Source organism: Snodgrassella communis (genome assembly GCF_914768045.1).
Taxonomy (GTDB): Bacteria; Pseudomonadota; Gammaproteobacteria; order Burkholderiales; family Neisseriaceae; genus Snodgrassella; species Snodgrassella communis.
This window is the reverse complement of sequence record NZ_CAJZCD010000001.1, coordinates 403,700-461,370: the sequence shown is the minus strand read 5'-3', so window position 1 is coordinate 461,370 and position 57,671 is coordinate 403,700. Positions and strand designations below refer to the sequence as shown.

Here is a 57,671-nt window from a genome sequence, read left to right as displayed (position 1 = left end):
TTATCCTGAATCTGTACAAACCTATCAAGGAAAGTGTGCTTTTGTTTGTATGCTGGTTGTAGGTAGCGGGGCATTTTTTGATAATAAAGGTAATAATTGAATAATTATTGTTTATGGTTTATGCTTTTTGGGAAATTTTTAGTGTGGCTATGTGAAGTTGGCTTTCTTGAATCAGGTAGAGTAAAGGATTGAAATGCAAAAAATTTTTATGATTCTGATATTGTTGTTTGGTATGGCTTCGGCTTGGGCTGCTGTGAATATCAATACGGCATCAATACAACAACTGCAATCGTTACCTTATATTGGTGCAATAAAGGCTCAGGCAATTGTTGATTATCGCAATACACATGGTTCTTTCCATTCTACAAAGGACATTATGCGCGTAAAGGGTATTGGTAAGGCTACTTATGAGAAGTTGCAAAATGATATTAGTGTGAGTGGTGAATCGGTTAATCCTGCTGTTTCTGCTTCTAAATACCGGCGTGCATTACCGGCTACTGCTGCCAGATAATAGCTTGTGATATGCCGGCTGTTAATTGCTAAAAATATTGGCTTTGATGTGGTGATAGAAGTTCTCTGCCTGTGCTGATAATTTGCGCTCTTTATGTTTAATTAGGTAGATAGAGCGCTCCAGATTCATGTCTGTGACATCTTTAACCACAAGATTTCTGTGCTCAAATTGAAATAGTGTCAGTCTGGGCACAAGACCGATGCCGTAGTTGGCAGCTACTAATCCCATCATGGTAGTGAGCTGACTAACTTCTACTACATAGTTAATTCCAAATAAATCAACAATTTTATCTACATAATGACGGATGCTGGTGCCTTTGGTAAAGCCTATCATGTCATATTCAAGCAAATCTTTTAATTCAATGTTTTCTTTGTTGACTAAGGGATGATTAATATGACAAATGAGATAAAATTTATCTGAAAAAAGAAATTCGGAAGAAATTTCAGTCAGGGACGGGGATTTCGCGGTTAAAGCCAATTCTGCGTGTCCCTGTAATAAGGCTTGCAGACACGAATCCCATTGTGTGTCGAGCAATTCAACTTTGATATTGGTATGCTGGTGATGAAAAGTGGCTAAAAGCTGTGAAACCCATTGTACGACGATGGATGGCATAACAGCCACGACCAGTTTTTCCTGATGATTATTGGCATGCGAACGTATTTCTTTGGTGGTACGCTCGTAGGCAAACATGAGTTCGCGTGCTAGTTTGATGAAGTGGATACCGTTTTCATTCAGTTGAACTTTACGCGTATCACGGTCAAACAGGCGATAGCCGATTTCCTGTTCTAGATTGGCGATAAGGCTGCTGAATGCAGGCTGAGATAGATGGATCTTTTGGGCTGCACGGGTGAAGTTGTCTTCTTCTACCAGTGCCAGAAAGGCTTTTATCTGTTTGATTGATATATTCATATAACATTATTAGCCAATATTTTAATCCAAGAACCATTCACAATAGCATATTAATTGTAAAGAAAATTTGAAGTTTATCAAATTTTCCATAAGTTGCCGGATTAATTGGTTTTGCTTATTAATTCATCTTTATTATCGATTAGACAGGCAGGGACGTTATGGTGAGAATGCTGGGGCTTTCTTAGATATTTTTTTCTTTATTTATAACGACCCAAAAAGGGGGGCATTTATGCTTGCATTAATAGGCATATTGACTATTGCTACTCTGCTTTTTTGTATTATGAGTAAGCGGCTTTCTCCGATAGTCTCTTTGATTATTATTCCTATTCTGGGTGCTATAGTTGCACTTTATATCGTACCTGTTTTTCAAGGTAGTGTTGAGGCTTTACCGGCTTATTCAACTATTCCTAAGATGGCAGTTAAGGGGATCTCTAAGCTTGCGCCAATGGCAGCGATGTTTGTGTTTGCTATCATTTTCTTTGGCGTAGTCAGCGATGCAGGTATGTTTGATCCGATTATTGCCAAGATACTGAAAGTGGTAGGAACTAGCCCGAAGAAGATTATTATTGGTACTGGTGTTTTGGCTTTGATTGCGCACTTGGATGGTAATGGTGCGGTCACCTTTCTGATTACTGTACCGGCAATGATTCCATTGTATGACAAACTGGGCATTGATAAGAGAATTCTGGCTGGTATTACTGCACTTAGTGCTGGGGTGAATTTTTTACCGTGGACTGGTCCGATGATCCGTGCCGCTTCAGCGTTAGACGTATCTACACATGATTTATTTACTCCACTGATTCCAGCACAGATTACTGGTCTGGCGTTTATGGTTTTCATGGGATGGTATTGGGGACGTAAGGAAGAAAAACGTCTAGGGCTAGTTAGTGGTGCTGGTGGTGTCGTTGGTACTAGTGAGGAGTCTGAAGGTGTGACTCACTTCAAACCGAAAGAGCTGTCCGAAGAGGAGTTGAAATTACGTCGTCCGCATTTATTCTGGCCGAATCTTATTCTGGTGATTATAGTTATTTCTCTGATGGTATCAACCAAAATAGCACCAACTATTATTTTTATGGTTGCCTGCTGTATCGCTCTCACTCTGAATTATCGTAAACCGGCTGATCAATCTGCACGTATTAATGCCCATGCTAAAGGTGCGTTGATGATGGCTACAATTCTGTTTGCTGCAGGGGTATTTACCGGCATTATGAGCGAATCTGGCATGCTAAAGGCGATGGCCGTTTCAACTGGTGAATTTATTCCGGATGGTTTGGCCTCACATATCCCTTTCATTGTTAGTCTGATTGCGATGCCATTGAGTCTGATCTTTGATCCTGATTCTTATTATTTTGGCATTATGCCGGTGGTGGCAAATATTGGTGGATTTCCACCAATTCAGGTTGCACAGGCTTCTCTATTAGGTCAAATGACAACAGGTTTCCCAGTGAGTCCGCTTACACCTGCAACTTTTCTGTTGTGCAGTTTGAGTGGAGTGGATTTGGCCGATCATCAGAAATTCAGTATTCCAGTTTTGTGGGCAGCATCTATTGTTATGGCGATTGGAGCCATGCTGACAGGGGTGTTCCCGTTGTAAGAATGCAGTCGGTTTTTCTTTAATTGCAATAATAAGGTGTATGTTATGAAAAAAATCAGAATTGGTTGTGGTGCCGGTTATGGTGGTGATCGTATTGAACCAGCAGTTGAGCTGGCTGAAAAAGGGGATATTCAGTATTTGGTGTTTGAATGTCTAGCAGAGCGGACGATTGCGATTGGCCAACGGCAGAAAAAACACAATCCGGAAGCAGGCTTTAATGAATTGTTGGCTGCACGTATGCGGGCAGTATTACCGGCCTGTCTGGAAAAGGGTATCAAAATTGTTACCAATATGGGTTCAGCCAATCCGCGTGCGGCTGCTAAGGTAACTGCTGATATTGCTCGTTCACTTGGTGCTAAGAATCTGAAAATTGCCATTATCGAGGGCGATGATGTTTATGAACAGGTAATGCAACAGGATTTGCCACTGGATGAGCTGCAAAAACCGGTTTCGCAATGTGGTAAGAAAATTGTTTCTGCCAATGCTTATATTGGTGCGGAGCCTATGGTTCAGGCTCTGGATAATGGAGCTGACATTGTGATTGCCGGCCGTGTTTCTGACCCATCTTTGTTCCTGTCAATCATGATGCATGAGTTCAAATGGGGTGCAGAGGACTGGGTTCATCTGGGTAAGGGTACTATCCTCGGGCATTTGCTTGAATGTGCCGGCCAGATTACGGGTGGTTATTTTGCTGATCCGGGCTATCGTGATGTGCCTGATCTGGCACGTTTGGGCTTTCCGATTGCTGAAATCAGTGCCGATGGTGATGCGGTGATTACTAAGGTTGAAGGTTCTGGCGGTATGGTGACGCCTGATACCTGCAAGCAACAGATGTTATATGAAATTCATCGCCCGGATGAATATAAAACACCAGATGTGATTGCTGATTTCTCTAATATTACTTTCACTCAGGAAGGTAAAGACCGTGTTGCGGTTACAGGTGGTACTGGCCGAGCCCGTCCTGAAACACTGAAAGTATCTGTAGGCTATGAAGATGGCTTTATTGGTGAAGGGGAAATGAGCTATGCCGGTCCGGGCGCTGTGGAACGCGGCAAACTGGCTCTGGATATTGTTAAAGAACGCTTTGCCATTTCGAGTGTTACACCACAGGAAGTGCGCTATGACCTGATTGGGGTTAATTCTTTGCATGGTGCCACTTTATCCTGCAACAGTCAGCCTTATGAAGTGCGTGTCCGTGTTGCTGGCCGTTTTGCTACTAAAGCTGAAGCTGCAGTTGTCGGTAATGAGGTGGAAACCTTGTATACCAATGGGCCGGCTGGTGGCGGCGGCGCTATGAAATCTGTTAAGGAAATTGTAGCGATGGACTCAACTTATATTTCCCGCGATCTGGTTAAAACCAATATTGACTATCTGGAGGTTTGATAATGAAGTTACGTGAAATTGCACATTCCCGTACTGGTGATAAGGGTAATACCTCAAATATTTCGGTAATTGCTTATCGGCCTGAAGACTATGAGCGTCTCAGAACGGCAGTCACGGCAGAAAAAGTAAAAGCATTTTTTGCGGATATTGTGACCAGTGATGTGGTTCGTTACGAGTTGCCAAATATCGGTGCGCTGAATTTTGTGATGTATGGTGCTTTGGGTGGTGGAGTAACCCGTACACTGGCTCATGATATGCATGGCAAGGGATTGAGCGCAGCGATTCTGGATATGGACATTGAGTAATTGCTGAACTGCCGACAGTGCTTTTCCGGCACTGCCGGTAGGCAAGGCGATGTGCCATGATGTGTTCGTTGACTGGATAGGTGGTTACTTATTCTGTTCGGTTTTTTTGTTTATCTCAGGTTAGAAGAGTATGAAAACGAAACAGCTCAGTTTGGCAGATGTGAAAAATCATCTGTGGGATGGCATGACTGTTATGTTTGGCGGTTTTATGGGAGTCGGTACTCCTGCCAGACTGGTACAGGCAATTCTGGATGCAGGGGTTAAGGATTTAACGATTATTGGCAATGATACTGCGTTTGTAGAAACCGGTGTTGGCCCATTGATTACGCATAATCGAGTTAAAAAGGTTATCACTTCACATATTGGTACTAATCCGGAAACCGGTAAGAAAATGATTGCTGGCGAGATTGAGGTGGAATTGGTACCGCAGGGAACACTGGCGGAGCGGATTCGTGCGGCTGGTGCCGGTTTGGGCGGGGTGCTAACGCCAACCGGGCTGGGTACGGTTGTTGAGGAGGGTAAACAGAAAATTGTTGTAGACGGGCGGGAGTTTTTGCTTGAGTTGCCGTTGCACGCTGATCTGGCCATTGTAGAGGCAAAAACGGCAGATAAGCTGGGTAATCTGGTGTATGAACTGTCGGCGCAGAATTTTAATCCGCTGGTGGCATTGGCTGCGAAAACAGTGATTGTCGAAGCCAATAATGTGGTTGAAGTGGGTGAGATTACGCCAGATGCAGCCGTTACACCAGCAGCACTGGTTGATTATATTATTTATCCGGAATAGGGGAAGAATCACCATGAATGCAAAAGAATTAATCGCCCGCAGAATTGCGATGGAATTTAATGATGGGGATGTGGTGAATCTGGGCATTGGTTTGCCCACTCAGGTGGCCAATTATGTGCCAGAAGATATTCATATTACTCTACAGTCTGAAAATGGTTTTCTGGGACTAGCGGCGCTCAATCCGGATGTGGCCAATCCTAATCTGGTGAATGCCGGCGGGCAGCCGTGCGGGATTGCTGCCGGTGGCTGTACTTTTGATAGTGCGTTTTCATTTGCACTGATCCGTGGTGGTCATATTGATGCGTGTGTGCTGGGCGGTTTGGAAGTTGATCAGGAAGCCAATCTGGCAAACTGGATGGTACCCGGTAAAATGGTGCCGGGTATGGGTGGTGCAATGGATCTGGTAACTGGTTCACGTCGGGTAATTATCGGTATGGAGCACTGTACTAAACATGGTGAATCCAAAATCCTGAAGCAATGTACGCTGCCGCTGACGGCAAAAAACAAGGTTAATCTGATTGTCACTGAACTGGCGGTGTTTGCTTTTGTAGATGGGCAACTGGTTTTGCAGGAACATGCACCGGGTGTTGATCTGGATACGATTAGGGCTAAAACGCAGGCTGAGTTTGTGGTAGCTGAAGATTTCTGTGAAATGGCAATCAGTCAGCGTGGTTTGTAAACCAGAAAACAGTCAGGTTGAGGAGTGGATATGGAAAGTGCAGTTATTGTCAGTGCGGCGCGTACGCCGGTAGGCAGTTTTAATGGTTCATTAGCCAGTGTGGGTACCGTAGACTTGGGCAAGCTAGTGATTGCAGAAGCAATCAACCGTGCCGGTGTTGAGGGTGCGCTAGTTGATGAAGTGATGATGGGCAATGTGTTGCAGGCAGGTCTGGGACAGAATCCAGCACGGCAGGCAGCGCTGGCGGCAGGACTGGCTGATACAGTGCCAGCTTATACAGTCAATAAGGTATGTGGTTCTGGATTGAAAACGGTGGCACTGGCAGCGCAGGCCATTGCTGCCAGAGATGCTGAAGTTGTGGTGGCTGGTGGCATGGAAAATATGAGCCGAGCACCGTATCTGCTTGATAGCCGTGCACGCTGGGGCTATCGCATGGGCAATCAACAGGTTATTGATACTATGGTACATGATGGGCTGACTTGTGCTACCAATCATTATCATATGGGGATTACGGCGGAAAATATTGCGCAGAAATACCAGATTAGCCGTCAGGAGCAGGATGAACTAGCTTTGCGTTCGCAGCAACTGGCCGCACAGGCAGTGGCTGCTGGTGTGTTTGATGCCGAAATTGTGCCGGTGACGATTAAGTCGCGCAAAGGTGATGTTGTGTTTGCGCGCGATGAGTATCCGCGTGCTGAGGCAACTGCTGAGGCGCTGGCTAAATTAAAGCCGGCTTTCAGTACCGATGGTACGGTTACTGCGGGTAATTCTTCCGGTATTAATGATGGGGCGGCCGCTGTGGTGGTCATGTCTGAAAGCAAAGCCAAAGAACTAGGGTTGCAACCTTTGGCACGTATTCGCAGCTATGCCAGTGCTGGTGTGAGCCCGGCACTGATGGGGCTGGGGCCGGTACCGGCTACGCAGAAAGCATTACAGAAAGCTGGCCTGACTTTGGCGGATATTGATCTGATTGAAGCAAATGAAGCTTTTGCTGCCCAGTTCCTCGGGGTAGGCCGTGAGCTGCACTTTGATATGGATAAAACCAATGTTCATGGCGGAGCGATTGCCATCGGCCATCCGATTGGTGCCAGTGGCACGCGCATTCTGGTGAGTCTGCTGTATGGTATGCAGGCCAGAGATGCGCAGCTTGGTTTGGCTACGCTGTGTATCGGCGGTGGTCAGGGCATTGCTATGATTGTTGAACGGATGTAATGCTGTAGATTCAATGTGATACTATATTAATAGCAGACCATATAACAAAAGTGTTATATGGTCTGTTTTTGCGTCTGGACGGGCATCAGCTAACTATTTACCAGTTGGAAAATTTGGTTGGTAAGGGTTATTTTTTGTTGGCTATCATTTGTGGGATATTAGCTTCACTCATGTTATGAGTTTAATTGGTTAAGGTATATTTAGTTTTATTATCTATATAGTTACAGGTTACAATCCAGTTGGAGGGGTTGTTCAAAAATCTATGCTGCTATGAAATATTGATTGTTGTTTTTGAGGAGATAACACAAATGAAATTTCTAGTACTTACTACAGCGTTAGTTATTTTGTTTTTTACAAGTCAGTTTTCGGAAGCCAGATCAAATACACAGACAGATGATGCTATCAAGCAAAAAATAATTGATGCATCAATACAGCAGTATCCTAGTGTTTGCGCTTGTCCCTACAATACTGCCAGAAATGGTAGTTCTTGTGGAAAAAGAAGCGCATGGAGTAGACCGGGTGGATATTCGCCTATTTGCTATAAAAATGAAGTAACTCCTGAAATGATTGATGCATGGAAAAAATCAAATCAATAATTATGTGTGGTAGGAATCAGTCTGTATCAGATTTTGTGGAAATAGTTTTTCTATAAATAATCTGACGCGACTATCGAAATTAATCATAAATCCATTCATAGCCTATCTCTAGCTATGAATGGATATTGTCTGTTATTGCGAAGTATCTATGTGTATGGTATTTAAAAATACTTTTTTGCCTTCTCAGATGAGTGGTAGTGTTTAATCAGCTATTTGTTCTCAAAGTAAATTTCGCCATATGTAAGCTGCTCATTAACAGGCCGGTACTTTATTTGCCGCAGGTAAGACTGTGACAGGCACTCAGTGACAGGTTATTCAGTTCTGGTCAAGTTTAACCTTACCGCAAAGACAGTAATCGGTTTGTGTGGACATAAATTATCTTCCTATGGCTGAAAAGCCCGTAACATACCTCTGCTGACTGTTTTTTATATCAGCCGCTGTTTATATTCAGATTGCGGCGATATACAGGGCGATGATACACACAACGCCGAATCCCCAGATGCAGGAGCGGGCAAAGGATTTGTCGTTGATATAGCAGTAAAAATAACCTAAACGGCTGAGGATAAACAGGACGCTCCAGAAATTGATGGTGAACTGGGCAGCATTTTCGGTGGCATGAGCTATGATGACGGCGGCAGCAAAAGGGGCAAATATTTCGTAACTATTTTGCTGGGCAGCGTTAGCTCGTGCGGCTTTGCCTTCAGCTTTCGCCAGAAATTCACGTGGCTGATGATTGTCGTTGGAGCCAAAGCCACCGCTTTTTTTAGCATAAGAGGCGGCAATCCACGGTAGGAACATAGCAATTAAAATACACCAGTAAGCAAGAGTCATAATATTTTCCTTGTTTGTGTATGCAGTTGTGCTGCAATGAGATGAGTTATACAGGTGAGGGAACAGAAGCTGCAATGCTTTTATCCTGAATCTGACTTTACCCTATGGGTAAATTATAAGATAATTCAAGGTTTTTCAAGTATTTTGTAGCTTATAATTATTTTATTATTTTATGCGCTGATGATGTGGCTATCTGGATGGTATGGAGCTGTATGACGATTTTATCGGCGTGTTTTGTTTCGGGATTTTGATTATGTTGTTTAAAAAGTTGGCTGATCAGGATGTGTCTGGTAAGACTGTCGTGATTCGGGTGGACATGAATGTACCTATTAAAGATGGTGTCATTGTTGATGATACGCGCATTCGTGCTTCGTTGGCCTCTATTCGTTATTGTTTACAGCAGGGCGCAGCGGTGGTGGTGCTGACGCATCTGGGGCGGCCGAAAGCAGGCGCGCCCAAACCGGAAGACAGTGTGGTGCCAGTTGCTCAGCGTCTGGGCGAATTGCTGGGGCAGAGTGTTCGGGTGGTGGAAGACTGGCGTGAGCATAAACCGCAGTTGCAAGCGGCTGAGGTGGTGATGCTGCCTAATGTGCGTCTGAATGTCGGCGAAAAGGAAAATGACCATGCTCTGGCTGCTGCTTATGCAGCACTGGGTGATGTGTATGTTAATGATGCTTTTGGTACGGCACATCGTGCAGAAGCTTCCACTGCTGCTGTGGCTGCTGTGGCTCCGTTGGCCTGTGCTGGTATGCTGTTAACGGCTGAGCTGGAAGCGTTGAGCCATGCTGTACAGAATCCGCAGGCACCTGTAGTGGCGATTGTGGGAGGAAGTAAGGTTTCTACTAAGCTGACTATTTTGGAGAGTCTGGCCGATAAGGTTGATTATTTGATTGTTGGTGGCGGAATTGCCAATACATTTTTGTTGGCGCAGGGGGTGTCGGTTGGGCAGTCTCTGGCTGAGGCTGATCTGGTTGAAAATGCACGACAAATTATGGCTAAGATGGCAGCTAAGGGTGGTGATATTCCTTTGCCAACTGATGTTGTGGTGGCTAAACGTTTTGCTGCAGATGAGCCTGCTGAAATCAAGAATGTGGCGGATGTGGCTACAGATGACATGATTCTGGATATTGGACCTCAATCGGCACAGAGACTGGCACAGATGATGAAGGCGGCAAAAACTATTGTATGGAATGGACCTGTGGGGGTATTTGAATTTGCGTCATTTGCACAAGGTACTGAGGTGTTGGCTGAGGCGATTGCTCAGAGTGAGGCGTATTCGATTGCAGGTGGCGGGGATACGCTGGCAGCCATTTCTCAGTTTGGTGTTACTGATGATATCAGTTATATCAGTACGGGTGGCGGGGCATTTCTGGAATTCCTTGAAGGTAAGACTTTGCCGGCTGTAGCGGCATTAACTGCTCGTGCCTGATTGCTGATAAGAATCTGCTGGCATTGGTGGTGTCATTTGTTCTGGCGAAATCGTTGTTATGCGGCGATTTCGCTTTTTTCATGCCTGTTAGTTTGGTTTGTACGAGATGGCAGGTTGTAGCGTACGCTTTGTGGTGGAGGGGGGGTAATATTGGTGGTTAATGATGCTATGGGGAGGCAGCTTTGTATTTAGGTTATGTCTATCTGGCTTGGCTGCTCTTGCTGATTGTGGTGTGGTTCTCTTAAGGCAGATTGGCAGTTATGTATCTATAAATCGACAGGTGTATAACTGGAATTGTTTATGTGTTGTTGGATAATAAGTAGATCAGGCTAACTGGATGAAATTGGTGTTGTTAGTAGATGCTGTTTTACTTTTTAAATGACTGGAGTTAATGATGTTGTTTACTAATTTATTTCATTTACATTCCTGTTTTTACATTGCTTTATGGAATACTGATGGGTAAGGGTGTAATGTGTTAATGACTTAAATGATAAGGAGTTGTGCTATGAAAACTATTGTTCGTGTAGTATCGCTTGCTACTTTGGTTTCCATGAGTATGGGGACTTTTGCTGCTGTAACGGCAACAGCACAACCGACAGCGGTGATGACTGAAACGGTAGTGGTACAGGAACACACGCCGGTTAATGGTTTGGTAAACACTCACTCAATTCTGCCACAGTTGAATCTGAGTACTCAGCAGAAAGCGCTGGTGCAGAAAATTGATCATCAGTATGCCAGTCAGCGTCCGCTTATGAGCAATGAAAATCGCCAGACTCTGGCTAATCTGCATCAGGAGCGTAAAAATCTGGTGGTGGGTAAGCAGTTTGATGATGCTAAGGCTAAGAATATGATTGCGCAGGAACAGCATATCTGGGCACAGCAGCAACAGGCACGTGCTGATTATGATTTTTTACAGTTGAAACGTGAGCACGATATTTATCAGATTTTAACGCCCAAACAACAACAGCAGTATTGGCGTTTGCGTCAGCAGCAAAGGCTGATGCGTTAATTCTATTGCTGTAATTTTGATTTGAAATTTCTAACCCCGGCTTCCGGGGTTTTTGTTTGTAGGGAGACGGTGCTTGATCAGAAGTGTGCCTGTTGCCTATGCTTACAGCTACGGTATGAATGGTTAGTTTATTATTCCTATGCGAAGTTGATTTGGTGGAATTAAGGGTAGTTTTGTTTAGGATTTGGCATAGGTTTTGTTGAGACATGGTTGGTATGGATTGACATCGGTGTGTTGTTTGATTTTCTAGTCTGCATTGAATGTCTATTTGCTAAAGCAGTTGCTCTGATTTTAGTCTATATCAGTGTATTGCTCTGATTGCTGGTATTGAGGTGCTGATAGGTAACTACGCGTTACTGATTGATGGGATGGTGTGGTTTGTTAGGTGAAAATTAGTTTAAATAACTGTTTAAATTAGGTTGTATATGAAAATGAATTTATGTATTTGCTATGCTGAGGTGGTTAGCCACTGAGAGACGATATAAATAATCAGGCCGATAGAACCGCCTACCAGTGTGCCGTTGATGCGGATAAACTGTAAATCGCGACCAACACTCAGTTCGAGTTTGTCGACCATTTGTTTACTGTCCCAGCTTTTGATTTTTTCAGCGATAAACTGGCTGACGCGATTTTTATTTTGGCGGATGGTAAACCGTGCACACAGGGTAATGCGGGTATCCAATCGGCGCATAAATTGCGGATACTGGCTGGCCTGCTGCTGTATATGGGTGCACAGGCGCGTAAGTTGTTGCTGCCACCATGAGTTGCTCTGGCTGGTGTCATATTCGCTCCAGCCAACAAAACTATCCCATAAATCCATGATGCTTTGCTGCAATGCGGTTGATTGTAGCATTTGCTCACGCCCGTCTGCGAGCCGCTGGTGCCAGTGTGGGTTGCGACGTAATTGGCGTTCGGTGACCAGAAGCTGTTTGCGACAGGAGCGCCAGAATGTATGTTGTGGATTGGCCAGTACAGCATCTATGTATGAGTCTGCCCAGTTGAGTGCTTTGCTGGCTACCCAGTCGTCAATTTGGGCAGTAAGGGTAGTTTTTAGTGATGCTTTGAGCTTATCCCATGTGTTGGGGTCGTTTTTTTCGATTTTACCCACCCACGACAGCAGGCTTTTTTCAAGCTGGGCACGTGTCTGTTCGTTTTGCAGCCATTGGCGCACTTGCAGTAACAGGGTGCGTAACAGTAGTGTGTCGATACCCTGTTTCTGGGCTAATACTAGGATATTGGCCAGTGTTCTGCCCAGACGGGCGCCGCTGTACTGGTGGTTGAGGAGTTGGTTGCAGAATCTGGCGACATCGCTGGCGGTGGCTGTATGCAATAACAATGGAATCTGGCGGGTGATGACAGGCAGCCATTGTTGCTGATTGTGTGGTTCAATCAGCCATTGCAGTGCTTTACTGGCCGGATGTATACGGTAGATGCGGCTGGCAATGGCTTTATCCTGCAAAAAATTATTTTCGATAAATCGTCCGAATTCATCAGCGATTTTTTCCTGCTTCTGAGGCAGAATAGCGGTATGAGGAATAGGCAGACCGAGAGGATGACGAAACAAGGCAGTGACTGCGAACCAGTCGGCCAGTGCACCTACCATGGCTGCTTCGGTAAATGCTTTAAGATAAGCTATTGCCGGATATTGTTTTTGCAACAGACAGCTTAAAACAAATAAAACACAGGCAATGATCAGCATGCTGGTAGCCAGTAGTCGCATACGCCGCAGACGCTGGCTTTGTATAAGGCTGGTGACGGTGGCTGTGTTCATCATATTATTTTGTTTCGGCTATATGGAAAAAATTTCTGTACATAAGCTTACTGGTTAATTGGTCTGATTGCTGTTATGGTTTGCTGAGTTTTACTCAAATAAAGGAATGTATCAATATTAATAAGGGGTGTAGCCGGTAGTTAAATATTAACTATCTCTAGTTGTGTTTGATTTTATTATCATTTTTTACGAAGATACTTATGTAATGCAATGCGTAATTATATTTTTAGGCATAATTTTCGGTACGCAAGTCTAATTTTAGCAATATGATGGATGAGGATATTAATCTTTTCATTTATTGGTATATGATGCTGTAGCTTTTATGAATGCTTTTACCATCAGTATGATGAGCACACCAATATAGTTTAAAATAATATATAGTGAATAGTTAACAATGAATATGAGTCCAAATTTTTCTCCGTCTGTTGGCTGGCAGAAACTGCCTATTAGTGGAAATAAAACAGTGATTGCCAGTAAATAATAAGCTGAACTGAAAGTTAAGTAATTAATTAAGCCGGACGATGTGATATTTTTTTGTGTAAATCTGTCTTTGATAGCGAGAGCAAACGCCAGTAATATATATCTCCAATAAAGTACAAAGCATAGTAACATGACTATGGACAGTAATATGTCAATTAGGTTATCTGTAAAATAAGGAATCATTAATCCTTTATTAATTAAGCTGTTACTGCAAGTCAGCACAAATAGATAAACTGCTGCTATGCTGAGCAATTTTTTAATGTTTAACTTACTAGTGCTGGTTTCTGTTATAGGTAATGGGGTACAGGAATTAAAATTAGGATTGAAGGTAGCTCTGTTGCGTTTAGGTATTAAAGCTTGGCAGATAAGTTTAAATATTAAAATTATAATAGCACCAATGCTATTAACACAGGCATAAGCAAGAACAGGTAAGCTGTTAAAGATAAAGAAAAAGGGATGTGCTGTTTTTCCTAAATGATAAGATAAAATAGAAATCAGCAAATAACTGATTGAATAACACGATAAGGTTATAGTTGATGGTGGCTTACATGGATTATGTGTGCCGCTTGTGTATGATAAAGCAATTTGTTTTATTATTTTCCCGAATGCCCATATTAATAAAAAGCAGCATGTGTATAAGCAGCCATCAATCAACAATGCTCCAATAAAGATTATTAAGCCATTCTCTAAAGTAGGATACCAGAAAGGTGGAGGTAGTATTTTCCAGAACAGGTGAAAAATAGTTAAACAAATTACTGAAGTTTTTAGAGAATTTTTTGTGTTAAAAAATTCAGTAATTTGCTTTCTAATACTCAATTTATTCGATCCTTACTGAGCAACTTCAATTTAATGGTACTCTGATCCGGCACTTTTCATTATTTGTCTTCTTATGAAGGCTGGCTAAAATATCTCAGGCACTCGGGAAGGTGTTAAACTGGTTGCTGTGGTTTGCGGCGTTTATGCTGCCACCATTTGAATCCGTAACCGGCAATTAGCGGAATCAGTGCGTAAATAATAAGGGCTGTCCAGCTGCCATACCAGTGTACAAGTGTGGAGGTGCTGTTATCATTGTTAAGGATGATTTCAGTGGAAGAATAGTAAATTGCACGCCACCAGCACATAACCAGAAGGCCAAGAAAAACCGGCCAAATATTGCTTGTGCGCCCGCGCTGCCATAACAGGAAAAATACCAGAGCCCATATTAGTGTCAGAGTAGTGACTAATAAACCCGTATCAGTGGGCAGTTGCAGATAGCGGCAGATGATAAAGGTGATAGCGACCCAGATGCCGGCAAGTACGGCCATGATAAATTCTTCGGGTTTGTTTAGCATGCTGTTGCTTCCTTAGCGAAAATACGGCAATGGCTGTCAATATACCGCAGCTATTATGTTTTGTCATGTTCTACCAGCCATGGCATCAGGCTGTCGGTTTTTATATCCCATTGCCAGATACCATGCTGGTTGTGTGGATTAAGGCCGCGCAGAAAAAGATAACGTACGCTGATATAGTCCGGCAGTTGCTGCCGGCTGTACAAAAAGCGTGCGCAGGCAATGCTGTAAATCAGTGCCTGAAGGTAGTAGTGATGTTTGGCAATGGCTATGTCCATGTTTTCTGGTGCATAGTCGGCCAGACGATTACCCAGATGGTTGGATTTGTAATCAATCACATATACTTGTCCGTGAATGTCTTCGCCCAGAAGGTCGATGGCACCGTTGATAAAGCCGTTAACGGTGGCAAAATCCAGCTCCTGTGCAGCCTGAATGCAGCACTCAGGCAATCCGGGTGCACAGGCAAACCATTGTTGTAAATCTGCGATATTGAAGTCGGCAATATGCAACATGAAGTTCATTTCTGCTACTCGTTGCTTTACGGGCAGGCTGGCGATGGTGGTGCGTGCGGACAGTGAACATTGACGCACGGCATCGGTAAGTGTCTGCATGGTGGTGCTGTGCTGGCAGTCAAAGCCGTAACGCGTCAGACAATCTTGTATATGTTCCTGTTCGGCTGCGCTGGCTGGCTGGCTGAATTCGGTCTGCTCCAGTATGGCATGCAGACACAGGCCGGCGTTGATACCGCGTTCAAAGGCCAGTAGGGCTGTTTCGGCTTCAGTGCTGGTATCCAATGGTTGTACTTGTACTTCGGCCTGATCCAGTGCCGGTGCCAGTTTTTCTTCTTCGAGGCTGTGTTCGTGATGGCGGTAATCATGCCTGCTCAGGCTGGTAAAGCTGGTATACCGTATGGTATGAAATGGGCGTGTAGTGAGGGTTAAGGCATGATAGGGCTGGTTGGGGGTGCTCTGGGGATGGACGCTGGAGGGCGCCACGCTGCCTTCGCACCAGTGAAATAGTGCCGGGCTGCTATTAGCCAGACAGGTTTGCCATGCTGCGCGCAGGGTACTGGGCAGGTGTTTTTTATGGGTTTGCTGCCAGTATATCTGTGATTCTTCCAGTGTATTGTCTGGCTGGCCGTCCAACAGCCATGCCATCGGATTGGTGGCGGTGCTGTTACAGGCGGCCGTATATAAAATCAGTTGTTCGCGCGCACGAGTAAAGGCTACATAATATAGACGCAGGCTCTCGGCCATGCTTTCGCGTGCCAGTTCTTCGCGGTCGCTATCGCTCAGCAGGTCATTGGCAATCAGTTCGACATTATCTTTTTGATGCAGCAGTTGCCAGTGTTCCTGATTTCTGACAGCTTGTCTGCCATCCCATGCGAATGGACAGAATACGACTGGATATTCCAGTCCTTTGGACGCGTGCATGGTTACAATTTTTACCAGTGCTTCGTCACTTTCCAGTCGCAGCAGGTAGTTTTCATTGGCCGGACGTTCATTGCTGATGGCACTGGCCAGCCAGCCCAGCAGGGCGTTGGCAGTAGGCAGGGTCTGCTCTGCGTCGGCCAGTAGTTCGGCCAGTTGCCACAGGTTGGTCAGGCTGCGTTCATTGCGCTGGCTGAGCAGTCTGGTTTCCATGCCGGTCTGGCTGGCAAACCATTGCATGGCTGTATAAATGCCATACTGGTACCATTGTTCACGTGTTTGCAGTGCCAGCTGAATCCATTTGCTCAGGGTATTTTCATTCTGATTCAGTTCGGCCAGTTGTGCCGCAGTCCAGCCAAACAGTACGCCACCGAGGATAAAGCGCAGGGTCTCGGTGCGCTGTGGTTGCAGCCAGAAGCGTAATAGTGCCATTACGGCCTGTGCTTCGGTACTGGCAAAAACTGACTGGTTGCCAAGGGAGACGCTGATGATGCCACAACGTTTCAGGGCACTGGCAATCATGCTGCCTTCATTGTGTGAGTGCACCAGTACGGCAATATCACCGGCCTGTAATGACCGATTACCCAGTTGCAGCTCGCCGCGTTTGCCCTGATTAATCATGTCCGCAATTTCATAAGCGCAACATTCGGCCGCGCGTATCCGTAGGCTATCCTTGTTGGGGATAATTTCTTCGCCTTTGTCGTTAACCTCAATCTGTTCAGGCAGCCAGCGCACTACCACTGCAGGCACGACTATGTTGTTCTGGCTGGTATGCAGATGGTTGTCTGTTTCTTGTGCCTGTACTGGTGGATAATCGATGCCTTTGAGAATGAATGGCAGCTGTTTGCCACTGAATAAATGACCAATTGCCTGTACCAGCGCCTGATGGCTGCGGTAATTGGTGGTGAGGGTATAACGTTGTTCAGCTGGCGTATCGGCGGCGGCACGCAGATAGGCGTGAATATCGGCACCTCGAAAGCGATAAATAGCTTGTTTCGGGTCGCCTACCATGATGAGAGGCCGGTTCTGTGTGGCAAAAGCGGTTTTGAAAATCCGGTATTGCAGCGGGTCGGTGTCCTGACATTCATCCACCAGCGCGATCTGCCAGGTTTGTGCCAGCGCAGCGGCCAGCGTTTCAGCCATCGGGTTATCCGCAGACAATGCCATGCCTACATCAGCGAGTAAATCGTCATAACTGCGTTGGTGACTGTTACGCCGGTGTTCTTGCAGACACTGGCGCACATAGTTAAAGCAGTCTAGCTGTAATTGCAATACGATGCTGTTATCCGCTGCCTGCATGGCACTAACCGCGGTGGCCAGTTCCGCCAGTGTGGCAACTTTAGCTACCAGCTCATCATTGAGAATTTGATTTTTTTTGGTTTTTTCGTATAGCTGGGCTGCGGCCAGTTTGGCACATCTTTCCAATGTGGTTGCTGAAAAGACCTGGTAGCTGGCCGAGTTGTCCATTGCCTGTTGCAGGTCGCAGAAAAGCTGCTGATAGCTTTTTTGGACGTAAGATTTACCATTGAGCTGCGGATATAACTGCCAGAATGCATCCTGAATGCTGCTGAAATGGGTGCAGACTGTTTGCCATGCTTGCTGCCAGCTGGCATTAATGGTTGCCATGTCTACGGCAGGAGGCTGGCGTAACTGTAAATCAGCCACGCCGCAATGTCGCCCCATTTCCTGCATGAGTCGGGCGGGAGTAAGTTTATTAGCTACAGCCAGTGTAGCCATGCGGCTGTTATTGCTTACCTGCCGACGCCAGAAATCTTCAGCAAAGCGGCACAACAGTTCTGGATCGGTATCTATGGTTTCAGTATCAAACGGTGTCTGGCACAAAAAGGCATAATCAGTGAGTACGCGTTGGCAGAATCCATGAATGGTGTAGACAGCAGCACGGTCAAACTGGGTAATCGCGGCCTGTAGGCGCAGGATTAGGTTGGTATCGTCATCCTGAGTGCGTGCAGTGTCAATCAGTTGTTGCAGCACTGGATCGTTCTGTTGCGGTGGCAGATTATTTTGCAACAAGGCTAGTGCTTGATTTAGGCGGGTACGCAGGCGGGTTTTTAGCTCTGCTGTAGCCGCCTTGGTAAAGGTTACGACCAGAATGGCATCAACTGGCAGGCGTTCCAGCAATACCAGTCGCGCAAACAGGGCGGCGATGTTGAAGGTTTTGCCAGTGCCGGCAGATGCTTCAATCAGGCTCGTGCCGTGTAAAGGCATGGTAATCGGATTTAAGGCTTGGTTCATTGTTCTTTATCAGCAGTTTCCAGTGTCACCATCAGTGGCAGCAGTAATTCTTCAATCAGTTGCCAGAACAGAGGCGTGTCAATTGGCAGCTCTTCGTCGCGGCCAAATACCTGAGCCACTTCAGGATAATCGGCCTGCGGTTTACTGTTGTGGCTGTCTATGTAGACTTTAAAGGCTGCGCTGCGTTCTTCAGCACCATGTTCGGGCGCGCTGTTTTTCTTTTGTCGGCGTTTATACCAAGAGCGTGCTGCGCTGAGGCTGGTTTTCGGAAAAAATGGTAGTGGCCGGCTTTGCCCCAGTTGGTAATATTCTAACCATAAAGCCAGCTGAGCCTGTGCGTCCATCTGGTTCAGTGCAGCCAGTTTACGTGGTTTGGCCGGATAAAGCTCATATGTATCCTGTACACATTCAGCTTCGGCTGCACAAAAGAGTAAATGGCGCAGGTATAACTCAATATTATCCGGTGCTGTGGGTGCTCGACTGCGTTCAAGCAGCTGACCGCACTGGTGTAAATGGTTGATGTTACCACTTAGCTGTAATTGCTGATGATTAAAGGCAAAAGTAATATCAGCCACAGCTGGACTAAACAATATATCGCTATCCAGCGCCAGTGTTTGCGTGCGTAAAGTCTGACTGACAATCACGCCCAGCTCACCTTCCGGTATTAGCCCGCTGACGGCCAGTGCGGCATCAACATCGGTAAAATCCAGATGCTGCTGGCGTGCACGGGTGTAGGCAGTATAGATTAGGGCACTGTTTTCAATGGCAAATGGTTCTGCCGCGCTAACCGCTGGCTCCTGATACGGTGCCTGCCATTGTAATCGTTGCTGGAGCCAATGGCGTACCGGATTGCGCCAGAAACGGATGAAAGATTCAATGTCAACTTCGTGAGTATTTTCTTCTGGTTCAATAGTTATAGCGTGGAAAGATGTAGGCTGGACGATATCCTGATTCAGGGCGTCGGCATAATCGCAGCGACAGCTGGATAAATCCCCATTGAAATAGCGATACGAAAACGGCTGTAAGGGATGCTGGATGATGTGCTGCTGATTAAACTCCAGCGGATTGCAGCCGGTCATGGCCGCCAGTACATCGGTAAGTTCATATAGCAGAGCGGAGGGTGCCAGCTCTTCATTTTTGCGGATATCTTTACCAACATAAGACAGATACAGTTTTTCACGTGCGCTCAGAATGGATTCCAGAAACAGATAATGGTCGTCATTGCGGCGGGCACGGTCGCCACGGCGCGGATGCTGGGCAATTAAATCGAAAGCGGCCGCTTTGGTGGTGCGCGGAAATTCGCCATCATTCAGCCCAAGCAGGCAGATACAGCGAAAGGGTAGGCTGCGCATTGGTACCATGCTGCAAAAAGTAATGCCACCACGGAGAAATCCAGCCTGCCGAGTGCTGGATAGATGATTCTGTAAATGCTCAATGGCAATAACCGGTTCAATAGGCAGCTCAAACTGTGCCAGTGCTGCCTGTGCCTGCCAGTCGGCCAAACTGGTCTCCAGTTGCTGCATCGCATTGCCTGCGAGAGAGTTTTCATCAGCCAAATCTCGCAGTAACTGCCGGGTACGCATAATCCATTCTGTAATGGTGGCTGCGCTCTGCCAGCGCGTATGATGTTCAATCAGGCAATCAATTAATTGTTGCGCACGTGCCAGAATTTCGGTCTGACCAATATCGCCGAACCACGGAAGCTGTTGCTGCCATAGTGCAGTGTGTTTATTGTCTGGCAGTAGCCAGCCCAATACTGTGCGTTCACGCGCCTGTTGCCAGGTAAAATGTTTGTCCTGACCGCCATATTCATGGCGCATGTCTGCATCCACGCCCCAGCGCACCCCTTGTTCACGCCAGACACGGTTAATCAGTTCCACGTCGCTGTCGTTTAAATTGAAGCGTGCACGCAGGGTGGATTCATCTAGCAGAGGTTGTACCGTTTCGATATCAAAGCGGCTCTGCATCAGTTGCAGCAGTTTTTCCAGCAATTGCAATAAAGGTTCTTGCAGGCTGATTTTAACGTCGGCTATGTTGTAAGGCAGGGCAGGTGTGTTGCCCTGATTTTGCCCAAATACGGCATGAATAAATGGCAGATATGGCTCAATATGCGGTGTGAGTACCGCAATATCCTGCGGTTGCCAGTGCGGATGTGCCGCCAGATCCTGAAGCAGTTGTTCTTTCAGAATTTGCAGCTCACGCAGACGCGAATGTGCAGCAACGATCTGAATGGAGCCGTCATAGGCCTGCTGTTGGTAGGGTGGTTCAGTCTGTTTCGGATGTTGCAGACACTGAATATCGTTTTGTAGCCGATGCAGTAAACTGTCGGCTATTTCACCGCATTCATTGTAAACTGGTGGCATATATACAACTTCACCCAAATCATTGAGTGCATCAAAAAAATCCCGTCCCTGTTTACCTAGACTGGCCAATAAAGGATGGCCGACTACACTCTGATCAGTTTCCTGATTATGTAGCAGTATATCGGCAGAAAGCACATTGCCCCAGTATTCAGCACATGGATTAACTGCAAACACATGTACATCAGTATGCTGTGCCATTACCTGAAATGCTTGTAGATAAACTGGTGCCAATGTAGCAATTCCGAATACAAAAATGCGTTCCGGCAGGTGTTCTGCATCAAGCTGCGCCAGAAATTCATGCATCAGGCCGGCGCGATGAGCTGAATCTGTTTCATTACTCAGCCAGTGCCATAATTCTGCTTGCCAGCCTTCATCTTCACCTAAGTGTGCAGATTTACCCGCCTGCCAATTATTTATCCAATCATTGCGATAGATTAAATATTGGTCAAACATATCAGCAATTTTTCCGGCTAAATGGTAAGGTGCTTGTATACTGCTATCAAGATAGGATTGCAGTGCTTTGGCAGTCTGGCATAATTGAGGGTGCTGTAATGTCGCACTGCGAAATAGAGATAGTAGGCGCCAGCGTAGTACTTCCGACTGAAACGGATTAAGCTTTGGCGTCTCTGGCATTACTTGGTGGGTTAATTGCCAAATGTAACCAGCGGGCAGGCTAAAATTCAGATTGGCAGCAATGCCATGCTCCTGTGCCAGATAATGGTTCAGATAGCGTCGCATGCCCTGACTCTGTACCACGATTTCAGTGGCAGTCCATGCAGATTGCGGTGAAGTATGCAGATATACGCTGGCAAATAAAGCAGCTAAATCATCTAATTGATTGGATTGATAAATATACAGCATAACAGCCCCACCACTGATTAAGGCTGTTATTATAGCCGGACTGAGGCAGTTTGCGCTGGACACCGAACGGTACCCGTTCTTATTGTGCCGACATAATAAAGGTGCATGTTTAGACACTGATCAGGAAGCATTTTTTTAATAAAAAAAGTTAATGCTGGTCAAAAGCTGGAAAAAATTGGAAAATAGGTAACCAAATACCCTGCTATAAATAAGTATGGCAATAGAAGAAGGATATTACAGTGAGATTTGATGGCGTCATTGATGAGCTGGCAGCAACTAAAGGTGTCATGGCGTGTGCTGTCGTGAATTATGAAAGCGGAATGTTGATGGATGGTGTTAGTCCATCAGGTATGGATCTGGACGTTTTGTCTGCTGGCAATACCGAAATCGTGCGTTCGGAGGTTAAGGCAATTGCCCGCCTATATGGTGAGGAGAGTAACGAAGATGTCATAGATGATATTCTCATCAGCTTGCATAAACAGTATTATTTATTGCGGCCGATGAAAAATGTGAAAGGCGTATTCATGTTTATGGTGCTTGACCGCACAGTTGCCAATTTGGGACTCGCACGGCGTGCTTTGAAAGTGGCCGACCGCCATTATCGTGACTAAGCTCAATTAGCTCAAACTGCCCGTTCAGTTTGCTCCCCATGTAACAGCCTCCTTGTAAAAAGGAGGCTGTTAATTTATTGTGCTTTCTGAATCTGTCTGTCATACCAGATTAACAGCTCTGTTGCAGGGACATAGCCAATTAGTGGCTGGCTACGATAGCCGTTACTGTGAATCACGAATAAACCGGGCGGTCCGTACAAACCATATTGCTGCATCATCCGTCGCTGTGCCGGCGTATTGTTGGTAACATCAATCTGTAAAAATCGCTCCTCCTCAATCACCCGTCTGACGGAAGCTTTGTTCAAAGTAAATGCCGTCATTTCCTTGCAGGAAATACACCAGTCTGCATAGAAATCCACCAGTACCGGTTTGTTTGGATCTTCGTCAAACAACTGTTGCATTGCCTGACGCAGTTGTTCTGGCTTTTTGAAATAACGGCCGAAATGCTGGTTGTTAGGAGGCGTTAAAGTTAGAAAGCGGTGCAGAGGCGTGGCATAGTTCACAGCACTTGCTGCCACAAAATAAATACCGCCAATCAGAAACAGTGCACCAGCCACTGCATTAAACCAGCGCTGATATCCTTGCGAGTGATAGCAATGCCAGCCCAGATACAGTGCCGGCACCAGCATGATTAGAGCATAAATAGTCACCACCAGATAGTAATTCAGAAACGGAGTGGCAATATAAGTCGCTGCGCCCAGCAGCATCAGCCCGAACAGATATTTCACACCAACCATCCAGTCTCCGGCACGTGGCATAATATGTACACCGAATACCGAAATCAGAATCAGCGGAATGCCGGTACCCAGTGCCATCACATACAACGCCATACCGCCCAGCATAGCATCACCACTCTGGCCAATATAACCAAGTGCAAAAGCCAGTGGTGGCGCAACACATGGGCCAACAATCAGTGCCGACAGTGCGCCCATCACCAGCACAGACAGCAAGTGTCCCCCGCGAAAACGACCACTGGCCTGCTGAAAAAAAACCTGCCAGCGTGTGGGCAATTGAATACTGTACAAATCAAACATCGATAAAGCCAGCAGTACCAATATGGCCGCTGCGGCCAGCACCACCGCCGGCTGTTGCAACCAGCCAGTAAGAAATGCCCCGGTACGTGCCGTGACAATACCCACAATAGTGTAAGTAAAAGCCAGTCCCTGCACATATATAAATGACAGCACAAATGCCCGCCATTTAGTTGTTTTCTGGCGAGAACCCATCACGATGGCCGAAACAATCGGCAGCAAAGGATACATGCATGCGGTTAGGCTCAGACCCATCCCAGCAATAAAAAAGGTCATTAAATTAGTAATTAGCATTGCCCAAGAGAGCTGAAATAGACTATAGCCGCCAGAACTGGCAGACCATTCAGCTGGCGGTGTTTTTTCGGGGGAACTGGTGAAAGCACTTACATCCGGCTTGTTATGCAGTACTGGTGACACAATAGGATATTTGCCGGTACGGCTGATGGTTAACGTATTTTCTACCGGAGGATAACAGATGCCTGCCTCCGCACAACCTTGATATGAGAGGGTTAATTCATAAGGCGCAGTTTGTGCACTTGTGGCATAACGCCAGATCACATCAGCATGATCATAGTAAACCTGCTGCGTACCAAAAAACTCATCCTGTTTCTGTGTGCCTGATTGGATAAATTGCGCTGCGGCAAACAGACCAGCCGGTTTTGTAGAAACCTGAATTTTATTTCGGTACAGATAATAGCCTTTGGCAATAACAAAATGTACCTCAATATGCTGATCATGAACGACTAATTGCGGTACAAAAGCCTGCTCTGGTGCCAATAGCGTGTCATTATTATCGGAGGCCAGTACAGGGCTGCTGAATCCCAGCAGCACAACCAGTAGCAGGAATAACAGTTTTAACAGGGAAACCGTGCAGACACGCAAGCGAGAAGAAATATGATACATAAATGTCACATAAACAGTGTAATTTCAACCTGAACTACAAACAAAGAGAATGGCTGCCGGCAAAACCGTGCAGAGTAACCATTCACTTCCCCCTGTGCTTCTTGACTTTACCCATATAGAAGATACAGATAAGGCTTAAGTCTGAATATGTCAGTTTACGGATATTGTATCAGTGCATAGGCAGAATGATTATGAATTGATTCAAAATTTTCACTTTCCACTGTGAAAGACTGAATGCGAGCATCGGCTTTCAGTGCCGTGGCTACATCGCGCACCATGTCTTCAACAAATTTCGGATTGTCATAAGCATATTCAGTGACATACTTTTCATCTGGCCGCTTCAGCAGACCGTAAAGCTGGCATGAACCCTGCTGCTCCACCAGATCAATGATTTCTTCAATTGCCACCGCCTCAGTAGATATCAGCGTAACTGTAACATGTGAACGCTGGTTATGCGCCCCATATGCTGAAATTTCCTTACTGCACGGACACAGACTGGTTACCGGAATCACTACCTGCAAGCTATGCTGATAAACACCAGCCAGAATTTCACCACAGAGCATAACCTCATAATCCAGCAGGCTAGAAATAGCGGTTACCGGTGCCAGTTTGCGCCGGAAAAAAGGAAAACGTATACTGATTCTACCCGCTGTTGCCTGAAGTTTCAGCAACATATCACCGGTTAGCCGCTGGAGTGCTGCAAAATCCATACTGCCCTGTTGTGCCAGCATTAACTCAATAAAACGCGACATATGCGTGCCTTTCTGTTCGGCTGGCAGCGCCACAGTCATAGTTAAATCAGCTACAGTATGCTGTTCGCCGGCAGCGCTGATAATACTCAGTGGCAGCCGTAAGCCTTTCACACCAACCTGATTGATTGGCATATTGCGTTTATCAACACTGCTCTGCACATCAGCAATAGTATCCATTCTGATGGTTTTCCTCGTGAAACAAATCTGAATCCAGCCAGACCGGCGCAATAAACCACATGAACCGGTGGCGTATAAAGCATAAAATTATACTTTATGGCTTAATTCCGAGCAAACCACTCGGAATTAGAGATGAACAAACAGCCTACTGCCTGATAAGCGGCGTGCGTGCTAAACTAGATACTCGTAACACAAACGCCCGTGACGGCATAACAGCTACCAGAACAGCATAAACAGTAACATATCGGAGAAAATATGAAATTTGCCACACAAACCATTCATTCCAGTTACCAGCCGGAAGAGCATAACCGTGCACTGATGCCACCAATTTACCAGAACAGCATGTTTGCCCTGCATGAAATTGGAGAAAATATCCCGTTCCGTTATGCACGTGTCTCCAATCCAACACGGCAGGTATTGGAAGATACGGTAGCCGAGCTGGAAAATGGTTGTGCCGGCTTTGCCTATGGTAGCGGCATGGCCGGAATAGATGCTGTCTGGCGGACTTTTCTGCGTCCGGGCGATACCATTGTTGCGGTTGCCGATATTTATGGTGGTGCTTACGATCTGCTGACTGAAGTGTATGCACAATGGGGTGTTAACGTCATTTTTGCCGATCTTACCCAGCCGGCCAACCTAGACCGCATACTGGCACAAACCACAGTGAAAATGGTGTGGCTCGAAACCCCGAGCAACCCGTTGCTACGTCTGGTTGATATTGCTGAATTGACTACCAAAGCCAAAGCGGCCGGTGCCATCGTTGGTATCGACAACACCTTTGCCACACCCTACGTGCAACAACCACTGAATCTGGGTGTAGATATCGTATTTCATTCTGCTACCAAATACCTGTGTGGGCATTCCGATGTATTAATGGGTATTGTCGTGGTTAAGGACACGACACACGCCAGATTACTGCGTGCCACCAGTATCAACACCGGTGGCGTGGCCGGTCCGATGGATTGTGCATTGGTATTACGCGGCATCAAAACACTGGTTGTGCGCATGGAGCGGCATCTAGCCAATGCTGCTGAACTGGCCAAACGCTTGCAGCAGCATCCGGCAGTAGAGAAAGTCTTTTACCCCGGCTTGCCTGAACATGAGCATCATGAACTAGCCTGCAAACAGATGCAGCATGGTTTTGGTGGCGTGGTATCAATCTATCTGCGCCACAACAGCCGCGAAGCGGCCAACAGCGTGATTAGAAACCTGCGACTGATTCGCATGGCTGCCAGCCTTGGTGGCGTGGAAAGCCTGATTAACCACAGTGCCAGCCAGTCGCACAGTGGCATGAGTACAGAAGTCAAAGAATCTCTGGGCATTCGTGAAGGCTTGCTGCGCATTTCTACCGGTATCGAAGACATCGAAGATATCTGGAACGATATCAACCATGCACTCAATACCTTGATTTAACCTGTGTAAGTGAAAAATCCGTGCACAATTATTACGACGTATTAAATGTTGCTCAGGGGGCATCCGACGAAGTGATTCGCGCAGCCTATCGGGCTTTGTCACAAAAATACCATCCTGACCGCAATCCTCATAATCCACAGGCACATCAGCGTATGGCCGAGATTAATCAGGCCTATGCCGTGCTATCCGATCCGGAAAAGCGTCACCATCATGATGTGTGGATCGCACGACAAAGCCTACAGGCTCGCCTGTCACCGGCATTGCTATCACGCAGACAGACCCCGTTTGCGCCGCCGGCCTTATTGCCCAACCATCAGGACAAAATAGTTGTTCTGCATGAACACGGCCATGTTTGGTTGTGGATAGTGGGTATTGCCATTCTGATTGCCATGGGTGGCGTTTGGTGGCGACTGGCGCATCCGCCAGTAGAGACGCCACCGGCACAAAGTAGCACAACAGTACAGACTGCACCCAATGGCCAGCTTTTCCCGCTCAAAGCTGCCTATGTGTCCGGCTACCCAGTTCTGCGCCAGCGCGGTAATAACACCATAGTGGTACATGCCACATCCTTGCAATCGCCCGTATTTGCCCAATTATACGAATTGCACGCCGGTAAATTTACCGCTATACGTACCTTTTACATTCCGGCGGGCGAAACCTTTACCCTGCATAAAATCGGCGATGGCAATTTCAGCCTGCAATATCAGCGTATCAACGATGGTAAATGGGCAGTGAGTGATGGTATTGAAATCAACAATACCGAGGCCAGCCGCAAATATCAGGATATCGATATCAGACTGTAAATCAATACCGCCACCGGCCAGCCGGTGGCGCACACAGGAATAACCGCATGCAGGCTGCCACAGAAGCCAAATTTACCCAAGAAACCGTATTGTGGATTAAGCAGCATACCCCGAAACTGCTTACATTCGCCATTACCCGGCCAGAAGCCTATCGTTTCAGTGCCGGTCAGTTTTCGCGTCTGGGCTTTCGTGACGGAGCCGGATTTATCTGGCGGGCTTATTCTATCGTCTCGGCCGAATATGCAGAAACACTGGAATTTTTTGTAGTATTGATTGAGGGCGGAGCAATGAGTGCCAGACTGGCACAGCTACAGGCCGGCGACCATATCCTGCTGGATAAAACCGCCTTTGGCTTTTTACTGCCCGGCAGATTTACCGATGGTGATCAACTGGTGATGCTCAGTACCGGCAGCGGCATAGCGCCATTTTTGTCCATGCTGCAACAGCCGGCTGTCTGGGAGCGTTTCCAGCATATCGGGCTGGTACATTCCGTTTCTCACGCCAGCGAACTCATTTTCAGCCAGCGCATAAACGACCTAATCAACCATCCCCTGATTGGCGAATATACTGATAAACTGTCTTATCAGCCAGTAGTTACCCGCGAAAACGTAGCAGGAGCACTAAACCAGCGCTTGCCACAGTTATTACAAAATAGCACATTAGCAACGGGATTAGGCCAGACTTTTACCCCTGCGCAAACCCGCTTTATGTTGTGCGGCAATCCAGCTATGGTAGCCGATACCTTTAAGACCTTACTTGATATGGGCTACAGCATGCACCGCAATAGAACACCCGGACAGATTATCATGGAAAACGGCTTTTAAACGACCATATCATCATCTTCATGCGAAGTTTGTTTCCAAGCTGCCAATTATTTTCCAGCATCGTGCCAGCTGATATCGCACCAGTGACTACCTAAACACACTGCAATTAATCTTGCATCCGGATTGATATTCACAATAAGTGGAAACCATAACATTAACATCAGACATCAAAAGTAAATGCCCGATGTCACCAACAAATTACGTTAGTATACAGATATGAATCTGAATCGTTTTGGCAAGAAAAATGCCCAGCTTAATCAGTTGCTGACACAGTCAGCACACTGGCAACGTTTGAGCACCTGCCTTAAACAGGAGCTACCGGCCAGCATGCGAGCCCATTTTAATGTTGCCTGTGTACGAGACGGCTGTTTAGTCGTGATTGCCCATAACAGCATGGCTGCCTCACGCTTACGCATGGTATTGCCAGCATTATTGCCACAATTACAGCAGATTGAGGCCACAATCAACAGCGTAAAAGTTAAAGTACAGCCGCCAGAGTCGAAACCGGAGGCCGTAAAGCGTGCCAGTTTAAGCCCTGTAGCACGTGGAGCCTTGGCGCGCTCGGCACAAGCATTGCCACATCATCCGGAATTGGCAGCAGCATTACGCCGCCTAAGCGAAAAAAACAGTTAGACCGATATCAGCGAGTGCTGATAACAGATTAAAATCTGGCCAGTATCATTTAACCAGAGACATATACACTAATAATTAAATACCTCTGAACTTAATTATTTCCATTCAGAACAGAAATATAAGCAAACACACATATTTCTATACAGCTCATTACTTATTTTCAGATAATCATTACCTTGCCTTATCTGTTTATGACAGAACCCCAGAACAGAATGAATTTTGCATTCATTGTTCTTGATGCAAATATTAATCGTATTTAAAAATAAAACGGTTACAGTAATAAAATCTTAACAGTTTAGAACTAACCCTCATCGATATATTTTAACCATAACATTATCTGCATCTATAATAATCGTCTGTGCTGAAAATAATACCTTTTTATATTCACATTGTTGTATTAAGCACAGCAGCGGCTGCATCTTTTACCATAGACAGTGCTTGGAAATAAACATTTCACCATAATATTAACCACCATAAACAGCAATTTGTCACTTCAAAAAACAGTTACTGATTGCCTATAATTAATATAAGCATGCAAACAGCCATACAGCAGCATAGATGATTGTGTTAAAATTTCCCATTTCATGCTTACTTTTTATTGCGCCTGCTGGTGCCGGACTATTGATTTATGTTGAAAAACTTAGCAAAAAAAATTCTCGGAAGCCGCAACGACCGGCTTTTGAAACAATATCGTAAAGAAGTATCCAAAATCAATGCGCTCGAACCCAAAATTCAGGCGCTGAGTGATACCGAACTACAGGCTAAAACTGCTGAATTCAAACAACGTCTGGCTGATGGCGAAAAACTCGACAACCTGCTGGTAGAAGCATTTGCCGTATGCCGCGAAGCTAGCCAGCGTATCCTTAACATGCGCCACTTTGATGTTCAGCTTATCGGTGGCATGGTACTGCATCACGGGAAAATTGCTGAAATGCGTACCGGTGAAGGAAAAACACTGGTAGCCACCACTGCCGTTTATCTCAATGCCCTGACCGGCCGAGGTGTGCATGTAGTTACCGTAAATGATTATCTGGCTGCCCGTGATGCCAGCATTATGCGTCCGTTGTATGAATTTCTGGGCATGACAGTTGGCGTTATCGTCAGCAACATGGATCAAGAAGATAAAAAAGCAGCTTATCAGGCCGACATCACCTATGGCACAAACAACGAATATGGCTTTGATTACCTGCGCGACAACATGGTGCTCGACCCGAGTGAAAAAGTACAGCGTGAACTGTCATTTGCCGTAGTTGATGAAGTTGACTCCATCCTGATAGACGAAGCACGTACCCCACTGATTATTTCCGGCCAGGCCGATGATAACGTTACCCTGTATCAGGTAATGAACCAGATTCCGCCACAACTGATTGCGCAAAAAAGCGAAGAAGGAGAGGGTGATTACTGGGTAGACGAAAAAGCACGGCAGGTTATCCTCAGCGAGCAGGGACATGAACACGCCGAAGAGATTCTCAGCAACATGGGGTTGTTACAAGACGGCGATTCCCTGTATTCCACCACCAACATCATGCTTATGCATCACCTGATGGCTGCATTACGTGCTTATACCCTGTATCAGCGTGACCAGCATTACGTCGTACAGCATGGTGAAGTAGTCATTGTTGACGAATTTACCGGTCGCCTAATGGCCGGCCGGCGCTGGTCTGATGGACTGCATCAAGCAGTAGAGGCCAAAGAGGGCGTGGAAATCAACAAAGAAAATCAGACACTGGCTTCCATCACCTTCCAGAATTTCTTCCGCCTGTACGACAAACTGGCAGGCATGACCGGTACGGCTGATACCGAAGCATTTGAATTTCAGAGTATTTATGGCTTAGAAACCGTTATCATCCCGCCAAACCGCCCGATGGTACGCAAAGACTTAAACGACCAGATTTACCGTTCCAGCGAAGAAAAATACGAAGCCGTTGTTGCCGATATCAAAGAGCGCCATGCCAAAGGGCAGCCGATACTGGTCGGTACTACCAGCATCGAGAACTCCGAGCTGGTATCCGCGTTACTGGATAAAGAACATCTGCAACACAACGTCCTCAATGCCAAAGAACATGCGCGTGAAGCCGATATTATTGCTCAGGCTGGCCGGCCAGGCATGATTACCGTAGCCACCAATATGGCAGGCCGCGGTACTGATATCGTTCTTGGTGGCAACATCAAGCCACAGATAGAGGCTATCACTGCCGATGACAGCCTTACCGAAGCAGATAAGGCAAGCAGAATCGATGCATTACAACAGCAATGGCAACGCGACCATGATGCCGTAATTGCCGCCGGCGGCTTACACATCATCGGTACCGAACGGCATGAAAGCCGCCGTATCGACAACCAGTTACGTGGCCGTGCCGGCCGGCAGGGTGATGCCGGCTCCAGTCGCTTTTATCTATCGTTTGAAGACCCGTTGCTGCGCCTGTTTGCCCTTGACAGAGCTACCGCCATTCTTAATCGTTTGGCTCCCGAACGCGGCGTAGCCATAGAGGCTGGTATGCTCAATCGCCAGATTGAAGGTGCGCAGCGCAAAGTGGAAAACCGCAATTTCGACATGCGCAAACAAGTACTAGAATACGATGACGTAGCCAACGATCAGCGTAAAGTTATCTATCATCAGCGTGCCGATATTCTGGCCAGCAACGACATCGACAGCCTGATGCAGGAAATTCGCCATGATGCCATCGTTGATACCGTAGACAGCTTTATCCCGCCAGACAGCATGGAAGAGCAATGGGATATTTCCGGCCTCGAACAAAAACTGGCTGCTGATTATCACATCAATGTTTCCATCAGCGACTGGCTCAAAGAAGACAACAGCCTCGACAACGAAACCATCTGCGAACGATTACTGGACATTGTCGAAAAAGATTACGCCCATAAAGTCGAACTGGTTGGTATCGATGCCATGCGCCGATTCGAACGCGACATCATGCTGCAAATCATTGATAACCGCTGGCGCGAACATCTGGCTGATATGGATTACCTGCGTCAGGGGATTCATCTGCGCGGCTATGCCCAGAAAAATCCGAAACAGGAATACAAACGTGAAGCATTTGAAATGTTTCAGGCCATGTGGCGCAATATCCGCAGTACCGTTGCTTCCCTGCTGATTTCCGTACAGTTCGAACAGGAGCAGGCAGAAGAACAGCCAGAAATATTGACCGCTGCCAGTAACGAAAATCAAGATTTCAGCCCTAAAGCCATGGAAGCGCTCGGTATCATCGTGCGCCGTAACGATCCCTGCCCATGTGGCAGTGGCCAGAAATACAAACAGTGTCACGGCCGCCTGTGATTACAGCTAAACTTCATTAACATTAACAGGCTGTCAATCTGATGACAGCCTGTTAGCGTATTTGCACCAGTCACAGATAAAATAAATCAATATACATTTATTAAAGTGAATACTCTAAACACCATTGAACAGCACAGCAAATTGTCTTAAAATTCACACCTTACGCCAGAGGCCAGAGCATAAAATGTGCCTGAACGGCAACAGATAGCTGGCGTGTTTTCGGTTTACGCTAATAATACCGCTTTCCTTAACCATGGATAATTAATGGCAGCCTACAACACACAAACAGTCCTGTCCGTACACCACTGGACAGATGCATACTTCACATTTACCTGCACCCGTGACGAATCATTGCGCTTTCAGAATGGCCAGTTTGTCATGATTGGCCTGATGGTAGACGGCAAGCCGCTAATGCGTGCTTACAGTATCGCCAGTGCCAACTGGGAAGAAGAGCTGGCTTTTTTCAGCATCAAAGTACAGAATGGCCCATTAACCAGCCGTTTGCAGCATCTGAAAGTAGGTGATGAAGTTCTCGTGAGCAAAAAGCCCACCGGCACCCTGATTGCTGGTGATCTCAATCCCGGGAAAAACCTATATCTACTGTCTACCGGTACCGGTTTGGCACCTTTTCTCAGCGTTACCAAAGACCCCGATATCTACGAACAGTTTGAAAAAATCATCCTGATTCACGGCGTACGCTACAAAAAAGATTTGGCTTATTACGACTACTTCACCACCGAATTACCCAACCATGAATATCTGGGTGAAATGGTGCGCGAAAAACTGATTTACTATCCCGTCGTTTCCAGAGAAGACTTCATCCATCACGGACGCCTGACTGATTTAATGAAATCCGGTAAACTCTTTACCGACATTGGTTTGCCACCAATTAATCCGGCAGACGACCGTGCCATGATTTGTGGTAGCCCGGAAATGCTCAAGGATAGCTGTGAAACACTCAACAGCTTTGGTCTAACCATCTCTCCGAAAATGGGGCAGCGTGGTGACTACGTTATCGAACGCGCATTTGTTGACCAATAAAACCAGCATCTTACAGGCAGCCATCATGATCCGATGTGCTGCCTGTTTTACCTGCCGGCAAGCCACAGCTGACCATATTCCTTAAATTCCGCCCACAGAACCATCCATGCAAAACTTAACCGCCCTGCTAATCATCCTGATTCCCCTGCTTGCAGGATTTTGCATACCCGTCCCAGCGCGCGTCATAAACTGGCTCAACTACGGCTTGGCATGGCTGGTATATCTGATATTATTCCTCATTGGCCTGTCACTGGCCAAAATTCCCAGCCTTGGCGCACAGCTGGCCAACATCAGCCTTACCGTAGGCGTACTGTTTCTCTGCCTGATAGTTGCTAATTTATTGGTATTTATCTGGTTTGACCGCCGCTACCCGTGGCATCTGAATCGACAGCAACCAACCGGCCAGAGTGGTGACATCAGCATTGTAGGCAGCCTCAAACAAGTTGGCAGCCTGCTTATCGGACTGATAGCAGGTAACTACCTGTCTTTCAACTGGTTAGGTGATCCGCAGGCTGCCGTCAACAAAGCCCTGCTGATACTACTGTTACTAGTAGGTATGCAGCTGCGCAGTAGTGGTGTTACCCTGCAACAGGTATTTCTCAACCGTCGCGGCGTTATCAGTGCCGGACTATTTACCTTCGCGAGCCTGCTTGGCGGTTTGATATTCGCCCTGATTATGCCTGATGTATCCATCAGCAAAGGACTGGCACTTAGTAGTGGCTATGGCTGGTATTCACTTTCCAGCATTATCATGAGTAAAGCCTATGGCGCAGTCTGGGGCAGCATCGCCTTATTTAATGATCTGGCACGTGAATTTTTTGCCCTTATCTTTATCCCCATACTGATGCGCCGCTATCCCACTACTGCCGTCAGCATTGGCGGTGCCACCAGCCTTGATTTCACCTTGCCTGCTATTCAGGCTTCCGGTGGCATTACCGCTGTTCCTCTGGCCATCAGCTTCGGCTTCATTGTGAATATTACCGCGCCAATACTGATGGTAGTTTTCTCATCACTTGGATTTTAGCCAAGATACTGCTTTACTACTTAGCTAGATATTATTGTTTAAGCCTTTTACATAGTCCGCACCAGAAACGCAACTATCTTCGCCCGTAATAAAACTAGTTAGCACAGAAATAATAACTATTTTCCTATCCAATAAGATTTATACCTCATCGCACCAGCCATAAATAACATCACACAGATTAATATCAACTTGCAGAAATTGCTCAGCACAACCAAGCTGTTATCAAAAATTTCAGCAGAAAAAGATAAATTATTAAAATTTAAATATTATTTAAAAATTCGATAATAATACTCATTCTCTTTAAAATATAATATTTGCATAGATTGATAAGCGTAAATTCACCGTATCAACATAGAGATTAAAATTTATCAATACAGATTAATTGAATCATCCAAATAAATAGCTACAATGGAAAAATAGAATGATTAAACTGCGTACATGGTTTAATATATATATATATATAATATAATAATTTAATTAAAATCAAAAATACACAAAATATACTTAGAATTAAGTAGCAACAAACAACATCCAGCTACAACTTGCGTGCAGATAATAGACCTAGCCCATACTCTGCTGTACAACAGATAGTTTAATTATACTTCGAATACATTAATCTCATATTGATAATCAATATGGCAAAATAACAGCTTTGCACAAACCATATTTCAGTAATAACTAATGTAAAATGCGATAACCCAGCTTACTTTATTCTTAAATCATAATAGTTGTAACCACTTTTTATCAAAATCTAAAATACAATTATCAATTCTATACTATTTAAAATATTTTATTTATTAATAAATTTAATTAATAACAAAATAAAGATTAAAATAACTATTTACCGGATACCGTTATTATTGACTAATAATTAACTAACAACATCATCATATATAGTAAAATCTGTTTGAAATAGTAAACACATGTATAAAATTTGGTAATTAATAAATTACTGATTTTAAAAATTAAAATATTAATAGCTTAGCTACTTCATTTTAAATTAGCTAAATAAAGCTTTTCTAATAGCAGTAAATGCCTGTTGAGAGTAAATTAAAGCCCTAAAGTACTAAAACTTTATTCAGCAGCAACTAAATTAAAAATATACAAGCTCAAAAATAGATAAAGAAAGAGAACTTTTATGTTTACGTGGTATCAAGAGGCATCAAGAAATGAGAAAAAAACCTTTTTGGCCTGCTTTAATGGCTGGGCACTGGATGCGCTGGAAAATCAAATATTTGGTTTAGCTATTCCATTACTGCTTGTCTATTTTGCCATCAGCGAAGAGCAGGCCGGACTACTCAATAGTACCACGCTGGTCACGTCGGCCTTGGGCGGCTGGTTCGCCGGCGCCCTTTCCGACCAGTATGGACGCGTAAAAACATTGCAAATCATGATTATATGGTTTGCAATTTTTACATTTATGGCTGCATTTGTAACGGATTACTACTGGTTATTAGTGTTGAAAGCTTTACAGGGTTTTGGTATCGGAGGCGAATGGGCGGCAGGTGCCGTACTCATGGCAGAAACCACTTCCAGCCAGTATCGCGGTAAAGTCATGGCGATAGTGCAGGGCGCTTGGGCAGTAGGATGGGGATTATCAATCTTACTGTTTTCCGTAGTCTTAAGTCTGGTACCAGAAAATATCGCTTGGCGTATTATGTTTGCTGTAGGCTTACTGCCGTCATTATTAATCTTTTATATATGCAGGCATGTACAGGAACCAGAAAAACAAATAGTAGCAGTACAGAAAACCCAAGATAAACAATCCATAGCCCAAGCAATGTTCGGTATTTTTTCACCCTCACTGATTCGCAACACCTTACTCGGAGGTTTAATAGGTTTTGGCGCACATGGCGGCTATTATAGCATCATGTCATGGTTGCCTACCTACCTGACAAAAGAATGCAACCTTTCCATGCTTAATTCCAGCCTCTATCTGGCAGTGATTATATTTGCCTTCTGGTGTGGCTGTATGGCCAGCTCTGTCCTGCTTGATAAAATCGGCAGACGTTTTAATATTGTCTTGTTTGCTATCTGCTGCGTTATCACCGTACGCATTTACCTGCTTGTTCCCCTAACCAATACCCAGATATTGTTTCTTGGCTTTCCACTGGGATTTTTTGCTGCCGGTATCCCCGCCAGCCTTGGTGCATTGTTTAATGAACTCTATCCACAGCAATGTCGTGGTTCCGGTGTCGGTTTTTGTTACAACTTCGGTCGTATTCTATCCTTAATATTTCCATTTCTGGTGGCAAACATGAGTGCATCCATGTCTCTGGGTTCATCTATTGGCATCTATACCAGCTGGGCTTACTCAATTGTAGTGATTAGCGTCTTAATGCTACCGGAAACCAAAGGACGTGATTTAAACCAAATTAATCCAGATGGTCAGATTTCTGATAAATAAAAACAAGAAAGAAAAAACAAGTGACAAGTGGTAGAACTGGTCGCTATACGCATGTATTTAATTTGGTTTTCACCAAAGTAGCCGGCCGGCGCCATACACCAGCACAAAATACATCAGTAGCAGACTATCTGTTTCATCGGCACGATATCGGCTGTACCCATTGTACAGGCCATGCCCCGTCTTAATGGCGTAGCCTGTATCTATCCCACAACTTCCCAGCCTGAGCGGCAAGCAAAGAGTAGGGCAGGCATCGTGGGCACACGCCTGAACGTTATAAACGGCACACTACCTGAGCGGCAATCGGCTTCATAGCAAAACCTGCTCGCCAAAATCAAAACCCTTAACAGGCATGTGCAACTGCATTGGCGCAGTAACAAACCAGACGCCATGATTACCACCTTGCTCAAACACCGAATCCGCGTAGTAATCGACCACTTCGGCCGGCCCGCGGATAGCGTACCCGCTCGTGATAACAGTTTGCAGCAGCTATTGCAATGGGGACATAGCGGAATGGTGTAGTGCAAACTTTCCGCGCTATACCGCATCAGTGCTGCCGCCGCCGACGCATAAATTTTTTGCCGCCGCCATCCCTTTATTACTTGAAAATTTCGGCAGCCACCGCCTGATGTGGAGCAGTGACTGGCCGCACACCCAGTACGAACAACAAATTAACCCCGAGTATCTGATTACCCAATTAAATATACAGTTACAAGATAAACAACTGGCACCAGCCTTATTGTGGGATACACCAGCAAAACTGTTCAGATTTATCCAAAATTTTGCTTAGTAGCAGTGTCGGCGACATTACCCAACATGGATTACACAACGTATCGCCCACGTGAATCTGCATACTAACGGTAAACTGAATAGGAAAAAGCGGCAGCCAACTTACCGGCGTTGACGGTTATACCTGAAAACTATCATGCATAAGCAGATACCAATATCCGGGTAAATAACCAGACTGCTAATAGCTGGAAATTAATAACCAAAAATTTAGCGTTCAGAATCCGCACGCCATAACGCACAGAATATCGCGACTGTGATAAAGCAAGTTAGCAGCAATATAGCCAAGCAAAGCAAAAAGAGTGATATCAACAAACCAGCCTATAAATTTGCAGCTTCAAATACCGCAAACCTGCCTGTGCAAAGCATCGCATAAATGCCTTGCCATCCACCGCCAATAATCAGCTCCGCTTTCTTAAACGGCATAGCTAAAGCACATCTGAATAATGCCTACCGGTAACAATATCAGCCGCTTAAAAGAAATGTACACACAGGAGATCGGCATTAACCCAAGAGCCAGCAGTCTAGATTCAATAACGAAACAGCCATTAACAACAGCCTCAAAAGCATCAAAAGCATCAAAATCGGCTGCCCAGCAGTGCCGATGATGACAAACTGCCTGATTATTCCAAGCGTACACCAAAACAAACCCACAAACCGCCTTGCGGGCGGTTTATTGATTGAGATGAACAACCCAGCCAGTAGCAAGTAGTAACCAAATTTCTGATTTCTGGGATATAAATGCTACAACCACAAAAGCGTAAATAGTTTTGTGGAGCAGCATAAGTCAAAGCCATCAGCAAATTCTCTGCCGGATTCATGTATCACCAGCTTTTTCCAGCATGTATACACGCAATTAGCCTATAAAACTATCAAGTATCATTTAGATAAATAATATTAGTCAGATAGTTCAGTTAAGCCTGAATGAAGACGAAATTTCAATAGCATTTTTTATTATTAATAAGTCCTGTATAGTGATTTCAAATCCTTTAACCATATCAAAACTATGTATTAATTTTTGTTTTTTAACATCATTGAAATTGTATTTCCTAACATAATCGTTAATTGTTTCTTCATAAGAGAATTGTGAAGCTGGCCTGATAACACTTAAAAGCATACATTCTAAAAATTCAAAATAATAAATATCGTTATCAGTATCACTGGAATATTGTGAATTGATATTTTCTAATACATTAGAAATAAATTTGCTTGTATTATATCTATTCAAACTTTTATATAAATCTGGAAACTTTAATTTGAGTATAATCAGCAAGAATAGCAGAGTATATTCTTCTTTTGTAAGGTGATTGTTAGTCCTCACTATAATATTAAGAATATTACAAAGAGCTTCTTGCTCTCTTAATGTTAATTTATATAGATGAGTAATATCTTTTAATAAATTTAGAAGAGTGTAATTATGATAAGGTAGCTTTATATTTAAATCTTCACTAAGTCCTAATTGTTTAGCTAAACTAATAATGAAATCAGATTTAACTGGGCTAGGTAACAAATAATCAAAATCAATAAACCGACGCAAATATCCATTAACATCCAGCCCCTGCCCATACACAGCCCTGATAGAATGGCCTAGCTGGGTTTTATCCGTAGCCAGCACAAAAATAATATTATCCACATTAAACAGATGTTTGGCCTTTTCCAGTACCTCAATAGCAAAATTAGGACGGCAGCGATCCAGCTCATCAATAAAAATCACCAGTGGCTTGTGAGCGTCACCATCTGCATAACAGCGAGCCAGCTCGCTTAAAGCCTCTTTGAAGCTGCCCAGTGTCTTGCGTGATTCTTCGTATTTAGTAATCTGTTCTTTTACCAGTGATTCGCTTAGATTACCAAATGCTGTAGATATTTCATCGGCACTGATTAAGCCGCCACTAGCTGCTTTAATGCCCAGATTGGCCATAGTAGGGGCGGCGGCTTTAGTAAAATTGGCTGCAAATTTATAAATACGCCCAATTATTTTTTCTGCAGTTGTTTTATCTTCACCCGTTAGTTCCTGTATGGATAAACCAATTTCCCCAATCAACGCAATCAGCGCATCATCCGTATAATCACTTTCCCACGCATTAAAATAAATAGTCGGAATATCCAGATTTTTCAAAGATTGCTGCCACATCTTAATAAAAGTGGTTTTACCCTGTCCCCAGCCAGCATCAATACACAGCACAATCGATTGCTCATAGCTGGTAATAAATTGGGTCAGAATTTCAACATTGGCTTTTCTATTCAGCACATCATTTTTAAACGGATCAGCGGCATCAATTTCTATTTGCTGGCATTTCTTCAGGCTGAGTTTACTCATAATCTGCTTATTCCCTGTATACTAATGGCCGGCTATTAATCACCGGCCATTTTGCTTTATCTAATTATTGCGCCATTATAATGGTTTATGGCATTAAAAATGGCAGAGATATCTGGTGAATCACAGAAAATTGGCGCAAAACATACTAGTCAGCCGGTTTTGTGGCACAAATACACACACCCAAGTATTAACTGGCCATTAAATATTATCCATACGCCATTAAACCCCCAACAGTCGGGCAACAGTATTAACCCAGAAAAGAAAGAACCATCCAGCCCCTGCCGAATATTCCCTTTCTAAATAACAAGCTGATTTGTAAGTAAAGGTATGGCAAAAGTAAAGTCTGGTTGCAGCCGCGCATTTAGCCCCTGATTGCGCTATAAAGCCAGCAGACAAACTTGCTTTTTGTCCATACTGGCCTTATGTGTAACATAAACCGCCCAGCGCGGTTTTAACTGTTTTAACCACAGTTATTTTTCTTGGGTTGAATTTATTTTCAGGTTACAAACTTATGGATGTTATTCAGTATCCCGGTAGTGTGTTTAAACTGCATCAGCCGTTTCCGCCGGCTGGTGACCAACCTACAGCAATTCAAGGATTGCTGGAAGGACTGGAAGACGGACTGGCCAGCCAGACCCTGCTCGGCGTTACCGGTTCGGGTAAAACTTTTACCATGGCCAACGTCATTGCCCAGAGTGGCCGGCCGGCCATCATCATGGCACATAACAAAACACTGGCCGCACAGCTATATGCAGAGATGCGTGAATTTTTTCCAGAAAACGCCGTTGAGTATTTTGTTTCCTACTATGATTACTATCAGCCGGAAGCCTACGTACCCAGCCGTGACCTGTTTATCGAAAAAGACTCAGCCATAAACGAACATATCGAACAGATGCGCCTGAGCGCCACCAAAAGCCTGATGCAGCGGCAGGACGTAATCATAGTGGCTACCGTATCGGCAATCTACGGTATTGGCGACCCCAACGAATACCATCAAATGATTCTGCACCTGAAAGAAGGGCAGAAAATCGACCAGCGCGACATCATCGCCAGACTGGTAGCCATGCAGTATGAACGTGGTGATATCGACTTTGCCCGTGGCTCCTTTCGCGTGCGCGGTGACGTGATTGATATCTTTCCCGCTGAAAGCTCCGAGCTGGCCTTGCGTGTTAGCCTGTTTGACGACGAAGTCGACCGCATGCAATTATTCGACCCCATATCCGGCAGCCTGCAACAGCGCGTTGGCCGCTATACCGTATTCCCGTCCAGCCACTACGTTACCCCGCGCGACACCGTTTTGCGCGCCTGTGAGCACATCAAGCAAGAACTGGGCGACCGCATCAAATGGTTTACCCATGAAGGGCGGCTGGTAGAAGCCCAGCGCATCGAACAGCGCACCCGCTTTGATCTGGAAATGCTTTACGAAATGGGCTTTTGCAAAGGCATTGAAAACTACTCACGCCACTTTTCCGGTAAGCCGGAGGGCGAACCGCCACCTACCTTAATGGATTACCTGCCCAAAAACGCCCTCATGTTTATCGACGAAAGCCACGTTACCGTCAGCCAGATTGGCGGCATGTACAAGGGCGATGCCTCACGCAAGCAGAATCTGGTGGATTACGGCTTTCGCCTGCCATCTGCTCGCGATAATCGCCCGTTAAAATTCCATGAATTTGAACGCGTTATGCCACAAACCATCTTCGTATCTGCCACACCGGCCAAATACGAAGAAGAACATGCCGGACAAGTAGTGGAGCAGGTAGTGCGCCCCACCGGCCTGATTGATCCGGAAATCATCATCCGCCCCGTGGCCACACAGGTAGATGACTTACTGTCTGAAATCAATATCCGTCGCCAGCAGGGTGAGCGTGTACTCGTTACCACCCTCACCAAACGCATGGCCGAACAGCTCACCGATTACTATGCCGAGCTTGGCGTAAAAGTGCGCTACCTGCACAGCGACATCGACACCGTAGAGCGCGTAGAAATCATCCGTGACCTGCGCCTTGGTCTGTTTGATGTACTTGTCGGCATCAACCTGCTGCGGGAAGGGCTGGATATTCCCGAAGTCTCACTGGTGGCCATACTTGATGCCGACAAAGAAGGCTTTCTGCGCAGCCATCGCAGCCTGATACAAACCATCGGCCGCGCTGCACGCAACGTAAACGGCAAAGCCATACTGTATGCCGACAAAATCACCGATTCCATGAAAGCCGCAATTGATGAAACCGAGCGGCGCCGCGCCCGCCAGATAGCCTTCAATACCGAACATGGCATCGTACCGCAGCAAATCAAAAAACAGGTACGCGACCTTATCGATGGCGTTTATCACGACGAAAACGGTAGCAAAGGACGTGGTCGCAGCAAGCTCAAAGTAGGCGAAATCCACAACGAAGACGATGCCGTAAAAGAAATCGCCAAACTTGAAAAAGCCATGCAGGCTGCTGCGCGTGATTTACAGTTTGAAGAAGCCGCCCAGATTCGCGACAAAATCCGCGCCATCAAAGAAAACCTGCTGTTTGGTGCCAGCGAAACTTAAGCAGCCAGAATTGACTACCGGCACAACAGCTCACCGCCCATCTTGCCGGTAGTCAAAACACAACAGTTGTCACCAAATCGGCATACAAACTGCACAGCGTAAATTACCCCCTCCATACCGCTATTTCAAGTATACTCAAAACAACAACCGCATGTCCGCATGCAACCTAACAACTGCGCACAGCCAGCCAACAGGGGACAGCACCATGCAACACCCGCACACACATCAGCCATCGGCATTAGCACGACTACCAAAACTTATCCTACAAACCATAGCCAGCATCGTCACTACTTGCGTATTCTACATCCTAATATTCTGCTGGTTCGCTAACAGCGGCGTGCCATTTAGCCAACTTAGCCTGCCCACTCAAGACGATTTCAGATTCATATTATTTATACTGATAGTGACTTGGTTTTATAACACCATCCCCTCACTACTGGCCGCCATATTCAGTTGTTATATTATTCACAAACAGCCACGCTATCTTATCAGCATTGGCGCCGCCATCGTTGCCTTACTATGCGCACTGTTACAAGGCTTATTTTTATCGACATGGCCGGCGGACTGGCTAGTGATACTGCCTAACGTACTGGCCGTTGCCCTCGTAACCCTGTATTTTGCCCGGCCAAAGTCACAGGCACCAGAGCATTAACCACCCGTACATTCCATTGTCTTTAATTTGCTTATTCGATAAATAATTGTATTAACATGGCAAACTAAAACCACAACAACACAGCTACAATCATCCACAGCTACCCTAAAATAGCCTTGTCATATATAAAATCAATCGAATAATCAATTAGCTGTTATTTAATCAACCATTTCAGCTTGGCATAAATCCTATTTAGCTATTGCTGCCGGCAAACAAAAGTGCTTAAATTAAGCCCATATTATTGTCAATGATTTAAGTCAAAAACACATAAATCACACCAATACTGCATGTTCCTTGTGCGTACAACCAGATAAACACTTAATCAGCACAGCCTGAAAAGAAGAGAGAAGAGTTTGCGTTATGAAAAACACCAATAGCGATAGCTCCGCAGACGTAGTATTAATCGGCGCCGGTATCATGAGCGCAACATTGGGAACATTTCTGAGAGGGTTACAGCCAAACTGGCAGATCCACATCTACGAACGTCTCGCCGATGTGGCCACCGAAAGTTCTGATGCATGGAACAACGCCGGCACCGGCCATTCAGCCCTGTGCGAACTCAACTACACACCACAGTTGAAAGATGGCGCCATCGAAGTATCCAAAGCCATCAAAATTATCGAACAGTTTGAATTGTCCAAACAGTTTTGGGCATCACTTGTTGATGCTGGCATGATTGCCGACCCCCGCGAATTCATCCGCAGCGTGCCCCACATGAGTTTAGTACGCGGAGAGGCAGACGTTGCCTTTCTACGCAAACGCTATGCTGCCTTGCAGCAATACCGCCTGTTTCAGGACATGCTTTATACCGAAGACAGAGACCAGATTAGCCAATGGGTACCCCTGATGATGCAGGGACGTAACACCAGCGAACCCATAGCCGTTACTTGGTCAGACCTTGGTACCGACGTCAACTATGGCGCCCTAAGCCGCATCCTCATCAACAACCTTACCAACCACGGCTGCCAGCTACATCTGCAACATGAAATTATCGACCTCAAACAACACAATGGCCGCTGGCATCTTTCCATCAAAAACCTGATAGACGGCACACATCAACAAGTATCAGCCCGTTTCGTCTTTATCGGCGCCGGCGGAGGCTCCCTGCATCTGTTACAAAAAAGCGGTATCCAAGCCGGTAAAGGCTATGGTGGTTTCCCCGTATCCGGCCAGTGGCTGGTGTGTAAAAATCCCGATATCGTCAAACAGCACAATGCCAAAGTCTATGGTAAAGCCTCAGTTGGTGCCCCGCCCATGAGCGTGCCTCATCTGGATAAACGAGTCATCAACGGCGAAGACGCCTTACTGTTCGGCCCCTTTGCCGGCTTCACCACCAAATTTCTCAAACATGGTTCCTTTCAGGATTTATTCAGAACCCTCAACCTTGCCAATATCCGCCCCATGCTCACCGCAGGCGTACACAACTTCGCCCTTGAGCACTACCTGATTCAGCAGGTCAGATTAAGCTTTGCCGACCGCATGCAAGAATTACGCACCTTCTATCCCGAAGCACGGGATGAAGACTGGCATCTGGCTGTTGCAGGCAATCGCGTGCAGGTAATAAAACAAGATTCCCAAAAAGGTGGCGTACTCCAATTTGGTACCGAACTGGTCAAATCCGCAGACGGCTCACTGGCTGCTTTATTAGGTGCCTCCCCCGGAGCCTCCACCTCCGTATCCATCATGCTCGAGCTGCTCGAACAGTGTTTCCCCGGCAAAGTCAGCAACGAATGGGCGCCCACACTGCGCCGATGGATACCCAGCTACGGCCAGAAGCTCGAACATAACCCCGCACTCGTACAGCATGTGCGTGACTGGACAATAAAATCGCTCTGTTTACAAACACCCAGCAAACAAACAGACAAGCAGTAAGTCCACACATAAAAGTCATTACCCTGCCATAACCTGCCTTACCAAATTCTCATCGAATTTGGTTTTTTTTATCTTGGCCAGAATAGCCACCCACCCATGCCAACAAAAAAGCATTAATTTTCATCGATTAACACCCTTGCACCTGATGCATAACCAACAGATGTAGTAGCTATCCAACACAATTGCTTATCATTCACCACCAAAGCCTAAAATAGAAAAAATATACTTGCCATAAACATTAATCATGTTTAATATACTTTGAAAATAAACAACATAGACACACAAAACTATATCTATAATTAATATAATAACTAGCGCCGTGATATCTAATAGTAGATATCACGGCGCTATCTTTTTATCGGCGCAACAAAGCCAAGCTGGATGCAATAAAGAAAGAACGCCAAAATATCCCGCAAGTAATCTTGCCCGAATATATTCGTGAATTAGAGCAGCAGGGCAAATTGCCTGTACCCAGCAAATAAGCGCCGCCTAGCTGGTCGCTCGGCGGCCAGCATACTTGTGCAGCGGCTTAGCCCATAGCAGCAATAGCCATTAATACTGCCTTTCTAATCTGCCACCATGCCCGCTTGCCGGGCTGTTTTTTTGCTTTCGCCTCAAGCTGTTTTCAGCCTTACCACGCAATATTATGGCGCTAATCAGCCAAAATGCGCAGCATAATTCCATATCTACCTACATCGCCCAAAGCAGCAGCGCCCAATTGATAACTAACTAAAATATTGCGATATAATTAACATAAACAAACAAGCCGGCTACTGCAATAGGCAAGTGAAAGCAAGCAAAGAATTAATCCAAGAACTACCCCCAGCCTAGTACAAAATAATCTCACTATTCCCCGGCATAAAGGAGCAACTTATGACTGAGCAATCAGCAACAACCCTAGCGAAACTGGCGAAATTAACCAGCCTACTGCTCACCACCACCGCCCTAAGCGCATGTGGCGGCGGCTTTGAGCCCTTTGTTGGTGTTACCTCCGGCAAAAACAAATCCTATGCCGCGCCGGTAGAGGCGCTCGAATACAACTATGAAAACATGTCGGGTGGTTCGATTAATGGCGGCTGTATTCCCAAAACCCCGGGCGTGGATGATTACGAAGTGGGTAAAACACGCTATGGCGGCGGTTCCACCTGTGGCGCAGCCTATCTGCCGGCGAAATGGAAGCCGGGCATGACTGCGCGTATTCATTGGCGTGTTTTACCGTATCCTGGCTGGCATGCCAGAGGATTGAATGTTCCCGGTATGGTCAGAGATCGCAACGAAGTGGCTATTATTGACCAGTATGATGAAAACTACTCCGCAGTCATCCCTTTACCACCACCGCCAGCATCAATGGGCGATGATTTTGGGCAGGTAAGTAATATTACCGTCCATTTTCTCGCCTGCAATCAGCTTTATATTACTTATGGTACGGTGGCGGAGGGCAAAGATACCCCTATGCATTACAAGCTGTTTGCCAAAAGCCAGAAACTGTGCACTCCGCGTCCTATCATTAAATCCATGGCTGATTATCGGCGCAACAAAGCCAAGCTGGATGCGATAAAGCAAGAACGCCAAAATATCCCGCAAGTAATCTTGCCCGAATATATTCGTGAATTAGAGCAGCAGGGCAAATTGCCTGTACCCAGCAAATAAGCGCCGCCTAGTTGGCCGCTTGGCGGCCAGCATACTTGTGCAGCGGCTTAGCCCATAGCAGCAATAGCCATTAATACTGCCTTTCTAATCTGCCACCATGCCCGCTTGCTGGGCTGTTTTTTTTGCTTTCGTCTCAAGCTGTTTTCAGCCTTACCGCGCAATATTATGGCGCCAATCAGCCAAAATGCGCAGCATAATTCCATATCTACCTACATCGCCCAAAGCAGCAGCGCCCAATTGATAACTAACTAAAATATTGCGATATAATTAACATAAATAAACAAGCCGGCTACTGCAACAGGCAAGTGAAAGCAAGCGAAGAATTAATCCAAGAATCACCCCCAGCCTAGTACAAAATAATCCCACTATTCCCCGGCATAAAGGAGCAACTTATGATTGAACAATCAGCAACAACCTTAGCGAAACTGGCGAAATTAACCAGCCTACTACTCACCACCACTGCCCTAAGCGCATGTGGCGGCGGCTTTGAGCCCTTTGTTGGTGTTACCTCCGGCAAAAACAAATCCTATGCTGCGCCGGTAGAGGCGCTCGAATACAACTATGAAAACATGTCGGGTGGTTCGATTAATGGCGGCTGTATTCCCAAAACCCCGGGCGTGGATGATTATGAAGTGGGTAAAAGACGCTATGGCGGCGGTTCCACCTGTGGCGCAGCCTATCTGCCGGCGAAATGGAAGCCGGGCATGACCGCGCGTATTCATTGGCGTGTTTTACCATATCCCGGTTGGAAAGCACGTATGCTAAATATTCCTGGAGTAAATTTTGATCAAAATGAAAAAAACATAATTGGACAATATTATGAAAACCATTCTGCCGTCATCCCTTTACCACCACCGCCAGCATCAATGGGCGATGATTTTGGGCAGGTAAGTAATATTACCGTCCATTTTCTCGCCTGTAATCAGCTATACATTGATTATGGCACTATGGAAGATGATTCACGCGAATCAGTGAAAAAACAATTTGAACTGTTTGCCAAAAGCCAGAAACTATGCACCCCGCGCCCTATCATTAAATCCATGGCTGATTATCGGCGCAACAAAGCTAAGCTGGATGCGATAAAGCAAGAACGCCAAAATATCCCGCAAGTAATCTTGCCCGAATATATTCGCGAATTAGAGCAGCAGGGCAAATTGCCCGTACCCGGCAAATAAGCTATTCCTCTTTATTGCCGTGGCCGTACCGTTATATTGCCGGTACGGTCGCTATGGCTGCGCAATACCCGATATGTATACACGTATGTAAATAAAAACACAGACTTTGTATTAAATGTGTTAATATTACAATGCATAACACTTGGGAACAGCACAGCCATATCTGGCTGAAATCCCACGGGCAGGCGTGCGCTGTAGATAGCAAGCTATACCACAAAACTGCGCATTGCCTGCCATATTTGCGGCATCGGTAGCCGTTGCTATAGCGTTTACCGGCTGCCCGCCACCCATAAATGAGTTTAAAGAGGAAGCTCGCCATGGCTGAACAAGATGATAATAACAAGCAACCAGTATCACCGGCCGCCGGAGATAAACCGGCAGCAGATACCAAATCGGGCGCACCTGCCGACAAACCGGCAGCCAGACCTAAGTCTACGCCCAATAATCCGCATAACCACACCATCAGTCTTGATGGCATTACCGCCGGCCATCAAGTAGAGCAGAATGATTATGGCATTTACGACAATGCTCAGGACGCCAATGCCGCCAATCGCGCTCCCGCTGCCAGCCCCAAAAAACCAGCCTCGGGCAAAAAAAAGCCCGCGCCTAAGCAGCCCAGCCGGCCATCAGCTGGCAAACAGCAGGGTAAAGCGCCCGCTGGCAATAAGCCATCCGGCATCACTGCGCCGCCAGTACCCGATTTACCAGCGTTGCCCCCAGTACCCACGCTGGGCGACAAACTTAAAGAGCTGGCCGCGCCATATATGCCAGCCATTAAACCAATTGAATTTCAGTGGCCTGGCATACTCAAGCCGGATGAATTTCCCACCGCCGCTGGTGGCCGCTTGCCTGCATCCATCAACAGTATTCAGCAAAACCGCAAAGATAACCTCTGTGTCGACCGCACCAAGGCCAAGCCCTGCCAGAAAACCCTCAAAATCAGCTTCTTTTTTGATGGTACCAATAACAACGAAAAAGCCGATAGTACCGTTTCCGGAGCTACCCCACCTAGCACTGAGCAATTAGACGCACTTCAGCACGCCGCCGCCCAGCAGGCCAAGCTGATAGCGCCTTATACCTATCCGCGCACCACTAATGTGGCGCGCCTGTTTCATGCCTGCATGGGTGCTGGCGGACTGCCGGGTGAAAATAATCGTAATGCCGAAATGATTGAAAAGGGCTGGTTTAAGCATTATATTCAGGGCGTGGGTACCCGCTTTGAAGAAATTGGCGATGCCAATCCCGGAATGGCCGGTGAAGCCTTTGCCAAATTTGGCCAGTCGCGCATTAACTGGGCTTTAACCCGCATCTGTGCCAGTCTCGGCATCTGCAAGATATTTAATGAAAAAGAGTTGCCTTTAACCACTGCGCAGAAAATGATAAAAAGCATGGATAGCCGTATTGGGCGCAAAGCGCAGTTGGATAGTTTTCTGGATACCTTGCAGCGCCCCAGCTCCACTCCCTTGCCTATTGCCATCAAGCTGTATGTGGTGGGCTTTTCCCGTGGCGCCGCCGAAGCGCGCACCTTTATCAACTGGCTGCTTGACTACCTGCTCGACCGCGACGAAAACGCCGCCGCCCGCGCCCAGTTGGCGCAATTACAGGAGCAGCAGGCGCAGGAGCGCATCAAGCAGCGGCAGGACAATCGAGCCGCCGCCCAAGCTCAAGCCGAAGCCGCGCAGAATGCAGAAGATAAAGATAAAGATAAAGAGCCTGCTGCTGCGTCTGCCAGCCCAGTAAGCAGTGCTGCTGCACCCACTGCTGCGCCTCAAGGCCAGGCCGCCATTGCCCCCGCTGGCGCGCCGCCCAGCCAGGAGCTTGAGCTTAAGCTGCTTGGTATTCCCATCTATATCGAAATGTGTGGCCTGTTTGATACCGTGGCTACCGTGGGCATGTCGCCGCTGGTGGCCATGGTTACCGGCCACTGCTCCTGGGCGCACCGTACCATGTCCTTACAGCGCGCCGGCAGCGCCGGCTTTGTTAAAAATTGCTACCATTTTGTCTCTGCCCATGAGCAGCGCAAAAGCTTTTCCGTAGATAGCATCTGCATTGATGGCGGCTATCCCAAAGGCAATTTCAAGGAATACGTTTATCCGGGCGTACACTCCGATATTGGCGGCGGCTATCCGCCCGGCGAGCAGTTTAAAAGCAACTACGGTACCGGCTATGTACTGTCACAGATTGCCCTGCACGATATGTATGCGCGTTGCTGGCAGCATGGTATGCCTTTGCAGGTATTACAGGATCATCCGGAATTAAAGAAAGACATGCAAAAGCATCCGCGCTTTCAGTTAAAAAACTATGAGTTTATGAATAAAGATACTGAAAGTGAGTTTGATGTCCAGTCGAAGATAGTAGCGCTTTTCAATAGCTGGTTAAAAACGCTGGAAACCGGTAATATCAGTACTGCGCTGCAAAAACAGATTCACCATTTCACTGCCTACCGCATTCTGCGCTGGGTACGCTCCGGTATTGGCGGCTATGCAAACTATCTGGGCTTATCGCTTACTGCCGATGGCAGCCTTGCCGAAAAGGAAGACAAAGACACCAAAAAAGGTCGCACCAAGCTGATTGAACAGGGGCGCAAAGAGGCCAACGAAGCCAGCAAGGGCAATCTGCCTCATAAACGCACAGTAGATAATGATGAGCTGTGGCAGCAGGCTGGGCTAGACAGCATTCCCCAAGCTGAGCGCAGCAAATTTCTCGACGGCATTATCAACAAAAATTACTCCGCCGGCAACGATGGCTGGGACTTAATCGAAGGCGCCAAAGAATTCAAGGCCGATTATTTGCATGAATTCCATCTGGAAAACATGCTGTCGGCCGGTTTTCTGGTTTCCACCGTATTTGCCGGCAGCATGTATATGCTCAATAACGATGACGAGGCCGCCGAATATCAGGATATTCACACCAATGGCGATACCCTGTATTTCGGCGCCGATCCGGCCAAGCTTAAAACACCGGAGCCACCAGACAATCCGCTGCCTATTCCGCCGCTGGCCAAATCCTTTGTGGAGCAGCGGCATCCGGCCGGCGCTGCCGGCGATAAAGATCGCCAGCCATGGGATTTTTCGGCGCAGGAAATCGGCGATTTGTGGGCGAATGCCGATAAGGGCTCCCTGATTAGTGGTGCAATGCTCAACATACTGCGCCAGCGCTATCAGCATGTACGTGGCGCCAATCTGGCTGTCAACGCCGCCAAAGATATCTGGCAGCGCCTCCTTCAGGCCGATATGCGCGACCGGGTAGTCCTACGGCAACGCCTGAAAACCCATGCCGAAAAATATTCCGCCACCTATTCGCATATGGTGCAGATGTTTGATAACCACGTCCACGACTCCCGTGCCTGGTTTATGCATGATTCCGTGCTCGGCAGCCGCGAGCCTTTTACCAGCTATTTTGCCCACCGTCTGGTATTTAGCGGTGGCTTTTCCAATAAGCCGCTGTCACCCGTGTTACTGGCTGAGCGCGTAGTTGGTATTGCCGGTATTGCCCGCAGTGCCTATATGGGGGTTAAATACGGCAATCCGGCCTACATCCTGATTGGCCTCAACAATCCCGAGCTGTTTGTAACCGCAGCAGATAAAGCCGCTTGGGACATGCTTACCAAAGACTATGAAGCACTGGCCATCGACCCCGATACCGGTAAAATCCTGCCCAACAGCGACAACCTGAAAAAGCTGCGCCAGTTTAGCAAAGACATGCAAACCGCGCTCGAACAGATTAAAAACGAATATGCGCAGCAGCAGCGCTGGTCAGACAAAGACTTTGCCGATAAAACCTTGGATCAGATAATTCAGAATAGCGATGAAACCATTAAAAATCTGAATGAAATCCGCGAGCTATTGCTTGAGCAGCAAAGAAAACTCGATCAGCAGGCCTTATCTGACCCGCAAATACAGCAGCAGGCACAGCAGCTAAGTAAAATGCTTGAGAAAGTAAGCAACAATCAGCAACAACTGCAAGCTGCCGTACAGCAGGCAAAAGCGGGCAGCATCGATCAGCCGCAGCTTCAGGCCGCGCTCCAGCAGGGGCTGAAAGTGTATACCGATCCGCTAGCCGGCATACCGCAAACCAGCCTGTTACAGCCGCCCAGCTTGGATGACATCAGCCAAGACAGCCTGGCTGCGCATTTTCGCCAACAGCTTAGCCAGTACCAGCAAAACCTCAGGCGCAGCAGCGAAACCAGTACCGCACTGCTCGAACACGGTGCACAGCCGCCGCAAACCCTGGCGCAGGCCTTTTATCACAACAGCAGCGGCGATATCTACGATCAGGCAGTAGAACAGATAAACCGCTCAGCCCTAAATCAGCTCGGCCTTGGCCAATTGGAAATCAACCAGTATCTGCCGGAAAACATCGCCAGCCGCAGCCAGCCGGAAATCCGCCGCCTGCTGCAACAGTTGCAAACAGGCGACATCCCGCCACAGCTACAGGCGGTTTCACCCCAAAAGCTTGAATTAATAAAAAAAGCATTGCAAAGCTGGCTGATTTAGCAGTAAGCTGAATTCCGCGTTTCATTAACGCCGACTTCCACCACAACGCCATTGCATCCATACCGATGCCGTGGCGTTTTATTTTAGCTGCGCGCTATATATACACCGCAGCCGCTATGGCGGCCACAAAAAAACGTGCATCATCCGGTACAAGCGCTTATAATTAAGTTATTGATACCTAATTAAAACCTTAAGGAGAAGCTATAAGCTGAAAATACAAAAACAGCAGTGGCGTGCCTACTGAACATTAAAAAATTAAACTGAACCAATAAACAGCATCATAAAAATAATTTAATTACCACCTTGAGTACAAAATAAAAGAGAGATATATGACTGACCAATCTGCAACTACCTTACCAAAACTGGCAAAATTAACCAGCCTACTGCTCACCACCACTGCCCTAAGCGCATGTGGCGGCGGCTTTGAGCCCTTTGTTGGTGTTACCTCCGGCAAAAACAAATCCTATGCTGCGCCGGTAGAGGCGCTCGAATACAACTATGAAAACATGTCAGGTGGTTCGATTAATGGCGGCTGTATTCCCGGCACTAATGGTGTAGATGATTATGAAGTGGGTAAAACACGCTATGGTGGCGGTTCCACCTGTGGTGCTGCCTATCTGCCGGCGAAATGGAAGCCGGGCATGACCGCGCGTATTCATTGGCGTGTTTTACCGTACCCTGGCTGGCATGCCAAGGTATTAAATGTTCCTGGATTAGTTAGAGACAGAAATGAATTAGCTGCAATCGACCAATATGATGAAAACTACTCCGCAGTCATCCCTTTACCGCCACCGCCAGCATTTGCCGGCGATGATTTTGGCAAAGTAGCGAATATTACCGTTCATTTTTTAGCCTGCAATCAGCTTTATATTACTTATGGTACGGTGGCGGAGGGCAAAGATACCCCCATGCATTACAAGCTGTTTGCCAAAAGCCAGAAACTATGCACCCCGCGTCCTATCATTAAATCCATGGCTGATTATCGGCGCAACAAAGCTAAGCTGGATGCAATAAAGCAAGAACGCCAAAATATCCCGCAAGTAATCTTGCCCGAATATATTCGCGAATTAGAGCAGCAGGGCAAATTGCCTGTACCCGGCAAATAAGTGCCGCCTAGCTGGCCGCCGAGCGGCCAGCATACTTGTCGGCGGCTTAGCCCATAGCAGCAATAGCCATTAATACTGCCTTTCTAATCTGCCACCATGCCCGCTTGCCGGGCTGTTTTTTTGCTTTCGCCTCAAGCTGTTTTCAGCCTTACCACGCAATATTATGGCGCTAATCAGCCAAAATGCGCAGCATAATTCCATATCTACCTACATCGCCCAAAGTAGCAGCGCCCAATTGATAACTAACTAAAATATTGCGATATAATTAACATAAACAAACAAGCCGGCTACTGCAACAGGCAAGTGAAAGCAAGCAAAGAATTAATCCAAGAATCACCCCCAGCCTAGTACAAAATAATCCCACTATTCCCCGGCATAAAGGAGCAACCTATGACTGAGCAATCAGCAACAACCCTAGCGAAACTGGCAAAATTAACCAGCCTACTGCTCACCACCACTGCCCTAAGCGCATGTGGCGGCGGCTTTGAGCCCTTTGTTGGTGTTACTTCCGGCAAAAACAAATCCTATGCCGCGCCAGTAGAGGCGCTCGAATACAACTATGAAAACATGTCGGGTGGTTCGATTAATGGCGGCTGTATTCCCGGCACTAATGGTGTAGATGATTACGAGGTGGGTAAAAGACGCTATGGCGGCGGTTCCACCTGTGGCGCTGCCTATCTGCCAGCCAAATGGAAGCCGGGCATGACTGCGCGAATTTATTGGCGTGTTTTACCATATCCCGGTTGGAAAGCACGTATGCTAAATATTCCTGGAGTAAATTTTGATCAAAATGAAAAAAACATAATTGGACAATATTATGAAAACCATTCTGCCGTCATCCCTTTACCGCCACCGCCAGCATTTGCCGGCGATGATTTTGGCAAAGTAGCGAATATTACCGTTCATTTTTTAGCCTGCAATCAGCTTTATATTACTTATGGTACGGTGGCGGAGGGCAAAGATACCCCTATGCATTACAAGCTGTTTGCCAAAAGCCAGAAACTATGTACCCCGCGCCCATCAATCAAATCCATGGCTGATTATCGGCGCAACAAAGCTAAGCTGGATGTGATAAAGCAAGAACGCCAAAATATCCCGCAAGTAATCTTGCCCGAATATATTCGTGAATTAGAGCAGCAGGGCAAATTGCCTGTACCCGGCAAATAAGCGCCACCTAGCTGGTCGCTCGGCGACCAGCATACTTGTGCAGCGGCTTAGCCCATAGCAGCAATAGCCATTAATACTGCCTTTCTAATCTGCCACCATGCCCGCTTGCCGGGCTGTTTTTTTGCTTTCGCCTCAAGCTGTTTTCAGCCTTACCACGCAATATTATGGCGCTAATCAGCCAAAATGCGCAGCATAATTCCATATTTACCTACATCGCCCAAAGCAGCAGCGCCCAATTGATAACTAACTAAAATATTGCGATATAATTAACATAAACAAACAAGCCGGCTACTGCAACAGGCAAGTGAAAGCAAGCAAAGAATTAATCCAAGAATCACCCCCAGCCTAGTACAAAATAATCCCACTATTCCCCGGCATAAAGGAGCAACCTATGACTGAGCAATCAGCAACAACCCTAGCGAAACTGGCAAAATTAACCAGCCTACTGCTCACCACCACCGCCCTAAGCGCATGTGGCGGTGGCTTTGAGCCCTTTGTTGGTGTTACCTCCGGCAAAAACAAATCCTATGCTGCGCCGGTAGAGGCGCTCGAATACAACTATGAAAACATGTCGGGTGGTTCGATTAATGGCGGCTGTATTCCCAAAACCCCGGGCGTGGATGATTACGAAGTGGGTAAAAGACGCTATGGCGGCGGTTCGACCTGTGGCGCAGCCTATCTGCCGGCGAAATGGAAGCCGGGCATGACCGCGCGGATTTATTGGACAGTTTTGCCTTATCCCGGTTGGCATGCAAAAATGCTAAATTTACCTGGAGTAAATTTTGACCAAAATGAAAGCCGAGCAATAGAACAATATATCGAAAACTACTCCGCAGTCATCCCTTTACCGCCGCCGCCAGCGTTTGCCGGAGATGATTTTGGCAAAGTAGCGAATATTACCGTCCATTTTTTAGCCTGCAATCAGCTTTATATTACTTATGGTACGGTGGCGGAGGGCAAAGATACCCCCATGCATTACAAGCTGTTTGCCAAAAGCCAGAAACTATGCACCCCGCGTCCTATCATTAAATCCATGGCTGATTATCGGCGCAACAAAGCTAAGCTGGATGCGATAAAGAAAGAACGCCAAAATATCCCGCAAGTAATCTTGCCCGAATATATTCGCGAATTAGAGCAGCAGGGCAAATTGCCTGTACCCAGCAAATAAGCGCCGCCTAGCTGGCCGCTCGGCGGCCAGCATACTTGTCGGCGGCTTAGCCCATAGCAGCAATAGCCATTAATACTGCCTTTCTAATCTGCCACCATGCCCGCTTGCCGGGCTGTTTTTTTTTGCTTTCGCCTCAAGCTGTTTTCAGCCTTACCACGCAATATTATGGCGCTAATCAGCCAAAATGCGCAGCATAATTCCATATCTACCTACATCGCCCAAAGTAGCAGCGCCCAATTGATAACTAACTAAAATATTGCGATATAATTAACATAAACAAACAAGCCGGCTACTGCAACAGGCAAGTGAAAGCAAGCAAAGAATTAATCCAAGAACTACCCCCAGCCTAGTACAAAATAATCCCACTATTCCCCGGCATAAAGGAGCAACTTATGACTGACCAATCTGCAACTACCTTACCAAAACTGGCAAAATTAACCAGCCTACTGCTCACCACCACCGCCCTAAGCGCATGTGGTGGTGGCTTTGAGCCCTTTGTTGGTGTTACCTCCGGCAAAAACAAATCCTATGCTGCGCCGGTAGAGGCGCTCGAATACAACTATGAAAACATGTCGGGTGGTTCGATTAATGGCGGCTGTATTCCCGGCACTAATGGTGTAGATGATTATGAAGTAGGTAAAACACGCTATGGCGGCGGTTCCACCTGTGGCGCTGCCTATCTGCCGGCGAAATGGAAGCCGGGCATGACTGCGCGAATTTATTGGCGTGTTTTACCGTATCCTGGCTGGCATGCAAGAGGATTAAATCTACCTGGAGTTAATGTTGATGAAAATGAGCGAGCAATTATTCAGCAATATAGCGAAAACTACTCCGCAGTCATCCCTTTACCACCACCGCCAGCGTTTGCCGGCGATGATTTTGGCAAAGTAGCGAATATTACCGTTCATTTTTTAGCCTGCAATCAGCTTTATATTACTTATGGTACGGTGGCGGAGGGCAAAGATACCCCCATGCATTACAAGCTGTTTGCCAAAAGCCAGAAACTATGCACCCCGCGTCCTATCATTAAATCCATGGCTGATTATCGGCGCAACAAAGCCAAGCTGGATGCGATAAAGCAAGAACGCCAAAATATCCCGCAAGTAATCTTGCCCGAATATATTCGCGAATTAGAGCAGCAGGGCAAATTGCCTGTACCCAGCAAATAAGCGCTGTATATTTATTTTAGCTATGGTTGCTGATTTTCGCCTTTAGCTGTTGCTGGTTGGTTATGCGCGCAGAGGGTTAGTGGTATGATTTTTATATGCTATATAACTTGTATTTTGTGTGGCAGAAAAGATTTCATTTAAATCTGTTGAAATTTCAGTAATGCACGGATATTGTAAAGGTGGTGGTGCTGGCAGACGGTATTTGGTGTGGGGATAGTGGGTAGTTGTGGGTAATGAGCTGTCTAGCCAAGCAGTATTGTGGTGGTGATTCTAAGAAGTGCTATTGGCTGTACGGGGAGCGTGTAAAGCAAATAATTGTTGTTTTATCATCATCAGCCATTTACTTGGGCGGTTTTCGGTGGAGAGAATTGAGTGGCGGGTATTACGGATTTTTACTAAATTTAAGAATTTGGTAAAATATTTTTTGTGTTTGGCTTGATTTAGTTTAGTATTTGCTTAACTATTACTGCACTATTTAATACATTTTTGTTTAGTATAATTGTATATTGCTTATATAAAATAGGTATATAATTATAACTTTTTGGTTGGTGTTTCAGAAATTGCCATTCTGAAAACGCCTTTGCACATATTCAGAATAACTATGCTTAATAAAGATCAGTTTGCCGATAATCATTTTATACGCTCTATTATTGAGGATGACCTGCAAAGCGGAAAATGCCAGCGGGTGATAACGCGCTTTCCTCCTGAACCAAATGGTTATCTGCATATCGGCCACGCTAAATCTATCTGCCTGAATTTTGGTTTGGCTTATATTTATGATGGTTTGTGTAATCTGCGCTTTGACGATACGAATCCGGAAAAAGAATCGGACGAGTATGTGCGCTCGATTAAGGAAGATGTGCAGTGGCTGGGCTTTCAGTGGAATGAGGAGTGTTTTGCTTCGGATTATTTCGAGCGCCTGTATGAATATGCGC

Annotated in this window: 46 protein-coding genes (1 of these 46 cut by a window edge); 34 read left to right on the top strand and 12 right to left on the bottom strand. The window is 46.2% G+C overall.

Going from position 1 to position 57,671, the window contains the following annotated elements; translation table 11 throughout:
* Nucleotides 1–193: 193 nt before the first annotated feature.
* Nucleotides 194–511: a ComEA family DNA-binding protein gene (locus tag MJ761_RS02030; RefSeq protein ID WP_093093319.1), complete on the top strand. Its 318-nt coding sequence runs from the start codon at nucleotides 194–196 to the stop codon at nucleotides 509–511.
* Nucleotides 512–532: 21 nt separating this feature from the next.
* Here MJ761_RS02030 and MJ761_RS02025 read toward each other — a convergent pair whose 3' ends face one another.
* Nucleotides 533–1,420 carry a LysR family transcriptional regulator gene (locus tag MJ761_RS02025; RefSeq protein ID WP_093093317.1) on the bottom strand — a complete coding sequence of 296 codons (888 nt, stop codon included), beginning with the start codon at nucleotides 1,418–1,420 and terminating at the stop codon, nucleotides 533–535.
* A gap of 229 nt (nucleotides 1,421–1,649) precedes the next feature.
* Here MJ761_RS02025 and MJ761_RS02020 point away from each other — a divergent pair, with 229 nt between their 5' ends.
* The 7 genes from MJ761_RS02020 (at nucleotide 1,650) to MJ761_RS01990 (ending at nucleotide 7,973) form a co-directional block, all read left to right on the top strand.
* Nucleotides 1,650–3,014 (top strand): CitMHS family transporter, encoded by a 1,365-nt coding sequence (locus MJ761_RS02020; protein WP_093093315.1) that lies wholly within the window; start codon nucleotides 1,650–1,652, stop codon nucleotides 3,012–3,014.
* Nucleotides 3,015–3,059: 45 nt separating this feature from the next.
* Complete coding sequence (locus MJ761_RS02015; RefSeq protein ID WP_093093313.1) at nucleotides 3,060–4,397, top strand: acyclic terpene utilization AtuA family protein; 1,338 nt, start codon at nucleotides 3,060–3,062, stop codon at nucleotides 4,395–4,397.
* A 2-nt stretch (nucleotides 4,398–4,399) separates the two neighbouring features.
* On the top strand, nucleotides 4,400–4,702 hold the full coding sequence (locus tag MJ761_RS02010) for an AtuA-related protein (RefSeq protein WP_093093311.1): 303 nt from the start codon (nucleotides 4,400–4,402) through the stop codon (nucleotides 4,700–4,702).
* 130 nt (nucleotides 4,703–4,832) lie between these two features.
* Nucleotides 4,833–5,486 (top strand): acetate CoA-transferase subunit alpha, encoded by a 654-nt coding sequence (gene atoD, locus MJ761_RS02005; protein ID WP_093093309.1) that lies wholly within the window; start codon nucleotides 4,833–4,835, stop codon nucleotides 5,484–5,486.
* Nucleotides 5,487–5,499: 13 nt separating this feature from the next.
* A complete protein-coding gene (locus MJ761_RS02000; RefSeq protein ID WP_093093307.1) occupies nucleotides 5,500–6,165 on the top strand; it encodes a 3-oxoacid CoA-transferase subunit B in 666 nt (221 codons plus the stop codon).
* Nucleotides 6,166–6,195: 30 nt separating this feature from the next.
* Nucleotides 6,196–7,377 (top strand): acetyl-CoA C-acetyltransferase, encoded by a 1,182-nt coding sequence (locus MJ761_RS01995; RefSeq protein WP_093093305.1) that lies wholly within the window; start codon nucleotides 6,196–6,198, stop codon nucleotides 7,375–7,377.
* A gap of 308 nt (nucleotides 7,378–7,685) precedes the next feature.
* Complete coding sequence (locus MJ761_RS01990; RefSeq protein WP_093093303.1) at nucleotides 7,686–7,973, top strand: hypothetical protein; 288 nt, start codon at nucleotides 7,686–7,688, stop codon at nucleotides 7,971–7,973.
* A 447-nt stretch (nucleotides 7,974–8,420) separates the two neighbouring features.
* Here MJ761_RS01990 and MJ761_RS01985 read toward each other — a convergent pair whose 3' ends face one another.
* Nucleotides 8,421–8,804 (bottom strand): MAPEG family protein, encoded by a 384-nt coding sequence (locus tag MJ761_RS01985; protein WP_093093301.1) that lies wholly within the window; start codon nucleotides 8,802–8,804, stop codon nucleotides 8,421–8,423.
* A 253-nt stretch (nucleotides 8,805–9,057) separates the two neighbouring features.
* Here MJ761_RS01985 and MJ761_RS01980 point away from each other — a divergent pair, with 253 nt between their 5' ends.
* A complete protein-coding gene (locus tag MJ761_RS01980; RefSeq protein ID WP_093093332.1) occupies nucleotides 9,058–10,233 on the top strand; it encodes a phosphoglycerate kinase in 1,176 nt (391 codons plus the stop codon).
* 505 nt (nucleotides 10,234–10,738) lie between these two features.
* Nucleotides 10,739–11,242, top strand: coding sequence for a Spy/CpxP family protein refolding chaperone (locus tag MJ761_RS01975; RefSeq protein ID WP_176715101.1), 504 nt, complete (start codon nucleotides 10,739–10,741; stop codon nucleotides 11,240–11,242).
* A 448-nt stretch (nucleotides 11,243–11,690) separates the two neighbouring features.
* Here the strand turns inward: MJ761_RS01975 and MJ761_RS01970 are convergent, their stop codons facing one another.
* The 5 genes from MJ761_RS01970 to recC all read right to left on the bottom strand — a co-directional run bounded on the left by MJ761_RS01970 (nucleotide 11,691) and on the right by recC (nucleotide 21,728).
* A complete protein-coding gene (locus MJ761_RS01970; RefSeq protein WP_093093297.1) occupies nucleotides 11,691–13,016 on the bottom strand; it encodes a DUF445 domain-containing protein in 1,326 nt (441 codons plus the stop codon).
* Nucleotides 13,017–13,304: 288 nt separating this feature from the next.
* The gene (locus MJ761_RS01965; RefSeq protein ID WP_141683447.1) at nucleotides 13,305–14,309 is read right to left on the bottom strand and encodes a hypothetical protein; all 1,005 of its coding nucleotides are present in this window, start codon (nucleotides 14,307–14,309) and stop codon (nucleotides 13,305–13,307) included.
* Nucleotides 14,310–14,422: 113 nt separating this feature from the next.
* Nucleotides 14,423–14,824 (bottom strand): hypothetical protein, encoded by a 402-nt coding sequence (locus tag MJ761_RS01960; protein WP_037404685.1) that lies wholly within the window; start codon nucleotides 14,822–14,824, stop codon nucleotides 14,423–14,425.
* 53 nt (nucleotides 14,825–14,877) lie between these two features.
* Nucleotides 14,878–18,504 carry an exodeoxyribonuclease V subunit beta gene (gene recB, locus MJ761_RS01955; protein WP_093093293.1) on the bottom strand — a complete coding sequence of 1,209 codons (3,627 nt, stop codon included), beginning with the start codon at nucleotides 18,502–18,504 and terminating at the stop codon, nucleotides 14,878–14,880.
* Nucleotides 18,501–21,728 (bottom strand): exodeoxyribonuclease V subunit gamma, encoded by a 3,228-nt coding sequence (gene recC / locus MJ761_RS01950; RefSeq protein ID WP_093093291.1) that lies wholly within the window; start codon nucleotides 21,726–21,728, stop codon nucleotides 18,501–18,503. The genes recB and recC overlap by 4 nt, the downstream gene beginning before the upstream one ends.
* A gap of 239 nt (nucleotides 21,729–21,967) precedes the next feature.
* On the opposite strand from recC, the gene MJ761_RS01945 reads away from it, so the two are divergent.
* Nucleotides 21,968–22,339 (top strand): hypothetical protein, encoded by a 372-nt coding sequence (locus tag MJ761_RS01945; RefSeq protein ID WP_239365870.1) that lies wholly within the window; start codon nucleotides 21,968–21,970, stop codon nucleotides 22,337–22,339.
* A 74-nt stretch (nucleotides 22,340–22,413) separates the two neighbouring features.
* On the opposite strand, the gene dsbD is transcribed toward MJ761_RS01945, so the two are convergent.
* Together dsbD and folE2 are read right to left on the bottom strand one after the other, a co-directional pair.
* On the bottom strand, nucleotides 22,414–24,273 hold the full coding sequence (gene dsbD / locus MJ761_RS01940; protein ID WP_093093289.1) for a protein-disulfide reductase DsbD: 1,860 nt from the start codon (nucleotides 24,271–24,273) through the stop codon (nucleotides 22,414–22,416).
* A 155-nt stretch (nucleotides 24,274–24,428) separates the two neighbouring features.
* Nucleotides 24,429–25,202, bottom strand: coding sequence for a GTP cyclohydrolase FolE2 (gene folE2, locus MJ761_RS01935; RefSeq protein ID WP_093093287.1), 774 nt, complete (start codon nucleotides 25,200–25,202; stop codon nucleotides 24,429–24,431).
* A 255-nt stretch (nucleotides 25,203–25,457) separates the two neighbouring features.
* On the opposite strand from folE2, the gene MJ761_RS01930 reads away from it, so the two are divergent.
* The 11 genes from MJ761_RS01930 to MJ761_RS01880 all read left to right on the top strand — a co-directional run bounded on the left by MJ761_RS01930 (nucleotide 25,458) and on the right by MJ761_RS01880 (nucleotide 37,429).
* Nucleotides 25,458–26,615, top strand: a complete 1,158-nt coding sequence (locus tag MJ761_RS01930; RefSeq protein WP_093093285.1) for a trans-sulfuration enzyme family protein — start codon at nucleotides 25,458–25,460, stop codon at nucleotides 26,613–26,615.
* Between the two features lie 20 nt (nucleotides 26,616–26,635).
* Nucleotides 26,636–27,418, top strand: a complete 783-nt coding sequence (locus MJ761_RS01925; RefSeq protein WP_093093283.1) for a J domain-containing protein — start codon at nucleotides 26,636–26,638, stop codon at nucleotides 27,416–27,418.
* Between the two features lie 47 nt (nucleotides 27,419–27,465).
* The gene (locus MJ761_RS01920) at nucleotides 27,466–28,242 is read left to right on the top strand and encodes a ferredoxin--NADP reductase (protein WP_093093281.1); all 777 of its coding nucleotides are present in this window, start codon (nucleotides 27,466–27,468) and stop codon (nucleotides 28,240–28,242) included.
* A 216-nt stretch (nucleotides 28,243–28,458) separates the two neighbouring features.
* Nucleotides 28,459–28,875 carry a DciA family protein gene (locus MJ761_RS01915; RefSeq protein WP_093093279.1) on the top strand — a complete coding sequence of 139 codons (417 nt, stop codon included), beginning with the start codon at nucleotides 28,459–28,461 and terminating at the stop codon, nucleotides 28,873–28,875.
* 628 nt (nucleotides 28,876–29,503) lie between these two features.
* Nucleotides 29,504–32,170 carry a preprotein translocase subunit SecA gene (secA, locus tag MJ761_RS01910; RefSeq protein ID WP_093093277.1) on the top strand — a complete coding sequence of 889 codons (2,667 nt, stop codon included), beginning with the start codon at nucleotides 29,504–29,506 and terminating at the stop codon, nucleotides 32,168–32,170.
* Nucleotides 32,171–32,434: 264 nt separating this feature from the next.
* Entirely contained in the window at nucleotides 32,435–33,211 is a 777-nt protein-coding gene (locus tag MJ761_RS01905) for a ferredoxin--NADP reductase (RefSeq protein WP_093093275.1), read from the top strand.
* Between the two features lie 106 nt (nucleotides 33,212–33,317).
* Entirely contained in the window at nucleotides 33,318–34,235 is a 918-nt protein-coding gene (locus MJ761_RS01900) for a LysO family transporter (RefSeq protein WP_093093273.1), read from the top strand.
* A gap of 1,138 nt (nucleotides 34,236–35,373) precedes the next feature.
* Entirely contained in the window at nucleotides 35,374–36,642 is a 1,269-nt protein-coding gene (locus MJ761_RS01895; protein WP_093093271.1) for an MFS transporter, read from the top strand.
* A gap of 20 nt (nucleotides 36,643–36,662) precedes the next feature.
* Nucleotides 36,663–36,827 carry a hypothetical protein gene (locus MJ761_RS01890; protein ID WP_176715100.1) on the top strand — a complete coding sequence of 55 codons (165 nt, stop codon included), beginning with the start codon at nucleotides 36,663–36,665 and terminating at the stop codon, nucleotides 36,825–36,827.
* A 133-nt stretch (nucleotides 36,828–36,960) separates the two neighbouring features.
* Nucleotides 36,961–37,161, top strand: a complete 201-nt coding sequence (locus MJ761_RS01885) for a hypothetical protein (RefSeq protein ID WP_476749650.1) — start codon at nucleotides 36,961–36,963, stop codon at nucleotides 37,159–37,161.
* Nucleotides 37,162–37,189: 28 nt separating this feature from the next.
* Nucleotides 37,190–37,429, top strand: a complete 240-nt coding sequence (locus MJ761_RS01880; RefSeq protein WP_176715097.1) for an amidohydrolase family protein — start codon at nucleotides 37,190–37,192, stop codon at nucleotides 37,427–37,429.
* A gap of 619 nt (nucleotides 37,430–38,048) precedes the next feature.
* Here MJ761_RS01880 and MJ761_RS01875 read toward each other — a convergent pair.
* Nucleotides 38,049–38,246 carry a hypothetical protein gene (locus tag MJ761_RS01875; protein ID WP_093093265.1) on the bottom strand — a complete coding sequence of 66 codons (198 nt, stop codon included), beginning with the start codon at nucleotides 38,244–38,246 and terminating at the stop codon, nucleotides 38,049–38,051.
* Nucleotides 38,247–38,335: 89 nt separating this feature from the next.
* Nucleotides 38,336–39,742 carry a KAP family P-loop NTPase fold protein gene (locus MJ761_RS01870; protein WP_093093263.1) on the bottom strand — a complete coding sequence of 469 codons (1,407 nt, stop codon included), beginning with the start codon at nucleotides 39,740–39,742 and terminating at the stop codon, nucleotides 38,336–38,338.
* Nucleotides 39,743–39,841: 99 nt separating this feature from the next.
* Here MJ761_RS01870 and MJ761_RS01865 point away from each other — a divergent pair, with 99 nt between their 5' ends.
* From MJ761_RS01865 to MJ761_RS01845, 5 genes are all read left to right on the top strand, one after another.
* A complete protein-coding gene (locus MJ761_RS01865; protein WP_141683446.1) occupies nucleotides 39,842–40,042 on the top strand; it encodes a hypothetical protein in 201 nt (66 codons plus the stop codon).
* Between the two features lie 211 nt (nucleotides 40,043–40,253).
* Nucleotides 40,254–42,281: an excinuclease ABC subunit UvrB gene (gene uvrB / locus MJ761_RS01860; protein ID WP_093093261.1), complete on the top strand. Its 2,028-nt coding sequence runs from the start codon at nucleotides 40,254–40,256 to the stop codon at nucleotides 42,279–42,281.
* Nucleotides 42,282–42,486: 205 nt separating this feature from the next.
* The gene (locus MJ761_RS01855) at nucleotides 42,487–42,933 is read left to right on the top strand and encodes a hypothetical protein (protein ID WP_100150369.1); all 447 of its coding nucleotides are present in this window, start codon (nucleotides 42,487–42,489) and stop codon (nucleotides 42,931–42,933) included.
* A gap of 360 nt (nucleotides 42,934–43,293) precedes the next feature.
* Nucleotides 43,294–44,805, top strand: a complete 1,512-nt coding sequence (mqo, locus tag MJ761_RS01850; protein WP_093093257.1) for a malate dehydrogenase (quinone) — start codon at nucleotides 43,294–43,296, stop codon at nucleotides 44,803–44,805.
* 873 nt (nucleotides 44,806–45,678) lie between these two features.
* Nucleotides 45,679–46,455 (top strand): DUF3304 domain-containing protein, encoded by a 777-nt coding sequence (locus MJ761_RS01845; protein WP_239392842.1) that lies wholly within the window; start codon nucleotides 45,679–45,681, stop codon nucleotides 46,453–46,455.
* 47 nt (nucleotides 46,456–46,502) lie between these two features.
* On the opposite strand, the gene MJ761_RS01840 is transcribed toward MJ761_RS01845, so the two are convergent.
* On the bottom strand, nucleotides 46,503–46,658 hold the full coding sequence (locus MJ761_RS01840) for a hypothetical protein (RefSeq protein ID WP_239392841.1): 156 nt from the start codon (nucleotides 46,656–46,658) through the stop codon (nucleotides 46,503–46,505).
* Nucleotides 46,659–46,847: 189 nt separating this feature from the next.
* Here MJ761_RS01840 and MJ761_RS01835 point away from each other — a divergent pair, with 189 nt between their 5' ends.
* From MJ761_RS01835 to MJ761_RS01805, 7 genes are all read left to right on the top strand, one after another.
* Nucleotides 46,848–47,630: a DUF3304 domain-containing protein gene (locus tag MJ761_RS01835; protein ID WP_239392840.1), complete on the top strand. Its 783-nt coding sequence runs from the start codon at nucleotides 46,848–46,850 to the stop codon at nucleotides 47,628–47,630.
* Nucleotides 47,631–47,947: 317 nt separating this feature from the next.
* Nucleotides 47,948–52,126: a T6SS phospholipase effector Tle1-like catalytic domain-containing protein gene (locus MJ761_RS01830; RefSeq protein WP_176715096.1), complete on the top strand. Its 4,179-nt coding sequence runs from the start codon at nucleotides 47,948–47,950 to the stop codon at nucleotides 52,124–52,126.
* 329 nt (nucleotides 52,127–52,455) lie between these two features.
* Nucleotides 52,456–53,232, top strand: a complete 777-nt coding sequence (locus MJ761_RS01825; RefSeq protein ID WP_239392839.1) for a DUF3304 domain-containing protein — start codon at nucleotides 52,456–52,458, stop codon at nucleotides 53,230–53,232.
* 390 nt (nucleotides 53,233–53,622) lie between these two features.
* Nucleotides 53,623–54,399, top strand: coding sequence for a DUF3304 domain-containing protein (locus MJ761_RS01820; RefSeq protein WP_239392838.1), 777 nt, complete (start codon nucleotides 53,623–53,625; stop codon nucleotides 54,397–54,399).
* Nucleotides 54,400–54,790: 391 nt separating this feature from the next.
* Nucleotides 54,791–55,567: a DUF3304 domain-containing protein gene (locus tag MJ761_RS01815; protein ID WP_239392837.1), complete on the top strand. Its 777-nt coding sequence runs from the start codon at nucleotides 54,791–54,793 to the stop codon at nucleotides 55,565–55,567.
* 392 nt (nucleotides 55,568–55,959) lie between these two features.
* On the top strand, nucleotides 55,960–56,736 hold the full coding sequence (locus MJ761_RS01810; protein WP_239392836.1) for a DUF3304 domain-containing protein: 777 nt from the start codon (nucleotides 55,960–55,962) through the stop codon (nucleotides 56,734–56,736).
* 601 nt (nucleotides 56,737–57,337) lie between these two features.
* A protein-coding gene (locus tag MJ761_RS01805; RefSeq protein WP_093092970.1) for a glutamine--tRNA ligase/YqeY domain fusion protein crosses the window boundary here: on the top strand, nucleotides 57,338–57,671 show its 5' end (the start). The gene runs 1,358 nt beyond the window's last position; the window shows 334 of its 1,692 coding nt (coding positions 1–334); its start codon is at nucleotides 57,338–57,340; its stop codon lies off the right edge, out of view.

What these genes read in the sequence shown, in the direction of transcription:
- MJ761_RS01915 (WP_093093279.1), top strand. Translation starts at nt 28,459, where the DNA reads ATGAATCTGAATCGTTTTGGCAAGAAAAATGCCCAGCTTAATCAGTTG.
- MJ761_RS01845 (WP_239392842.1), top strand. Translation starts at nt 45,679, where the DNA reads ATGACTGAGCAATCAGCAACAACCCTAGCGAAACTGGCGAAATTAACC.
- MJ761_RS01960 (WP_037404685.1), bottom strand. Translation starts at nt 14,824, where the DNA reads ATGCTAAACAAACCCGAAGAATTTATCATGGCCGTACTTGCCGGCATC.
- MJ761_RS02015 (WP_093093313.1), top strand. Translation starts at nt 3,060, where the DNA reads ATGAAAAAAATCAGAATTGGTTGTGGTGCCGGTTATGGTGGTGATCGT.
- folE2 (WP_093093287.1), bottom strand. Translation starts at nt 25,202, where the DNA reads ATGGATACTATTGCTGATGTGCAGAGCAGTGTTGATAAACGCAATATG.
- MJ761_RS01985 (WP_093093301.1), bottom strand. Translation starts at nt 8,804, where the DNA reads ATGACTCTTGCTTACTGGTGTATTTTAATTGCTATGTTCCTACCGTGG.
- uvrB (WP_093093261.1), top strand. Translation starts at nt 40,254, where the DNA reads ATGGATGTTATTCAGTATCCCGGTAGTGTGTTTAAACTGCATCAGCCG.
- MJ761_RS02030 (WP_093093319.1), top strand. Translation starts at nt 194, where the DNA reads ATGCAAAAAATTTTTATGATTCTGATATTGTTGTTTGGTATGGCTTCG.
- MJ761_RS01900 (WP_093093273.1), top strand. Translation starts at nt 33,318, where the DNA reads ATGCAAAACTTAACCGCCCTGCTAATCATCCTGATTCCCCTGCTTGCA.
- MJ761_RS01830 (WP_176715096.1), top strand. Translation starts at nt 47,948, where the DNA reads ATGGCTGAACAAGATGATAATAACAAGCAACCAGTATCACCGGCCGCC.
- MJ761_RS01820 (WP_239392838.1), top strand. Translation starts at nt 53,623, where the DNA reads ATGACTGAGCAATCAGCAACAACCCTAGCGAAACTGGCAAAATTAACC.
- MJ761_RS01815 (WP_239392837.1), top strand. Translation starts at nt 54,791, where the DNA reads ATGACTGAGCAATCAGCAACAACCCTAGCGAAACTGGCAAAATTAACC.
- atoD (WP_093093309.1), top strand. Translation starts at nt 4,833, where the DNA reads ATGAAAACGAAACAGCTCAGTTTGGCAGATGTGAAAAATCATCTGTGG.
- secA (WP_093093277.1), top strand. Translation starts at nt 29,504, where the DNA reads ATGTTGAAAAACTTAGCAAAAAAAATTCTCGGAAGCCGCAACGACCGG.
- MJ761_RS01920 (WP_093093281.1), top strand. Translation starts at nt 27,466, where the DNA reads ATGCAGGCTGCCACAGAAGCCAAATTTACCCAAGAAACCGTATTGTGG.
- MJ761_RS02025 (WP_093093317.1), bottom strand. Translation starts at nt 1,420, where the DNA reads ATGAATATATCAATCAAACAGATAAAAGCCTTTCTGGCACTGGTAGAA.
- MJ761_RS02000 (WP_093093307.1), top strand. Translation starts at nt 5,500, where the DNA reads ATGAATGCAAAAGAATTAATCGCCCGCAGAATTGCGATGGAATTTAAT.
- MJ761_RS01865 (WP_141683446.1), top strand. Translation starts at nt 39,842, where the DNA reads ATGGCAGAGATATCTGGTGAATCACAGAAAATTGGCGCAAAACATACT.
- MJ761_RS01855 (WP_100150369.1), top strand. Translation starts at nt 42,487, where the DNA reads ATGCAACACCCGCACACACATCAGCCATCGGCATTAGCACGACTACCA.
- MJ761_RS01810 (WP_239392836.1), top strand. Translation starts at nt 55,960, where the DNA reads ATGACTGACCAATCTGCAACTACCTTACCAAAACTGGCAAAATTAACC.
- MJ761_RS01870 (WP_093093263.1), bottom strand. Translation starts at nt 39,742, where the DNA reads ATGAGTAAACTCAGCCTGAAGAAATGCCAGCAAATAGAAATTGATGCC.
- MJ761_RS01825 (WP_239392839.1), top strand. Translation starts at nt 52,456, where the DNA reads ATGACTGACCAATCTGCAACTACCTTACCAAAACTGGCAAAATTAACC.
- MJ761_RS01970 (WP_093093297.1), bottom strand. Translation starts at nt 13,016, where the DNA reads ATGATGAACACAGCCACCGTCACCAGCCTTATACAAAGCCAGCGTCTG.
- MJ761_RS02010 (WP_093093311.1), top strand. Translation starts at nt 4,400, where the DNA reads ATGAAGTTACGTGAAATTGCACATTCCCGTACTGGTGATAAGGGTAAT.
- MJ761_RS01930 (WP_093093285.1), top strand. Translation starts at nt 25,458, where the DNA reads ATGAAATTTGCCACACAAACCATTCATTCCAGTTACCAGCCGGAAGAG.
- recB (WP_093093293.1), bottom strand. Translation starts at nt 18,504, where the DNA reads ATGAACCAAGCCTTAAATCCGATTACCATGCCTTTACACGGCACGAGC.
- MJ761_RS01840 (WP_239392841.1), bottom strand. Translation starts at nt 46,658, where the DNA reads ATGGAATTATGCTGCGCATTTTGGCTGATTGGCGCCATAATATTGCGC.
- MJ761_RS01895 (WP_093093271.1), top strand. Translation starts at nt 35,374, where the DNA reads ATGTTTACGTGGTATCAAGAGGCATCAAGAAATGAGAAAAAAACCTTT.
- recC (WP_093093291.1), bottom strand. Translation starts at nt 21,728, where the DNA reads ATGCTGTATATTTATCAATCCAATCAATTAGATGATTTAGCTGCTTTA.
- dsbD (WP_093093289.1), bottom strand. Translation starts at nt 24,273, where the DNA reads ATGTATCATATTTCTTCTCGCTTGCGTGTCTGCACGGTTTCCCTGTTA.
- MJ761_RS01905 (WP_093093275.1), top strand. Translation starts at nt 32,435, where the DNA reads ATGGCAGCCTACAACACACAAACAGTCCTGTCCGTACACCACTGGACA.
- MJ761_RS01975 (WP_176715101.1), top strand. Translation starts at nt 10,739, where the DNA reads ATGAAAACTATTGTTCGTGTAGTATCGCTTGCTACTTTGGTTTCCATG.
- MJ761_RS01835 (WP_239392840.1), top strand. Translation starts at nt 46,848, where the DNA reads ATGATTGAACAATCAGCAACAACCTTAGCGAAACTGGCGAAATTAACC.
- MJ761_RS01980 (WP_093093332.1), top strand. Translation starts at nt 9,058, where the DNA reads ATGTTGTTTAAAAAGTTGGCTGATCAGGATGTGTCTGGTAAGACTGTC.
- MJ761_RS01875 (WP_093093265.1), bottom strand. Translation starts at nt 38,246, where the DNA reads ATGAATCCGGCAGAGAATTTGCTGATGGCTTTGACTTATGCTGCTCCA.
- MJ761_RS02020 (WP_093093315.1), top strand. Translation starts at nt 1,650, where the DNA reads ATGCTTGCATTAATAGGCATATTGACTATTGCTACTCTGCTTTTTTGT.
- mqo (WP_093093257.1), top strand. Translation starts at nt 43,294, where the DNA reads ATGAAAAACACCAATAGCGATAGCTCCGCAGACGTAGTATTAATCGGC.
- MJ761_RS01990 (WP_093093303.1), top strand. Translation starts at nt 7,686, where the DNA reads ATGAAATTTCTAGTACTTACTACAGCGTTAGTTATTTTGTTTTTTACA.
- MJ761_RS01995 (WP_093093305.1), top strand. Translation starts at nt 6,196, where the DNA reads ATGGAAAGTGCAGTTATTGTCAGTGCGGCGCGTACGCCGGTAGGCAGT.